Origin of the sequence: Nocardia arizonensis, from assembly GCF_001310275.1 — a bacterium.
Classification (GTDB): Bacteria; Actinomycetota; Actinomycetes; order Mycobacteriales; family Mycobacteriaceae; genus Nocardia; species Nocardia arizonensis.
Window position 1 is genome coordinate 56,910 of the sequence record NZ_LGYZ01000087.1, and the last position, 57,671, is coordinate 114,580.

Genomic DNA, 57,671 nt, shown 5'->3' on the forward strand with positions numbered 1-57,671 from the left:
TCGTCGAGGTAGCCGCGCCATTTCGTCGGCACGAACCCGGTCGGGGCGTCGTCGAAGACCTTGCGCCGCCCGGTCGCGTTCAGCTCGCGCAGCATGTTCACCGCGATCAGCAGCTCGGTAGCGGCGGTGCCGCCGGCGAAGCGCACCGCTTCAAGCACTGCGGGGGTGAACTGGCGCAGGTAGTTGTAGGAGGAATCCAGCGCTGCCAGATGCCCGTGATCACGCGGCAACCTGGGTTTGGCCTGGGCGATCGCCGCGCGCAGGCGCTCCCACCCGATCTTCTCGCCGCGGATCAGCGCGCCGATCTCCTCATCAGCCACCGTCGGGTCGGTGACGATTTCCAAGAGATCGTCCAGCAGCGCCTGGCGGTCCTCGCCGGTCTTGCCGCGCTCGGCCAGCTGCTGCTGCATCTTCCGTTCGGCGGCACCGAACTTCGCCGAGATCGCCTGATCGAACAACACCACGACCTCATCGAGCACATCGGTGCCCGACTGGGCCAGCACCGTGAGCAGGATCGGATACCGGCGCTGCGGATCCCGACGCTCCAGGGCTTGCGGACTCAGACGCCGGCCCATCGTGGCCAAGAACCGGCGCCGCTCGGCGGGCAGCACCGACAGATCCAGCCGATCAGCACCCAAACCCCGCAGAAACCCCAGCTTGTCGACCTCGGCGCGGACCGCAGCCGCCGACGCCTCCACCGGCCCGGTCGACAGCCACCGCAACCGCGAGATCCCCAGCGACGCGTCCGTGACCAGCAAGCCGTCCAACTCCGCACACCGCGCCGCAGTGAACTCGTGAGCGAGCCGGTCATAGGTTTCGGTCTGGGCCTGGTGCCGGGCGTGGGCGACCCGCTCCACCACGGTGACAGGGCCCGGCCGGATCACCTTCGCCGAGATCAGATACTCACACGCCAGCCGGAACAACAGAGTCGGGGAATCGTGCTCCATCGCCCGCGCGAGCAGGAACTCGTCGAGCTCCTTGAACTCCAGCGCACCGGCCGCACGCCATCCCAGGTACCGCGCGGCCAGGCGCACATGCTCGGTGCGGGTCTTGGCTCGCCTGCCATAGGCACCGATCACCACCGGGTCGACCCGCAGCTGCTCGGCGAGGCGGGCCACCGCCCCCGGTGGGGCCGTGACCAGCCGATCCGGCACGAATCCCAGCCACGGCAGCGTACACAACGCGATCGCCAAGCCCAGCCGTTCGGCCGGTCCCCTGCCGCGGCCCGGATCCACGAACGCCAGATCCGCCGACGTGAGCGTGAAGTATCGAAACAGCTCCTCGCGGCTGATCTCCGGGAATCCCCGCAGACGTTCCAACTCCTCGTCCGCGAACATCCGCGTCGCCACGAACCCCAGCCTCCACCAGCGCCGACCAACACCAACACCGGCAGCCAAGCACCAACCAGCCGACAGCGCATGCCGAACCCGAAACCCGATGCCTACCAGGCGGCTACGCCATATCCGCCTGATTTTCGGCGGATGCTACGGCTACCCCTTTAGGGGATCGATAGGTGGTAGCGCCGCCGACTCCGGTGGCCAGGGTGTCCGCATCGTGCTCCTAGGCCGCGTTTCATAAGCCTTGGCCGGATAACCACAGGTTGATTGCGGCGACGCGGACCGTGGCCAGGTAACGGACAGCGAGTTTGTCGTAGCGGGTGGCGACAGCGCGGTGCTGTTTGAGGCGGCTGATCGTGCATTCCACGGCGTGCCGGAGTTTGTAGAGACCAGGGTCGAACGCCGGCGGCCGGCCACCGGCGTTGCCCTTGGCCACACGATGCGCTGCCTGGTCCGCCTTGATCGGGATGGTTGCCTTGATCCCGCGTTTCCGCAGGTAAGCACGGTTGGCCGCCGAAGAATAGGCTTTGTCGGCCAGGACCCGATCCGGCCGCGACCGGGTACCACCGACCGAGAGCCGCGGCACCCGTATATCGCCGAGCACCGTCGTGAACTGTGGGCAATCAGCCCACTGACCAGGCGTGACCACCAGCGCCAGCGGCCGCTGCCCCTGGTCGGCGGCCAGGTGCAGCTTCGTGGTGAACCCGCCCCGCGACCGTCCCAGCCCGTGGTCAGCGGGTTCGTCGTCGAAACCACCCGCCGCCTCGACCTGGCCGGCGAAGTCGCGGCGCGCACCCGCCGCATGCTGGTGCGCGCGGGCGATCGTGGAGTCCACGCTCACCGTCCACTCGATCTCACCGCCCGCATCGGCGTGGGCTTGCAGTGCGGTCAGCACCGATTCCCACGTGCCGTCACGCTGCCAGCGGCGGAACAACCCATACACCGTCTGCCACGGCCCATACACGCTCGGAATATCACGCCACGGACTGCCGGTCCGGATCCGCCACCGGATCCCGTCGATCAACTGTCGTTTCGACCACCGCGGTGGCCGGCCCGGCTTCATACCAGCAGGTAGTAGCGGTTCCAGTTTCGCCCACTGAGCATCGGTCAGATCCGCACGGCACGTTGCCGTTACGCTGTTCACGAGGTCTCCGGTTGGTTTCCGGTTGTGCTTGGTCGTTCAACCAACTACCGGAGACCTCGCCATATCACCAACTTCTCAACCCGGACAACGGGTTCCGTCCCCACACCATCGGGCTTATGAAACGCGGCCTAGTCAGTGGTCCATCGAGATAAGGGCCACTGCGGCGAATGGGGCGCGTCGGTCCATCGGGTCGGCAGGAGAACGGCGCGAGCGAACTCCGGAGCGGAGGTGATGCTACTTGACCAGTCCTGCTTCTCTGGGTAGTTGGGGATCTGAATCTGCGATGCGATCGAGGTTCCGCTTTTTTCGAAAACCAGCCGATTGCAGTTGTAGCAGAATTCGCGATTTAGAAACTTTGCCTCAGTCGAAGATAGTTCGAACGGGGGCTTGATCTTCACATTCTTCCGGCTCAGAATTAGGAGTCGATTAGGACTGATCGGAAATACAATTATTTCAGAATTTCTTATCGAGACCGGAAACTGGCGAGTGTTTCGCTTCGTTGGAATTCCGAGTACGGGTTCATCGCAGGTCAATAGATCGCCTGTGGAGCTTGCCAGCCAGTAGTCTCGATCGTTTTCAATCAGCGGGGCGAGAACGTTCTTCCAGGCGCCGATGGCTGCATCGATTGCCTTGGGCTTGGTTTCGCTGCTGACGGCCCGCTTGGCGAGTATCTGATTCACGATAGCCTGGTGTCTCGCTTCTGAGTACTCAATGCCGTACTCGCGACATAAGATCGGAAGCAGGCCGGTAATGTTCAGAATATGGCTGGCTCCGTAACGGTTCACTGCTGCGTCGATGCCCACGTCGGTCTGTCGCCCACGCTGGGTGCGCTGGCTTTGTAGGCTGATGTATACGGCTAGGTTGGAGATTAGGTTTTTATCCTTGATCCTCCCATCGGGCTGACCGTCGAGCGCGCGAAGCCAGTTCGCGGCCCGGCCCTCTATGCGTCCCATGTGGGTCTCGAACCACATGTCTGGATTTGCGTCGGCATCGATGTCGGGTGCCGATATTTGATAGAAGTTATCCTCGACGGCTGTCGATTCTATGGGTACGCAATTTGATTCTTTGGTGTCAACGTTTGTGACCTGAATTTCCCCGCTACCGTCGGTAGTCCACCGCTTGAGATACATTCTTGGCACGTAGTGGTGTCGGAATGTGGTTTGGGCGTTTTTACGAGTCTCTTCCTTGGATTTTTCGATCTCGACGTCGGTTAGCCAACGATTGACGGTAGTCACAGTCTGCATTGTAGGTCGCGCAGCCGCGAGCGACTCAATTCGGCAGTGCGACGAACTCTGGCAGTCAATGAAGCCCAGACAGTTCAGAGAAGATCCGTCGCGATCCGAGATTCGAATCGTCGCAGGTGAGCAGTATCCGGTCGATACCGATCGACCGGGCAACGACGATACTGCGGCGGAGAATGGCGCCACCGTACCCACGCCGCCTGTACTGGGGCAGCACGGCATACCCGATGTGCCCGCCTCGTCGACGTAGGCCCTCGTTGAGGGTGTGTCTGATCGAGGTTCGACCGACTACTTGGCCGTCAACAGTTGCGAGCAGATATGTGGAGGCCACGATGCCATCCGGCAGATTGGCACCCTGCCGCTGTTCCTCCCGGGCGCGGAGATAGTCCGCCCAGCTCATATCGGGTTCAAGACCCAATGCAAACGGAAAGCTATCGCCCTCGGCCAATTCGAGATGCGCGGCGCGGACAACTTTTTCGTCCGTTTCCTGCAACGCGCACGGCGGCGGATCCGAGCACTGTGTCGTGCTCCTCAGCGACGAACATCGCCCGAGTCCGGGTCCAGCGCTTCCACTGGTCGACGCTCCAAGCCAGTGCCTGCTCGTAGGTGGTGGAGAAGGTGCCTGCGGGGCTACCAGCGAGTGCGTCGAGGCGCACTGTTCGGGCTGTCTGCCAGCCGTCGGCGGTCAGGCGGCGCACGATCATGTACAGAACGATCAGGACTCACTGCGCCAGCAGGCAATCCAATATTGCCTGCCGCGCCTCATTTGACCGTCAGCGGAGTCGGTCGGTGGCGAGGATGTCGGTGTGAATCCGCTCGATAATGGAGTCGCGGCTCCAGCTGGAGTCGATGCGGACCTCCTCAACGTAGGACAGGGGTTGCCAACCGTGATACCACTCGGCCATCTGGTCAGGAGGAATCGTTGCGGCCTGCGGCCGGCCGGCATGGCGAGCGAGAGTTTCGTCGAAGGTGAGGTCGAAGCCGTAGTGGAGTGCACAGCCGGCGGTGTCGGCGAGACGGTGCAGCATCGCCCCGTAGCGATCGGCGTCGAGGATGCCTTCCACGATCGTCACCATCCCACGGGCCAGGCACAGTGTCGCGATATGTTCGATCAGCTCGATATTCCACCCGCCGGGCTCGTCGCGCTCACGGACAATCTGCCGTCGCACTACATCCTGACCGATGACCGCGCAGTGGCCGTGCTCGAAGCGACGTTGGAGGCCGGCGGCGACGGTCGATTTGCCCGACGCGGAATTACCGCGGATGACGACCAGCGTAGTCATCGAGCGGCAGCGGGTTGGAGGACGGTGTCGAGCTTGCGGATGAAGCGTGGGAGGTGGGGATCGGTGCTCGGCAGGCCGTGGGGTCGAGGTCCCACCAGCGGCCCCCGTCGAACTCGGCGGGATCGAGGTCGTAGTGCTGGGCCCGGTCACCCCGAGCGACATGCCACAGAGAGATATCAACATGGCCAGCGGTGGGGCCGACGGTGGGAGTCACTGTCAGGAACAGGGGCTTATCCCCAACGACATCGAATCTCGGGTCGAACCCGAGTTCCTCGCGTGCTTCCCGCCGCGCCGTAGTGCATGGGTCTTCGCCGGGAGCCAGGTGCCCGCCCATCGGGAGTTCGAGACCGGATTTGCGGTGTCTACCGAGGTAGATGCCGCGCTCGGTGGGGTCGACCAAGACCACGTACGCGACCAAGTGCTGCGGTGGAGTCGCTGGTGGAACTCGGCGGAAGATGTCATTGGTTTGGGCGAGCCAGGCCAGTGTCTGCTCGATGTGTTGCTGTTCAACCTCGTCGATAGGCGTGATCGCGGCAACAAGATCAGCGATGGCTGCGGTGGCGGGCTCCATGTCGCGCGAGCATAATCACGCCCTGCGACACCTCGGAATGCCCTGCCCTTTCGGTGCTCCCCGCCTCCGGTTCACCAACCCGGGCCTGCCGGTACACCAGCCTGGACAGATGGCCGGTTGACGCGGCAGGGTGGTCATGCGCCGGGTGCGCCGGGCGCTCGCCGTTCCCTCCGGCGGGCTTCCTTTCTGGGGCGTTCGAACCCTGCCGTAGCGCTGATGTCGACGAGGCCGACGGTGTCCGGCACGGCGATTCGTGTCGTGCCGTACCAGCGCCCCCAGAGTGCGATGTTGCCGGTGTCGGCCTCGGCGAGCAGCTTCTCCACCGACCATCGCTTGTTCGAGCGGTCGATCTCGATGGCGATGCACGGCAAATGGTCGTCGCGCCAGCAGAAGACGTCCAAATGGCCGTGGTACATCCGCCGTCCGGTACGCCTGGCGATCAATGCCTCTCGCTCGAGGTCGACCGTCCAACCGTTGGCGTGCCCCCACCGGACCGTGTGTTGGGTGATCAACGCTGTCGCTTCCCGCGCGGACAGGCCGGTGACCCGGACTTCGGAGAGCCATCTTGTCAATGACGAGGCCAGCTCAGCGGTTTCTACAACGTTCCCCACTGGCTTGATCCTAGAACGCGGCGGCGATGTCCATTCCGGCACGGCCACGGCCTCGCGAGACCTGCTTCCGGAGGCAGGGAGAACCGGGTTCCGGCGAACCCGGTTCTCCCGCGTGGCTATTCTCGTAGTTCATGCCGCCCATTTGCGGTCGACCCAGGCAGCCGTCGACACCAAACTCCGGTTTGGATGAGTTTGCTTGAGCTGCAACGAATCTGGCACGTCCCTGCGCTCGAGCACAATGACGTCCTCGTGTGCGATCAGGTGAACGGGAAGCCCTCCGCGGCGGTTCTTGACGATGAAGTCGCGCTGGAAGAAGCTGCTTCGGGCGATGATGTCGTCGTCGGCGAGGCGGCCGAGGAGTGCGACGCAGCGTTCGACGGGGGTGAGTCCGGCAAGGGTGCCGCAGGTGGTGATGTGGGTGGGTAGGTCGATGAGTTCGGCGTGCTGTCGCCAGGGGCGAGCGGTGATGACGACGTGTCCGCCGGGTTTGAGGTAGTCGGCGACGCCGGTGAGGATTCTGGTGAATCCGGTCAGGAGCCGGCCGATGCCGACGTTGGCGAGGTTGCCGCGGTCGAGGACGGCTCCGTAGCGGTGGTCGTACTTGCGGACGCCTTCGCCGGGCTTGACTCGGACGTGACCGTGGGTGGAGTCGCCGTATGGGGGTGAGGTGATGACGAGGTCGACCTGGCCGCGCAGGTCGGCAGGAAGCAGAGTTGGAAGTTTTCGGGCGTCGCCTTGGTAGACGGCAGCGTCGAGGTCGATGCCGGCACCGTAGGCGAGGTCGATGTTGGTGCGGGCGAGGTCGGCCCATCGGGTTTCGTATTCGACGCCGATGGCGCGGCGGCCTCGGTGCAGGGCCTCGACGAGGGTGGTGCCGATGCCGCACATCGGGTCCAGGACCAGGTCCCCGGGGTGGGTGTATGCCTCGATGGCGTGGGCGGCGATGGCGGGCAGCATTTTCGCGGGGTGTTTGACGCTGTCGGGGTGGTAGCGGCCGGTGCGTTGAGTAGCGGGCGCGGCCTGCGCGGTCGGCCATACCGATACCGCGGCGATGTTGTTCTCCGTTTTGTGGGTTGCGGTCATCGAAAGGTGCCTCGATTCGAGATTCGGTGGTCAGGAGCTACATGCCGCCATCGTGTGCCCAGCGTCGTACGGCGGGGCCCAGTACGGCAGGGCCACTGCGGCGATCAGGGGCGCAAAAGAACGGTGATATCGGTATGCACGATGCTGTGCGTGCGGGCGTGCCCGGTGTTGTCGAGTCCGGGTGCCGCGACGGTGTCGCCCGCGATCGGGACGGCGACGATGTGCTGAAGGAACAGCAGGTCGGCGGCCTGACCGGCGGCTACTGTCCAGCCGGTCGGATCGAGCAGGACACCGTCGCGGGTGTGCGTGCAGCGGGTGAACACGACAAGCACGCCGCCGGGGTTCAACCGGGTTGCGGCGAGCGCGACGATCTCGTCGACTGCCGAAGGTGATGTGGCCTCGGGAGCGAGCAGGCTGGCCAGGACGAGGGCAACAGCTCCTTCGTGCGGTGGCCGATGTTGGTGAGCATCGGGGCGTTCGATCAGGCTGTCGCGGCCGAGGCTGTCGATCACGGCGAGCACGTCGGCAGTGTCCGGCGTCGGGAAGGGTGTGTCGGGGGCGGTTGAGGCCGGGGGCGCCAGCAGCACTTGGTCTCCGGGGCGGGAGAACTCGGTGACGGCGCGGGAGACGATCGGCGTCGGCCATTGGTCGGTGGGGTCGATCGGGTCGGTTCCGGAGGCCCAGATGGTTGAGGGAACCTCGGCCGCCGGAGCGCGGCGCGAGCCGGACGAGCCGGTGTGGCGACGGCGGCGGACTGGGGTGTGTTCGGTCATCGGCGCGGTCCTTGTCGATTCCAGTGCATGGGATGTGTGCACTGGTCAACTCCTCACGAATTCGCCGTTTTTGGACATCGAACCGTCCCGAAAACTATGCAAATCGACTGATCGATCTTCGATATCCACAGTTGTAGAGCGCCACATCTGACGCCAATTTTTCGACGGTCCACCCGAAAGCTTCTCGCGCGGTGTACAGCGCCACCGGAACGCCACCAAACGTACACAACCCCTGGTAGATAGCAGTTTCCCGGCACCGCGCTCAAGCTCCCGTACCGGTTCCGTGTGGTCGAATCCGGCTGATCGGTGATCGGCCGGAGGTCATCTCGAGGTCGTTTGGAGGTTATTCGGAGGCTTTTTGGTGGCGGCCGTTCTGTGTCCTTGCCGAGTCGGATTTATCAACGCTTCGAGCAAGGGGAATGGCAATGAATGCGAATTACAGTATTTCTGCGGAGAGGCCGGATCATGCGGAAGCTTCGCCGCTGGCGGTCGTGCGGTCGGCGCTCGACCGGATAGCCGATCACCCGCTACCTGTCGTGAGGAATCAGGTATCGGGACTCGGCAGGCAGGTCGATACCTGGGGCCAGTTGCGGCAGGTGCTGTCGGACCCGGCGCTGCCGATCGAGACCGTGGATGCGGTCTGGGTGTGGCTGATCGGCCGGTCTCGAACCCACGGTTCGGATGCAGCCTTGGCGTGTGCCGGGATGGCGGCACCGATGTTGGCGGGGATGGCCAGCGTGTTCGGACCTCGCCGGCGCGAGGACCGCGCTGACATCGAGGCCGATCTGTTGGCCGAGTTCTTCGCCGAATTGCCGCGCATAGATGTCGAGCGCCCGTTTCTGTGGTTCCGACTGCGGTGGGCGCTGTTCCGTGGTGGCCGGGCTTGGGTGCGGCGGGAGGCCGCTGCCCCCGTGCCCGGTGCGGATGTCGGCACTGGAGCCGACATCGACACCAGAGCGGACGAACCGGTGCAGGTGATGTGGGCCCCGGCGGGGCATCCCGAACAGATTCTCGCCGAGGCGGTCGCGGAGAACGTGATTACCGCCGAGGTCGCCGAGTTGATCGCCGCCACCCGGCTGGAGGGGCGGTCGGTGACCTCTCTGGCAAGCGATTCGACGGGGTTGTCGCACTGGGCGTTGCGCAAGACCCGCCAGCGAGGCGAACACGATCTCCTCGACTGGCTGGTCGCGCGCACGGCAGCCACCGATCCGGCACGCACCAGCACCGTCGAGCACCGCGCCCTGCAACTCCTGTCCTGTTCGGCCGACGACCAGGGCTCAGAAGTGGCCGCGCAGCGACAGCGACTCACCGAGCGGGACCTGGAAGTGCTGCGGCTGCTCGATGCTGAGCAGGGTCTGAGTGCCGACCAGGTCGCCGACCTGTTGTTCCCCAGCGTCGACACCGCACGGAAAAGGCTGACGGCGCTGACCCGTCGCGGGGTGCTCACCCGTTGCCGTCGTACCCGCCCCGGTGTGGGGCGTCGTGGTGTGCCGCCGTGGCAGTACGCCCTCAGCCCGCTCGGCTCGGCGATCCTCGCTGTCGGCCTGCACAACACCACACGGCACGGCGAGATCACTGGCGAGCACGCACCGCGGCGGTCGGGTTCAACAGGTACTCCCGCGGCGGAGACCGCCTTCACCACCTCGCAGCCGACTACCCGCGCTGGCCGATCTGGCGATTTTCCGGACACTCCCAGGTCCAAATGTGGCTCGCAAACGCGGAGTAGCCAGTGCGGGCGGACATCGGCTGCCCCCGCACAACCGGCAACCCAGGTGGAGGTGAATCGCCGATGCGCATGATCGGTTTCCCTGAAGTTCGTTCTGCGACCTCGTCACACCGGACGGCCCAGCCCGGCACCATCCGGCGGGCCCTTGCCCCGATCGCGGTATTCGCGGCGGTGGCGCTGACCGCCATAGCGACCGCGGGTACCGCTGCGGCAGAACCCGTTTCGGTACTCGCCATCGCTGAGTCGTTCGACCAGGTACTCGACAATATCCGGAACTGGCTGGTCGGCATCCTTGCCGGGCTGGCGACGGTGTTCCTGACCATCGGCGGCGCCCGCTATGTGCTGGCCTCCGGCGACCCCAGCGAGGTCGAGAAGTCCAAGACCGCGCTGCGCGCTGCATGCCTGGGTTACGGCCTGGCGATGCTCGCGCCGGTGATCGTCGCCGTTCTCAAGTCGATCGTGGGTGCCTGACCATGACCGCGGCCTTCCCAATCGGCACCTCACCACCGAACCCCCGAACAGGCTGGCCGTTGCGGGTGGTGGCGGCCGTGGTCGCGATGCTGGTGGTCGGGGTTGGCATCGGTGCGACTGCCGCCGCCGAGCCCACCGCCCCACCGCCACCGCCGCCGGTGGCGACGACACCCCAGCAACCGGCACCGACCGCGCCGACGCCCACGCCTCCGCCCACATCGCAAGGTCCGAGCACACCCGCGACTCCGTCGCCTACTCCGCGCGGCTCCTGGCCGGGCGACTCCAGTCAAGTACCGGTTGAGCCGTCGGATACAGGTGATTCCGACTGCGGAATTCGCAATATCTCCGGTTGTGTCGCGAATGCTATCGACGGTTTCTTTGCCCGCCTGGTGGATTCGGCGCTCAATCCGCTGCTCGAGCTACTGTCGCAAACACTGTTGACCACCCCGGAGCCCGGTGACTTGCCGCGGGTCGGTGAGTTGTGGGACTCGTCGTGGCATCTGATGCTGGCCATGTACGGGCTGCTGGTGGTGGCCGCTGGCATCCTGCTGATGGTCCGCGAAACATTGCAGACCCGCTGGTCACTGCAAGAACTGCTGCCACGGATCGTGGTCGGGTTCATTGCCGGTGCCATGAGCATGCTGCTGGCGACCCAGGCGATCGTGTTCGCGAACGCGCTGGCCGAGGCATTCGCCGGTAGCGGGGTCGAGTCCGACTCTGCCACCACCGCGCTGAAGGAACTGACCGGGTCGGTCACCGGGAACGGAATCTTCCTGGTTCTGCTGCGAACTGCGCTTGTCGTGATGCTGGTGGTACTGCTCATCACCTACGTCGTGCGCGTCGCGATCACCATCATCCTGATCGTAGCGGCACCACTGGCTTTGATGTGTCATGCGCTGCCTGGTCTGGACTCGATCGCTCGCTGGTGGTGGCGCTCCTTCGCCGCGTGTCTGGCGATTCAGGTGGTCCAGTCGCTGGTGTTGGTCACCACCCTGCGGGTTTTCCTCACCCCGGGAGGATGGGGATTCTTCGGGCCCAACATGGACGGCGTCGTGAGCCTGATCATCGGGCTCGCCCTGATGGGCGTGTTGATCAAGATCCCGTTCTGGCTGATGTCGACCATGCGAATCGGCCACGGCCGCAGCATGGTCGGATCCCTGGTCCGCGGATACGTCGCCTACAAGACCTTCGGCCTACTCAAGAGCGGCGAGAAGGCTGCCGCCACGGCGATTCGACGCCCCACCCCACAGGGCAACGCAGCCACTGCCAACAGGGTGGGCAACGGCCGCCGAGGTGCCGCCGCTGCAGTGGGCAGCGCCGACCCGTATGCGCGGACACGGTCGACGCGGGACGGCCAGCTGATGTTGCCCCTCGAAGGAGTCCACCGGGTCCGGCGAACGCAGGGTCCTGCAACACCACCGTCGCAGTCGGCCACCACCACATCGGCTCCGGCCTCACCCGGCACCGCCCCTGGGCCGACGACCCGCCCGAGATCGCGAGGCCGCCAGCTCGCGTTCGATTTCACCCCGCCAGACCCCTACAGCGGGATTCGCGCCAATCACCGCGGCCAGTACCCGCTGCCGATCCCTGTTGCCCGGGTCCGACGGACACCCGCCCCTGCCGGGCCTCCCGCAGCGCCGGCACCGGCGTCGGCGTCGCCGCCGCCGCGTCCTCGGCAGGGCACGCAGTTGGCGTTCGAGTTCGATCCGCCCGATCCGTATGAGGGCAACCGGCCGCTGCGCAGCGGCCAGTACCGGCTGCCGTTCCCGGTGACCCGGGTCCGGCCCGCCGAGCGAGCGAGCACGCCGCCACCGGTTCCGCCGCCACGTCCCTCGACACCGGCAGGTCGTCAGCTGCATCTGCCGCTGCCCGATCTCCCTGTCCGCCGGCGCGCACGCCGCACTCCCCGAGGAGGAAACCCCAGATGAGCACGCCCGTTCGTATTCCTGCCGATGTCGACCGGCAAGACCGGTTGATCGGCCCATTCACCGCCCGCCAGCTCGCAGTCCTCGCGGTCACCGCGCTACTGCTGTATCTCGCGTGGACCGCAACTCGTGAAGTGATCGCCCCCGCAGCGTTCTTGGCCGGAGCCGTCCCGCTGGGCACCGCGGTCGCGGTGCTGATCTTGACCACCCGCGACGGCCTGTCGGGCGACCGGTTGCTGCTGGCCGCCGTACGGCAACGTCTGCGGCCTTCTCGCCTGGTAGCCGCGCCCGAAGGGATCGCTACGGCACCACGGTGGCTCACCCGCGCTGCGGGTCGAGGGAAGAAGCCGCTGGTGCCGCAGCCTTTGTCGGCCAAAGCATTACAGCTACCCGAGGCGGTCACCAGCGCCAACGGGGTCGGGGTGGTCGATCTGGGCCCGGACGGGCTGGCTGTGGTCGCAGCGGCCGGGACGGTCAACCTCGCCCTGCGCACTCCCGAGGAGCAGGATGCCCTGGTCTCACAGCTCGGGGGCTGGCTGCACACGCTGCGCCAACCGGTGCAGATCCTGTTGCGGTCGACGCGCCTGGATCTGACCGGCCAGCTGCAGAGTCTGTGGCGTTCGGTCGGTGAGATGTCACCGGAGCTGGCCGCTGCCGCGCACGGTCACGCCGACCACCTGGCCGGACTCGCGGCCGGGGAGGACCTGATGCACCGGCAAGTACTGCTGGTCTGGCGTGAACCCCTCGACCTCCCGGCGACGAGCGACAGGCTGGGTGGACCGACGCCGGCGGCGATGCTGGGCTGGCTGGTCGCGGGGCGTCGGCGTGCTCGACGGGAATTGTCGGCCGCGGCACGGCGCGCCGCGGAGGCCCGGCTACTGCGGCGGGTGCATGAGGCCGCCGACCTCCTCGCCCCGATGGGTGTCACCGTGACACCGCTCGATGACGCGCAGGCCACCGCCGTGGTAACCGGCGCCTGCAACCCCGGCAGTCTCGTTCCCTCCTCCGCAGACATCGCCGGCCCCCACACCGTCATCACCACCGACGGCCCGGACACCGAGACCTCCACCGATATCGAACTGGCCGACGATATCGACGCACACCCGCATCGGCGAGGATCCCTGCGTCGCCGACGTCGCCAGATCGCCGGTGCCGCAGCTGGATTCGGGCCGGATTCGCTGGCGATCGGGACACGGCACCTCGAAGTAGGGACAGGATGGGTGGCGACGCTCGCCGTCACCGGGTATCCGCGTGAGGTCACCGCCGGCTGGCTGGCTCCGCTGCTGTCGCACCCCGGCCGCCTCGACGTTGCCCTGCATATCGATCCGGTCGACCCGGTCACCGCCGCCTCCCGGCTGCGGCGCCAGCTCGCCCGGCTGGAGTCGACCCGATTTCACGATGCCAGCTACGGCCGCCGCACCGATCCCCTGGTGGAGGTCGCGGCCGAGGATGCCGCAGAACTGTCCTCCCGGGTGGCACGCGCCGAAGCTCGACTGTTCCGAATCGGCCTGTATCTGACCGTGCACGCCCGCTCGGAAGCCGAGCTGGCCGACGAGGTCGCCGCCGTCCGCGCCCTGGCAGCCAGTCTGCTCGTCGACACCTGCCATCTGTCCTACCGCACCACCCAGGGCTGGGTTTCCACGCTTCCGCTGGGTCTGGATCTGGTGAAGGTGCGCCGCACCTTCGACACCAATGCCCTTGCGGCGGCGTTCCCGTTCTCCAGTCCGCAACTGCCTGTTGGTGATCCGGCCCGCGCGGCATCGCCAGAAGGGGTGCTCTACGGGCGAGACGCCGCATCCGGGCTGGTGTTCGTCGACCGGTTCGGTCCCGAGGCGCACAACCATAACGCCGTCGTGCTCGGCCGTTCCGGCGCCGGTAAGAGTTACCTGGTCAAGACCGATATTCTGCGGTCGCTGTATCGCGGGATCGAACAGGTGATCATCGACCCCGAAGACGAGTATCGCGCGTTGACCGAGGCGGTCGGCGGCACCTATATCCACCTCGGCGCCCCCGGGATCCGGCTCAATCCCTTCGATTTGGAGGTCCATACCCGCCCCGACGGCCGCCGCACCGCACCGTCGGATGCACTGAATCGACGGAAACTATTCTGTCACACCGTGATCCGGGTCCTGCTCGGTGACCAGACGGCTGCGCAGCGTGCCACGCTCGACACCGCTGTGACCGCCACCTACGCGAGTGCGGGGATCACCGAGGACCCCGCGACGTGGACCAGGCCCGCCCCGACCCTGGGTGTCCTGTGTGAGCAGTTGGCCGCGCTCGGTTCGGCCGTGGCTGATGACCTTGCCGCGTCGTTGGCTCCGTTCGTCGGCGAGGGCGCGTTCGCGGGCCTGCTCGATGGGCCGACGACGGTCAGCCCGGATGCGGCGATGGTCGCCTACTCGTTGCGGGAGCTGCCCGATGAGTTGAAGACGATCGGGACGCTGCTCGTGTTGGATGCCACCTGGCGGCGAGTCGCCAACCCGGCGAATCGTCGGCCGCGGATGGTGACCGTGGACGAGGCGTGGCTGATCATGCGCCAGACCGCCGGTGCGGAGTTCTTGTTCCGGGCCGCGAAGTCGTTCCGCAAGTACTGGGCCGGCCTCACGGTCGCCACCCAGGACTGTGCGGATGTGCTGGGCACCGAACTCGGTAAGGCGATCGTGTCCAATGCGGCCACCCAGATCCTGCTGCATCAAGCGCCGCAGGCGATCGACGAGGTCGCGACCGCGTTCAAGCTCTCGGACGGAGAACGACAGTTCTTGTTGTCGGCGGCCCGCGGGCAAGGGCTGATCGCTCTCGACGGCACTGACAGAGCCGTGTTCGCCTCGATGGCCTCCGTCGAGGAGCACGCGCTGGTCACCACCGATCCCAGCGAACTCGCCGACACCGCAGATGCCGAGGAGTCAGGTCTCGACATCACCGAACCCGCCCCGTTCACTCCGATTGTCACCGACGACAACGCCGATGTCGACACCGGACTGGCGGATGAGGACGGCGACGGGGACGTCTACGTCGATGTGCAGGCGGCATAGGCCATGTCCCTCATGCTGTTTGCGGCGGACCACGGCATCGTGGGCGAGCTGCTGCTCGACCCCGCCGCAGCGATGCGCGAACTCGCCGACACCGCTTTACGGGTGGTGACCGGTCCGGCGGCGGTGATCGCTGTGGGGCTGATGGTGGGCGTGCTCGCCGCGGCGAGGGTTGCCGAGCGACTGCGCCGGCACCGGCTGGCCACCGACGCCCGCCAGGTCACCGTCCTCACGCCTCCCAAGGTCGATCCGAAGGGGGCGGAGGCACTGTGGGCGCATCTGACCGGGCAGCTGCGCCCGTCCTGGCGGCGGATGCTGTTCGGGCAACCGCATCTGGGGTTCGAGTACAGCATCACCCCCGAGCACGGGGTGGCGATTCGGCTCTGGGTACCCGGCCGGATTCCGCCAGGGTTGGTCGAGCGGGCGGTGGCCTCCGCGTGGCCGGGCGCGCACACCCGCACCGCCCATACGGTCTCCCCGCCGCTCACACCTCCTGGGCTTGAGGATCGTCGGCTGCTGTCCGGAGGTGAGCTGCGGCTCGGGCGCCGGGAAGCACTGCCGATCCGCACCGACTACGGCGGCGCGGACCTGGTTCGTGATCTCATCTCCGCCGCCGATGATCTGGGCCCCGGGCAGGCCGCCTGCGTGCAGGTACTGGCGCGACCGGTCACCGGCCGCCGCGTGCGGCGCGGCACCCGAACCGGGACCGGTGCGGCATGGCCTATCCCGCTGCTGCGGGAGGTGCTCGATCTGCTCACCCCGGGCCCGGTCCGCCGCGCTGGCCGCGTCCGTGCCGCGGCGGCGGCCCAGTCGAGTGATCGGCAGGCCGCGATGCGCGAGACGACCGAGCAGCGGGCCGCCGCCGGTAAAGCCCGTGGTGCGCACTGGGAGACCGTCATCCGCTATGCCGTGTCGGTGCCCGATACCGGTGACCGGGTCGCGGCGCGGGCCGTTGCGCGGGGTCGGGCGGATGCGCTGGCGGTGGTGTTCGGGTCCTGCACCGATCACAACTACTACCGGCACCGCCGCACGCGGCGGCTCGGCTCGGCGCTCTCGCAGCGGCGGCTGGGCCGCGGTGATCTGTTGTCGGTGCCGGAGCTGGCCGCACTCGCCCATCTTCCGCATGATCCGGCCATTCCTGGTGTGCAGCGGGCCGGAGCCCGCGCCATCGCACCGACCCCGGAAATCCCTGCGGCGGGACCGTATTCGAAACCCCTGGGCGTTGCCGACAGTCCCGGTGGACGCTCGGTGGCGGTGCGCGTCGCCGACGCCCGCCACCACCTGCACGTCCTGGGCCCAACCGGCGTCGGGAAGTCAACACTGCTGGGGCGGCTGATCCTCGAGGAGGCTGATCAGGACCGCGGCGTGGTCGTCGTCGATCCCAAAGGCGACCTCATCACCGACATCCTCGCCCGGTTGCCCCGGCGTTGCGCCGACCGAGTCGTCTTGTTCGACGCCGACTCCCGCAGCCGCCCGCCTTGCCTCAACCCGCTCGACACCCCCGCCGACCGAGCGGGGACCGACCGCGCGGTCGACAACCTGGCCACCATCTTCCACCGCACCTTCGCCCAATGGTGGGGCCCGCGCACGGACGACGTCCTGCGAGCAAGCCTGCTCACCCTGTGCCGCCAACCCGGCGTCGCCACCCTCACCGATCTACCGCGCTTGTTGACCGAGCCCGCGTTCCGCACCCGGGTCACCCGCGCCACCACCGACCCCGTCCTGCGTGGATTCTGGTCCTCGTATGAGGAATTGACCGACTCCGCACGCAACCAGGTCATCGGACCGTTGTTGAACAAGTTGCGGCACTTTCTGTTCCGGCAATTCGTACGCGACGCACTCGCCGCCGGACCCTCCACCGTCGATCTCGGTGACGTGCTCGACCACGGCGGCATCTGCCTGGCCCGGATACCCAAAGGCTCTCTCGGCGAGAACACCAGCCGCCTGATGGGATCGCTGCTCGTAGCGCGCACCTGGCAGGCCACCACCGCCCGCGTCGGCACCCACCCCGACCAGCGCCCCGACGCCACCCTGGCCCTCGACGAAGCCCACAACTTCCTCAACCTCGCCACCCCACTCGAGGACATGCTCGCCGAGGCCCGCGGCCTGCGCCTGTCTCTGGTCATCGCGCACCAAAACCTCGGACAGCTGCCGACAGACATGCGGGCGGCGGTGTCGGCCAATGCACGCAACAAGGTCATCTTCACCGCGTCCCCCGAAGATGCCCGAGACCTGGCTCGCCACACGACTCCCTGGTTGTCCGAGCACGACCTGACCCACCTCGACGCCTTCCACGCCGCCGCCCGGGTCTTGGTCCGCGGCCAGCAGGCGCCACCGTTCACCCTCACCACCCAACCCCTGCCACCAGCCGTGCCGGGGCGCGCCCGCGAGATACGCGCCGCTGCCCGTGCTCGCCTCGCCGCACCGCTTCCAACCACGGAGCCGGCAGAACCCGACACCGACGAACCGGGGCCGGATCTCACAAAATCTGCTGCTCCACCGGTCGGTGGCGGCGATCCCCGCCTGTCCTGACCCAGTGAGTCCACACGGATTCACCTGTCTAGCAAGGTAATTCAACTCTCGGAGGTTGCTGCGATGATCAATCACCCGGATAGGCAGAGGGATCTGCGAGCACCCCGACCAACCCGGGCACCGTCGGCGATCGGCCACGCCGGTCTGGCTGTGCGGCTCACCGGCAGGGATCGGTGGATTCTGCGGATGCTGCTCGAGCATCGCGTCCTGACTACCACCCAGCTCGCCGAGTTGGCCTTCCCCACCATCATCAAAGCCCGTCGCCGCCTCACCCTGTTGCACAGGTATCGGGTCGTCGACCGGTTCCGGCCCCTCCGTGCGCGAGGCACCGCCCCGGGGCACTGGGTCCTGGCTCCCGCCGGCGCCGCGGTGGTCGCCGCCGAAGCCGGTATCGAGGTCCGTGAGCTGCGTTACCGCCACGAGCGCGCCCTCGCTATCGCCCACAGCCTGCACCTCGCACACACCGTCGGCGTCAACCAATGGTTCACCGCCCTCGTCACAACTCCCGGCCACGGGCGGGTGCTGGCGTGGTGGTCGGAAGGCCGCAGCCGAGGGCTCTGGGGTGATCTCGTCCGCCCCGACGCCTACGGCCGCTACACCCACACCGGGGCGACCCTGGACTTCTTCCTCGAATTCGACCTCGGCACCATCACCCTCTCCTCGGTGGCCGGCAAGCTCGCCGGCTACGCCGAACTCGCCCGCTCCACGGGCATCGTCACTCCCGTTCTGCTGTGGGTGCCGACCACCGGACGCGAAACCACCGCCCGCCGTGCCCTCCTCGAGACGTGGCAAACGCTGCCCGACCCCGGCGCGGTGCCGGTCGCAACCGCCGCTGCCGATCTTCTCGATCCCACCGCAGAACATCCGAGCCCCGCCGACCGTGTCTGGCTGTCCCTCGATGGTCACGGCGGCGAACGACTGGCGCTGCACCAGCTCCCCGCCTCGTGGCCGCATCTCACCCCGCCCCCGGCGAGCATCCCGCAGTACTCCGCGCCGACCACGACCAGTGGGCCGGCGGTCCTCGACCCGCCGTCACCGATGCCGCCCTGCGAGACCGGAGGTTCGTGATGTTCGCCAAAGCACTCGGTGTCGGTTCGGCCGCGGTCGTGTTCTGCACGGTCGTGATCGCCGCGGTCGTCGCCACCGTCGCCGTCTACGACCATGCTCCCACCCCGGCTCCGGCACCGGGCGCGGCCACTGCGCCGAGTACCGAGGCCCTGACCGATATCCCGCCGGAGATGCTGGTGCTGTATCAGCAAGGCGCCGGCTCGTGTCCGGGCTTGGATTGGTCGGTACTCGCCGCGATCGGCAAGATCGAAACCGACCACGGCCGCTCCACTTTGCCCGGCGTCGCCGCCGGGGAGAACTTCGCCGGAGCCGGTGGACCGATGCAGTTCCTGGCCCCCACCTTCGACTCCGTCGTCGCCCGGCATCCGCTGCCCGCTGGCGGGGCGACACCTCCGTCGCGATACAACCCGCACGACGCCGTCCACGCAGCCGCCCATTACCTGTGTGATTCCGGCGCGCCGGGCGATCTCTACGCGGCGATCTTCGCCTATAACCACGCCGACTGGTACGTCCGCGACGTTCTCGCCCAGGCCGACCGCTACTCCACGCACGCCACCGCACCACCGCCCGGCAGCGGTGACTGCGCCGACCTACGGGCCGCGAGTCCCGCTGCCGCGACAGCGATCTCGTTCGCCTGCCAGCAACTCGGGCAACCCTACGTCTGGGGCGGCAACGGCCCCGAGGTCTCCGGCGGCTGGGATTGCTCCGGCCTCACCCAAGCCGCCTACGCCCGCGCCGGCATCGCCATCCCACGCACCACCTACGACCAAGTCCACACCGGGCCCTCTATCCCCGAGGACCAACTCCTGCCCGGTGATCTCCTCTTCTACGGCACCGACGCCGACGTGCACCACGTCAGCATCTACCTGGGCGCCGGGAAGATGCTGCACGCGCCGACCTTCAACGAGCCTGTTCAAATCTCGGAATACCGCTGGCGCGGCGATGACTACTACAAGGCCACTCGCCCCGCCGACCTCGCGCCGCCCGCTGCCGGTCCGGCACCGCAGCTCTAGACCGATCGGTCCGAGAGCGAGCCGTCACATCTCGACAGGAGGCTTCCCCATGACTCTACCGGCCACCGTCACCGCGCTGGCGGACTTCGCCCACATCCCGCCCGGCGGCACCGAACTCGTGCACCACATCGACGAAGTCGAGATCCCCATCGCCGACCCCCGCCGATGCCAGCACCAAGACACCATCTGCGCCGAATGCGCCCCCCCCTGTGGAAATCCCAGCACCTGTTCGCCGAACCCCTTCCCTGGGATCACGAACATCCCGACAATCCCAGAACCTGAAAACGGTGCCCGCGAAGACGTTCATCCGGACGAGGGCCAACCACTGGATGCTGCGGCAACGGCATATAGGCCCGGCACACCCAACCGCCATGCAGAGCACCGAGCATCGCGGCACAGAAGGGGCGATATCCACCGCTCGCGCCGGGCGCATATGCATGCCGCGACGCACGTGACCCGCGCGGCCCACGCGAGGGAAGCGAGCCGCGCGGGTCACGTCTGCGGGCTACTCGTTTCGGTTACCACCGACGGCGTTGGCAGCGGCGGAAGGATTGGTGAAGATGCGGCCGTCGGGCAGCATCAAGCCACCGCAGCCCGTGATCACCGCCGTGACCTCGCTGTCGGGACTGGCCAATCGATCGCCGACACGCACGTGTCCCGCGTCGAGCAGATCGCGGACGGTCACCCGGGCCACACGCTCGAACGGGAACGGCTCGTCGAATTCATAATCCAGCTGCCACGACGGCGCACACTCGGTGCAGATTCTGCCCTCGCTATGGATGCAATCATCCACACAAGTCACCTGGAAAGTAACTTCCCGGATGCGGTGGACGCATTCACTGGTGCCGATGACGGTGTAGGACTCGTCCAATCTTGCAGTGAGAACGGTGTTATCCATGAGAAGTCTCCAAACTGTTCCGAAAAGTTGTGCGTAGCGAGTGATTTCACGAGGGCCCCTCCGCCGACATCGCGCACATGATCTGCGCTGCCCACGCCGGGGCCAGTCAGCTTCGCCAGGAACGGTCGTTCCCGAGCCCGACTTGAGAAGATGCTGCGACTCAGCTGGTTTCGCGATTGTCGTGGTCAGTGGGCATGCGGCTTCTCCGGAGTTCGATCGAGGGAATCGTGATTGGCGACCCGGCCGGGGTGGTCACCCATTCATCGGCAGGATTGCCGAACCACGGGTTTCCACGACCATCGACGCTCGATAGACCCGGGTTTGTCAAGACCACACCGAAACGGAATCAATTCCCATGCAGACAGTCACGGCCATTTCAGTGACATACCGCCGATATGACCGCTTCGTTCCCGATTCCGCTTGACAATTCACCCCGTATCGAGCGTCCATGGAGACCGGCGCCCCACGAATCCGAATTCCCGGGGTGCCGTCCCGGCCGGGACATGACGAAACACACCACCAGCCACCATTTCCCAGGAGAATGTCATGTCCACCACGACAGAATCTGCCCGCACCGCCGTCGAAGACGCCCTGTGGGCGGTCATCAGCGCTGACCCCAAACCCGCCGCCGAACTGGCGACCGCCGCAGGAATCAGTCAGTCGAAGACCCGCAAGCTCCTCAACATGTGGGCCGCCGACGGCAGCATCTCCCGCCACACCGACGAGACCAACCCCCACGCCGCCGCCCGCTGGAGCATCGCGCCCACCACCGAACCCGACACCGACACCTCCGGCGACGGCGAAGCCCCTGACGATGCTGAAACTCAGCCCCGCACACCGGAGACCGACGCCTCGCATCTCGATGACTCCACCCCGCCCCCGCCGAACATCGACGAAATCGTTGACAACGCCACAACTTCGGACGAACCGGCCACCGACACCGACACCGATGATGCGGGACCAGCCGGTCATACCGGCGAAGGGTCGCCGCATCCGGACAAACTCGCTCCCGGTGCACTGCGGGGGCTGGTCGAGGATCACCTGCGTGACCACCCGGGCCAGGAGTTCACCCCGCACCAGATCGGCAAGGCGCTCGGTGGTCGGTCCTCGGGCGCAGTCCACAATGCCCTCGTACGGCTCACCGACTCCGGGGTCGCGGAGATGACCACCACGCGCCCCAAGAAGTTCGCACTCGCACCGTCCTCCCAGTCCTGAACCGAACCACCCGGACCCGGCGGGAGTAGAGCGGCCACCCTGTCAAAGGGCAACCGCCCTACTCCCGCTCTCGCCATTTCCAGGACGTACGCCCGTCGATGCCCGCCCAGCCGTCGCGAACGCGCGTCCCCGATCCCCATCGCCCCGTCTCCTGTGGCGCGCGAACGACAACCGCCTGGCGCAGATTCGGTGGGTTCTGCGCGCCGACCCTGACCATCCTGATTCGCCGGGCAACGCATCCGAACACCCCTTTGAGTCGCATACCCACCGTCAGACCCGCTGAAGGGCGTCTTCCGTTCGCCCCGTCCGTTCCTCTCGATGGCTTTGCTGACCCGTTGTGTCCAAAAGACCCCTGAAATCCCGGAGTTCCCAGTGCGGCGAGAGAACTCACCCGCACGACCGAATACGACGTCCCTGGGAGCCCCATATGTTCAATCTCCGACTCACACCGTGGCGTGCGCCCGCCCGCCGCAACCGTGCAACAGCCCCTCGGTTCGCCGCGCGTGCGGTAGCGGCTGCGGCTGTGGTGGTTGTCGGCGCCACCGCCGTCACCACCGTCGCGACCGGAGTTGCCACCGCAGAACCTGGCAGCGCGGCATGCCCCCGATGGACGGCGGTCCTGGTGCCCGGCACCGGCGAAACCAATCCGGGCGCTGACCCCACCCGATCGGTGGGCATGCTGGCACCGATCGGTGACGGGCTGCGCGCCCGCTACGGCAACGACATCGACGTACGGTCCCTGGCCTATGCCGCTGCCCCCGCCCCGTACCAGCAGTCGGAATCCGGTGGAGTACAAGCTCTGTCCGGGCTGCTGGCGGGGCTGTGTCCGACCACTCAGGTCGTCATGGCCGGGTACTCACAGGGTGCCGATGTCGTCGGCGACGTCACCTCCACCATCGGCCGCAGCCAAGATCCGATTCCGGCCTCGCGAGTGCTCGCCGTTGGTTTGTTGTCCGACCCGAACCGTGACCCGAGCACACCGCAGCTCGGACAACCGGTCGACGGGCAAGGGATCGCCGGCCCCCGCGACAACTTCGGCAGCCTCGCCAACCGAGTACGCACCGTCTGCGCCGCCGGCGACCTCTACTGCGCCACCTCGCCGGAAGAATCGCCCGGACTTGCCGCTGTCGGCCGCGCGTTCACCGGCAACTCCTCCCTCCTCGACGACACCACCACCACTTCGTCTTCGACCGGTGTGCTCGATCCCTCCTCGGTGACACGGCAGGTCATCCTCGTGCTCGGCGGTCTCGCCGAGTTCGCCGCGAACTTGCCCGCTATCGGCGACAACGTGCTGCGCCTGCCGCCCACCGTGCTGGCCGGAGACATCGGCGGCACCCACCGCATCAGCGGCGAACTCAACAACCTGTTCAGCCCGCTGGTTCGCATCGCCGACCAGGTCGACCTACGCCTCGTCGCACGTGCACTCTCGATGGCCGCAGCCGCCGACCCCAGCGGCTGGACCGCCGTAGCCGCCCAAGTCGTCGGCATCATCGGCCGAGTCGACCTCGGCCGCGTCGCCACCGACATCGGTCTCGCCCAAGAAGTCGCCTGGCGCGCCGTCGACAAACTCGCCCTCGGCGATCCCGTCGGCGCCGGCCTCGAACTGACCGGACTCGTCCCGGTAGCCGCCGACCTCGCCGCCACCGCGGCCTCGGCGCTCGTCGGAGACGGAGCCAGCCAGCTCACCGGTCTGGTCGCCGACCTCACCGCCCGCACCGACCCCGCGACCAGCGCTGCCCTGTCCGACATGGCCGACCTTGTCCGCCAAGGCAGCGACGCGGCCGAGTTCTACACCTCGGGAGTACACCAAACCGGTTACGGCCCCGGCGTCCAGGACGTTCTCGACTCGCTCGCCAGCAGCATCGACAACAGCAAGTGAACCTATGAATCCGGCCGGACCCTCACAGGGCGGCCAGCTTGGGGCCCGGCAGACGCCGGGCCCCTGCTCGTGGATGGTGGTCTCGGCGAAGTTGGTTCTCGACGAGCACGCGAGAGGATAAGCTCTCCTGCGGAGTGACAGGCCGCGCACGCGCTCCTCGTTCTCGCCTGAGTTGCCTCGCCCACGCCGGTTCGGTGACGTTGATGGCCAAGGTCCTTCCCGGGGCCCGCGTTCACACTTCCCCTGTTCGCATGCTTGTTCGTTGCAGGCAGGGTGGCGTGGGCGCCTCTGCCGGGAATGGACGAGAACATGCCGAAGAACAGCAGTGCGCGGCGGCGCCGTCGCGCTCGCAGGATCGCAGCCGAGGACGGCGTGCAATATGCCGAAGCTCTCCGACGCGGCGAAAAGCAGGCCGCGCAGGCACGCGAGCAGGCCGAGAGGAACTCACGGCTGCGTCCGTTGAAGATCAGCGTCGACGGGACCGGGAAGTATTGGCGCCGTGCCGATGCCGAACAGCTGGGGCCTGACGGCCTGGCGGATCCCACCTGCGAGGATGTCCTCGCCGCAGCTGATGTGCTGTTGCCGAAGGTCCACGCACTTCAGTCCGCCAAGTTGACGCCGACGACCGTGGTCGTGCCCTACTGGCAGCGAGACACACTGAGCCAAAGCGAGTTGAACGAGGAATTCCGCACGAAGGTCTCGCAGGTACTCGACGACCTGAAGCGCGTGCGTGCCGACGCCGAGATCCGCTGTGTCGAGTGGAGGACCGTTGCCGCCGCCTACTACGGAGTGGATGTCAAGCTGCGAGGGCTGGATCGAATCACCGGGGAGCGGCTGAGCGACCTGCTCGATTCCGCCCTGGACTCGGCTGCCGTGCTGTCCATGACGGCTGAAGCCGTCCACAATCGCGGGTGCCTGCTCGGCTCGGACCGTTCCCGTCGCCTGGGCTGGGGGTACTCACCATGTGGTGGCGGTGAGGTCCGGGTGCGCGTCCGGATCTTCGATGACGAGGTTATCGTCACCGTCCCCGGGTGCCCCCGGCACGCTGCCGAGGAGATCGTCTACTTCGACTACGAGGTCGAAGACGGCATGGTCGGTATCGAGGTGATGGGCGGCACGACCGCGGACCTCGATGTGATCTACGACATCACCGAACAGGTTCGCCGCGAGCGCGACGAACTCCGGCGAGAAAGGGAAAAGGACAAGTCCGGGAGCTGGACGGTACCCGTGCCGCCGTGGCGACGTGGCGCGGACTATTGGTGATCGCCAGTCGGGCCCTTCGATGACAGGTTCGCCGGTGTCATACCCGGCGGCGGGGTGGGTGCCCCAGTTGATTTGGGCCAGCCGGTCGCCAGGCGCGTGGTGGGACACCCGAACGCAGACAGCTGAACAGGGCGCTGACGATGCCCTGGGGCCGCTGGTATGGCGGCCCCAGGGCATCAGCGGTGCTGCATTCCGCGCGGGTCAATATGGCCCGCGTCTGCTGCTCCTGGTGTCGGCGGCAGCCGGGCCGGGTAAAGCGGCCCCTCGATCGCCAGGTTGTGGCGGCGAGTGCGTCGGAAGGATCTCGAACGGGTCGGATTCGAGCAGGATCAGTGATCTCCCGTTGTCCCAGTCGACAAAGATCTGGCCGGGGCATGAACTGGGGATCCGTGTCACCGTTCCGATTGTTCCGATTTCCAGCGGCGCGGGATCGTCGGGCATGAGCCCGGTGATACGAACGCGGTCACCGACGCGGGGTGTGATCATCGCGGTTGTTTCCTTCTTCTCGTTCATCGGCGGCGGGAATGGTGTCGTGCAGGTCGAGACGGAATAGCCCCTGCTCGTGTGGTGGCTGGGTCAGTGCATTGTTGCTGTCGGCGGCGCGGATATCGCTGGCGTAGAAACTGATGTCGAGGTCGAGTTCGTGGTCGCGAATGTTGTTGCCGTCGTGGTCGCGGAATCCGGCGACGCCGAGCCCGCCGTAGGGTGCCCAGTCGAGCAGCACGGTGCTGATCGAGGGATTGCGACGGCCGATCTCGGCGGTGATGATCGCGAGGACAAGGTCGGTGATGCGCTGTTCCCGTGCACGCCCGAAGGGCAGGTCGTACGCGGCTTCCAGCTGGGCGCGTAATGCGTCGGTGTGCTGGTGGCTTGGGGCAGGACCGGTGGCCGATGCGCTGCTCGTCGCAGATTCGTTCCAGTTCATGACGTGGCTCCTCGGGGCATTTTCGGTGGCCGCAGGTGATTTGGACGCGGTGGGTGGCGGGGCCGCCGGAGTGGGATCAGTGGGGGTGGGGCGTGGGCATGTGTGCCCATGCGGCGGGTAGCGGCCCGCCGGTGTCCAGGTGGCTATCGAGCGCGGCCATGGTGTCGTTGGCCTCGGCATACAGGGCTTCGAGCCGGTCGTGGTGGTCGGCGCAGGCAGACGAGTCCTCGGTGCCGTCTTCGCGGGTGCTGTAGCAGTCGATCTCGTCGCGGATGCGCTGTTGCAGGACGCGGAACCATGCGAGCAGTTCGTCGGAACCGGCCGGTTCGGCGGCGCTGTGTCGCTGAGGCTCGTCGGTGGCCGACAGCCCGGCGGCGACGACCCTGTCATCGAGTTCAGTCACTTCATGCAGCGCGAAGGCGAAGGTATGGGCGAGGTTTTCCACGGGTTCGCCGGGGTCGGGGGTGTCGCCATCTCGGAGTGCGGTGGCGATGGTGTTCAGCCGCCCGGCGAGGTCTTCGGCGTGTTCAGCGGCCTCGTGCCGCTTTCGGCGCAGCGCCTCCATCGCTTGGTCACGTTGGGCCTTCTTGAAGGTCTGCATCCGGTCTCGCCATTCGCGGGACGGTTCCGTATCGGCAGGCACCAAGGCCCACGGTGGCGCGAAGCCCCGCCTGCCGTCGGCTGTTTCGATCGCGCATTCCGCGACCTCGTCGTTGAGGTAAATGGAGCGGACCCGGCCGCGCCATGTCGGGTTGTCACGACCGGTCACCTCGTCACCGACCCGGATCGGGCACTCGGCCCCGAATCGGCTGACCTGATCGCCGGTGGTGTTCGCCGCGCTGACCGGTGCCTGGTTGACCGTCGGGGTGGTGTCGCTGTTCATCATGGCCGAACTCCTAAAGAGGTTGGTAGTGTGCCGATTTCGTCTCGGTCGGTGCGCTATGGGCAGTCGAGGGCATCCGTTGCGACACGCTTGGACAGGCCGAACACGTCGGTGCGCATGATCTCGGCGGTGCCGTCGCGGCGGAATCGGACGATGCGGACCAGGGTTCCGGCCGGTAGCTGTACGCCGTGGAACCAGATCGGCCGGGTGGTCGAGCCGATCAAGGTTTCGCTGTCGGATTCGGTGGGTGACTGCGGATCGGGTGCTTCCGCTGCTGTTGGCGTGGTGCCGTGGGTGTCCATGTTCTTGCCCCTTCGTTCGGTGGTGGGTTCGGCGCGGGCAGTTGGATCCCGCTGGTGGCTGATTGGCTGCCGCTACGGGAGTCAGGCAGTGCGTACGGCGGCGGTGGCCGCGCGGCCGATGGCGTGGGCGGTGGTAGCGGGGTCGGTGATCAGGTGCAGGTTCGCGCCGTTGAGGGGGTCGGGTGCCGTGCCGGTGTCGGGTGCCAGCCACAGCACGGCACAGCCGGTGGCGCGGAGCCGATCGAGGAGTTTCTGGGCGCGGTCGCGGTTGCTGCCGTCGTAGTAGCCGTCGGAGATGATCACCAGCAGGCGGGTGTTTTCCGGGCGCGACAGCTCGAGGGCACCGTCGAGGGCCTCGATGGCGTTGTCGATGGCGTGCAGGAAATCGGGGCAGCTGAATTGGGTGACCCGGGCGGGCGCGGTGCCCGGGTAGGTGATCGGTGCCACCGATGCGCCGAAGGTGACCGTGGCGGTAGCGGCGGGCATGGTGGCCAGCTCGGCCGCGCGGGCGATGATCCATGCGGCCGAGGCGACCGGGTCGGCGTAGTCGCTCATGGAACCGGACACGTCGCAGGCGATACCGACCCGCAACGGCGGGATCGGCACGGTTTTGCGGGTAGTCCGGGTGAACGGTTCGGCCGTGGGCAGCGCCCCGGCGGCGCGTTGGGCTTCGCGGGCCAGTGCGCCGCGCATCCGCAACCGGCCGGGCGGCAACGCGGAGGTGGTTTTGATCGTGGCGCGTTCGCGCTGTGCGGCGTTGTTGAGGGCGCGGGCCAGCACCCGGGCGGCGGCGCGTTCGTCCGGGTGCGGCGTGCGGGTGGCGCGGGTGCTGGCACTGGTGCCGGTCCCGTTGCCGTTGCCGAACACCTTCTGCGCCCGCGCCGCCGCGCGCCGTGCGGCACGCTGGGCCTCTCGTTGCGCGGTGGCCGCCGCTTCGGCAGGGTCGACCGGGACCGGTTGCGCGGCAACGGCGTTGCTGATGTTGGTGACGGTGTCACCGATCGCGGCGGACAGGACCGAGTTCGGATCCGGGTCGGCGTGCGGGTCGGGGCCGACGATATCGAGCCACCGTTGCCCGAGTTCGAGCATGGTGTTGGTGTCGTCGTCGGCCACGGTGTGGGCCTGCTGCCAGATCGCGCGCAACTTCTCGAGCTTGTCGCTGCCGAGGATGGACTCGATGACCCCGGCGGCGGGCGCGCATTCCGACGCGGTGAGGATGCCGCCATCCACGCGCCCCAGCAGGAGGGCGGCGTTGTGGGCGGCGGCATAATCGGTGGGCGGGATCTGGGCGGCGGCATCGGTGCCGCCGTTGTCGCCGATCACGATCTCGGTCGCGCTGGCGCGCAGCCAGTGCCGGTCATCGGGGCGGCGACGGATCTGGGCGGCCTCGATGCGGGATTCCTCCAACAGCAGGGCGGCCTCGACCACGGCCGGATTCGCCACCGGCGGCGCTTCCCACACCGAATGTTGGGCGTGGGCGCATTCGTGGACGAACGCGCCCCACACGGCGGCGTAGCGGGCGCGGTCGCTGTTGCGGTCCGGCCGCGCGGTGGCCGGGTCGATGCCGAGGCGGGTGCCGTCGATTTCGATGGCGGCGCTGTGGGGCATGAACACCGCCGGGTGCCCGTGCGCCGCGCCGGGGGCAATGGTGACGACCAGGTCGTCGCGGTCTGCGATCGGTGGGGCTTCATCGGTTAGGGCGGCAGACAGGGCATCCCATCCGGCGGTGGCGGGCGGTGGTGTGGGTGTGGTGGTGGGGTCGGCGATCAGGTGGCCGGTCATCGCGGGGGTTCCTTCCGGGCGTGTTCGGGCGGGCCGGGGTGGGTTAGATGCGGGGGCCGAGGGCCAGGGGTTCCAGCCGGGTGCCGAACACGGTGCGCACCACGTCGGCGACGATGGCGCGGTCGTCTTCGGGTGCGGCCCCGATCAGGTTCGCGGCGGCGGTGTTCGTGTCGGTGGCGGTGGCGATTTTCTGGAACGCCAGCAGTTCGCGCAGCTGGGGTGCCCACCCGATCTCGCCTTTGTCCTGTCGGGTGGCCAGGTTCCGCGCGGCGCGGACTGCTTTCGGGTCCACCCCGAGCTGTTTGGCGAGGTCGTAGTCGGAGCCGACCTGTACCTGGAACGCGAACCGGCTGGCGAGGGCGTCGGACAGGATCGCGCCGTGAACGCCGGGGTTGTGCCCGGCCACCACGAAGAACCCCGGCGCGACGGTCACGATTTCGCCGCTGTTGGCTTTGATCACGATCTCGCGGCGGCCGTCCATGGCCGGGTACACGCATGACAGCACGGTCGGCGGGATGAGGGTGGCGTCATCGATGAACAGCACCCGGCCCTCGCGCATGGCGCGGACCAGCGGCCCGTGCACGAACGCGAAGGTCCCGTCGGGGTTTTGCGTGTATTCCCCGACAAAATCGGCGACGGTGGTGTCGCAGTCGCCCTGGACCGTCAGAAGGTCGCCGTAGGCGGCCTCGATCAGCGAGGTTTTGCCGGTGCCGGGCGGGCCGTACAGCAGGACCGGGACCTCGTGGTCGCGCATGGTGCGCAGCACGTCCACATCGGCGCGGCCCGCCAGGGTCCGCAGGTGGTATTGCTGCCCGTTCGGCCGTGTCACGGCCGAACCGGTGCGGGCCGGGCTCGGGGTGCCCGATGGCGCGGCGGGGGCCTTACGCGCCCGACGGGCGGCGGGCCGCTTGGCCGGGGTTGCGGCGGGCGTGCCGGTGGCGGGTGCCGGGGTGGGGGCTCCGGTCGCGGCGCTGCTGGTGTTCGTGTTGGCGCGGTAGCGCAGCGGTTTGGCGCTGGTCTGGTCGGCGTGTCCGGCGGCGGTGAGGGTTTTCATCGCGTTTCCGATCGCACCGGATGAACGGCCGGTGAGTTTCGCGACTTCGCGGGGTGTGTATTCGGTGCCGGGGTTGTCGGTGAGGATTTTGGCGACCATGCGGCGCAGTTCGCCATTGCCGAGGCGGTTGGCCGGTGCGGGGGCCGGGCCGGTGGGGGAAGTCATCTCGTTTCTCCTTCGCACTGCACGAATTTTGTTGCGCCGCTCACGGCGGATCCTGGCACAGCGGTGGCGCGGTGGTCATTTCGGATTGGTTGACAATTCGTTTCCCCGGGGTGTGGGTCGACGCTATCTCGACTCATCCCGGGAATTCAACCCCGTTTTCAACCTTTTCTCAACCAATTTCCGCAGATCAGGGCAACAATTGCATGGCAAGCACAGAATGGAATGCGTTAACGCGGCCAGGCCGGCAGCAGACCGTACATGAGGAAACTATTGATTTGAAACCGATTGGAATGCATCGAATGAGGACGGATATCGATAGTTGAATAGCGGAGTCATATCAGCAGGGCCAGCCGAACGATGGCAGCGACGCCAGCGGGCCACGCCCGCCCCAACGTGTTCTTTCTGTTCCCTGCGGGTAATCCTGGGGAGCCAGTTGGGTCGGATAGTGGCTTCTAGCTGGTAGTTTGCGGCATCGGGGTGGGTTGATTTGACTGACCCACCTAGCGACCCGCCAATGGACCCACCTAACGACCCACCTAACGATCTCCACGATCAGCCAGGCCGCGATAACGCGAGCTGCACCCCCCGTGGCGGCGATCTCCGACAACCCGAAGAAATTGCGAACATCCACCCGTTGTGCCGTGAAATTGCCGTACGGAATCCCATTCTCAATTGAATTCCACAAATAGCGATCAGATATCCGCAAACCCTACTGGGCTAATACCTTACCCGACGAACGCCGAGAAGCACGCACACCTTCTGGCTATTATTGCGTACCGTCAATACTTGGCGGCGGGTGTCGCCTCGAATTCCCGAGGCGGATGTTAGCCTTTGTCCCGCGCGGATTCCGCACTCGAGTCAGGCGAGAGACTTCCCCATCCTCGCCTCCGCCTCATCAGACGAGCTTTTACCTTAGACCCAGCGTTTCCGCCTATCTCATCTCGAGTGTTCGCCGAGGCGTTTTCTCGGCCATTACGCATCTCGGATAGAAGACTCCGGTTTCAGTGCCGGGCTTGTTTTTGGAGCCTTTCTGCAAGGTCTCGTGTTTCTGCGGTGGGTTCTTCTCCTATTTTGGAGAGTTTGTGTGCCAGGAGGCCGAGTGTGCGTTCGATGGCTGTGTGTTCGCCGAGGCGGGCGTGCAGGCGAAGGATGTCGCGCCACAGGAGTTCGTTGAGCGGGTCGTGGTCGAGGGCGGTTTCGAGGAGGTCCAGGGCGCGGCGTGGGTCCTGCTCGACCACGGTGGCGGCCAGGGCGCCGACCGCGGTGATGGTGTCGCGGCGGGCGGATTCCCGGATCGGTGCTACCCAGTCCGCTGTGAGATCTGCGGCCAGGATCCCTCGGCAGGAGGTGTCGATGATGTGGCGGCACGCTTCACCGCGCTCCGTGCCGTTGCCCGCGTGGCGGCGTTGACGTACCGCGCGAGCGAACTGCTGGTAGTCGGTGGCGATGATGGTGTGGTCGAGCTGATAGCGGATGTGGTCGCCGGCCAGAATCCGGGGCACCGTGCCGTCGGTCGCGTCTCTGATGGAGGCGGTGAGTCGGCTGATCGCGGTGTTGAGTGCGTTGACCGGTCGGCGGGGGCATCGTTCCCCCCACAGATCGGCGATCAGGGCCTCGCGGGAAATCCCTTCTGGGTGCAGGGTCAGCAGGGCCAGCAGTTCGCGGCTCCGGGGCTGCAAGTGGGTGGTGATGTCGACAACGCCGTCGTCGCGGTGCCAGCAGACACGTAGCGGCCCGAACACCTCGACTGCCAGGGTCGGCCCACCCGGTGCCGATTCGTTTGCCGTGGTGGCGACGGGGGTAGCATCACGCGCAACGGGCACTGTCTCCGTAGGGGGCTGGCCGGTCTCGGTGACCTCGAGACCGAGGTCGTCTACTGGGGATACGGCCGGGGCGGCGTCCTGGCCCGGGATTCGATCGGGAACTGGCTGGCGGGCTCGATACACCCGGGGCGAATCCGCCCGGATGCAGACCCCGAGACCGTGACGCCACCGGCCCGGTAACCGGGGCCACGGTGACGGTTGCCGGCCTAGAAGCGGATTCGAGTGTGCTGGGGTCAGTTGTGTGTGCAGTGCGGCGGCAACGACGCGGGCAGCCGCTGCGAGCCCGTTGCGTCCTCGGCGGGAGTATCGGGCGCCGGTCAGCAGCGCTTCGGCACCGAGGCGGTCGAGTGGAAGCCTGCCGAGCACCGGGACTCCGAGAGGCTCGGCGAACTCGCCCGTGCGATCCGAGCCGACCAGCAGCACCGCGCAGCGCCGACAGCCGGCGGTGACCTCGCGGACGCGCCGGCCGGCGCGGACGGGGTCGGCGAGGTCGCCACGGACCACGACGATCAGAACGTCGGCGCCAGCGGCGATCGGAGTGGCGGGCGAGGCCGGATCGGCGAGACCGCAGTCGGCGATGACCACCAGATCTGCCAGCCTTGGGACTGCGGCGGCGGGCATGCTCACCGGGGCCGTCAGCGTCGCTGCCATGGCATCGGCACTTGGAGGTGCGGCGAGGAACGGCACACCCGAACCCAGCGTCTGGACGTGCTCCCACAACTGTGTCGAAACCGGAGAATCTCCTGGTGACTGGGTGGTGGCAGCGGCAAGGCTGGCCAGTCCGCGGTGCGGGTCGGCGTCGGCGAGTCGCGCGAGTCGTCCCCCGGCAGGATCCGCCTCCACCACGACAGCGGGTTTCGTGCCCGGCCATGCGTTGGCGAGGGCGACCGCGGTAGTAGTCACTCCGGTGTGAGGATTCAGTCCGGTGAGTGCGATCAGCACGGTCACCGCCCCCTTTGGTTGTTGGTCGCCGATCCAATCGTCACGTTGGGTCGACGATGGGGTACAGGGATGGGGCCCGGCTACTCGGACACGATCGCGGTGATCACCGAGTGCCGGTCGAGTTGTGTGGTGGAGATCCGTTGCCGCCACACCCGTGGTGCCGCACCGGGCGGGGTGTCGGTGATCTCGACCGCGTACAAGCCGGGGTTCAACCGGCGGATCCGGGCACAGTAGGTGGTGCCCAGCGGCGCCGAGTCGATGCCGGCCTGGATGGTGGCGGCATCCGATATCGCGGCGTCGGCCGCGACGACTTCGCGAGCGAGTACGCCGTCGCGGGCGTGGTAGTAGGCGGCCTCGAACGCAGCAATTGCCGCTGCGCCGGTGGCCGGCCGTAGGGGGCGAGGCCCGGCTACGGCTTCGGTGGCCTCGATGGTTTCGGGACCACAAGCGGCGGTGCTCCCGGTGACGGTGAGTGCGTGTTCGAGGCCACCGGGAGAAAGCGAAAGCGCGACGGTGAGAGACATCGGCACGTCAACACCGTGGTCTACGCCGTCGATGCCGGAGATGAGCATGGTTGCCACCACCACGGTGGCAGCGACCACAGCGAGCATCACCACGCCGCCCAGGACGGCTCGCGCCCTACCCGGCCCGCCGGTGCGGTACTCGGAAGTCAGCCAGCGTCGATCTTCCGCGGTATCGGGTGCACCGGCGGAGGCCAGCCATTCGGCTATTTCGGTCGGCGGCGGCCCGTCGAGCACGATCTGCCGGTCATCGTTCGACTCGTCCTGGGGGTCGATTCTTCTCATCACCGATGCACCCCGCTTGGTCAGCCGAGCGCCGGCGGCCATTGCGCCAGCACGTCGTTGAGCACCTGCGCGGCCTGGGACTCGACCGTCTCGACCACGTCGGCGACAGGTTCGCTGACCACCACCGCCGTCACCTCTTCGACGATCGGCTGGGGTACCGCGGCCTCGACCTCCGCGACCACCACCGGGAGCGGCACAGGCTCAGTGCCGACACCTAGCGCAGCATCCACATCAGGGTCCGCCAGCCCAGCCTGATCCAAGACCTCGGCGGCCTCGGCGACCACGATGTCGTTCCAGTCGCGTTCCCGTTGCGCGACCTCGGATGACATCCCCTCTGGCCGCGGCACACTCACCCCACCGAAATGCAGCGAATCCTCGCCCACCACCGACGCCTGCACCTCGGCGTAACCGTCGCTGGTGCCCGGCTGCGGGTATACCTCGACCACTGGCTGCGCGGGTTCCACAGCCACCTGCGGCTCGATCGCCACCTGCGGCTCATAGCCCATTTCGGGCCGGGACACCGACGGGGGCTCCGACCACACGTGGGGTTCAGGAACTATCCGGGGCTCGGGAACGGCCTCCGGCTCGGGCAGGACCTGGGGTGCCGGTGAGATCGGGGCCGGCATCTGAGCGGGCGCCGGGGTATCGGTCTTCTCATCGGGAGTCGACCGGTCCGGCCCGACAGGAATGGTCCTGGTCCGCGGTTCCGGAACCACGGGGCCTACGACGCCCGCTTGTCCTGGCCGGGGGTCCGAGATCACTCCCGGCTGACCCACTGGACCCGCATGCGCAACCGGTGCTGCGAACACCGCCGCCGCCAACGGGACAAGCGCGGCCATCGCTAGACGATGCCCTGCACAGGCTCCGAATCCAGGTAGCCACCGATGCCTCCGAGACGAGTGCACCACCGGTCCGGTCGCCCCGATGACCCCACCGACCGCAGGACCGCGCAACGAGGTCCACAACGCCCCTGGATGCAAGGCGCAGGCGTGTACCACACGAACATCGACGCCTTGCCCGTCGAGGTAGTCGACAATGACCTCAGCACGGCCGATCACCGGGTCGGCCAACCGCGACGGCGCGACGACAACCACCACCGCAGCGTCGACCCCGTCCGGTCGGCACGCTGGAATGTCCTGGTCGAGCCGGAACACCGCCTCGCAACTCACCACTCGCCTGCCGCGCATCCAGATCACCCAGATCCCCACGGAGGAGCTACGGCCCCCTCCGGCAGCACGCGCTGCCGCCACCACCGCCGCGCCGGACACCGCAGCATCCGAACGGCTGTTCATCGATGTAGTCATGACTTACCTCGCTCTCTGCGTCGGTCACGACCCCGGGGCGGCCCCTCCTCCCACCAAGTCGTGAGATACACCACCCAAACTATGCACGTATCTCGAACTTTTCAAGAATAAAACAGTAACTTTTCTCTGGATGCCGAGGGATTTGGCTCCTGATGGCGACTTTTCCGAACTTTACGGGTACAGTTCTGCTCATGGGAGCCCACGACGAGTTCTTCGCCCGGATGGTGCGCGAGCGGCGTCAGCAGCTGGGCAATCTGACGATGCCGGAGGTGCACCAGCGCGGCGGACCAGCGGTCCCTGCCCAGCAGCGGGCCGACCGTTGCGAGCTGTCGGCCAATGTGCGGCCGAGTACCTTCGCCAAGTTCGACACCGGCCTCGGATGGCAGGAGGGCTCAGCGCGGGCCGCCTACTACGACCGTCGGCCACCGGTGCCGGTCGAGTCCGACACTCCCGCGTTCGAGCCAGGCGCATCCAGCATCAGCCTCAGCCTCGAACAGCTCCTGCCACTACTGGATGCCCAACGGTTTCTCCGAACCGCCCCCATCGCCGAGCTGCCGAACGCGATCGGCAAGCTCGATGATGCCATCAGCGGCATTGTCGGCCCGTTCGTCACGAGCGTCCTCGAAGCCAACCGTGGCACCCAAGTCCATCCGCTCGTCGAGATCGCCTTCGGCGAATCTCTCGCCGCGCCGGTTTCCCCAGATGACCCCGACGCCACGGAAAAGCTGTACCGGCGCTGGCTCATCGGACGGGCGGAAGATCTCGACGATGCCCTGCAGCAAGCATTCGAACAGCGCTTCCAGAAACGCAACCAGGACGCTGCGACCACATCTCGCGCGGTCGCTCCGAACTGAACGCCGGGCCTCACCCTGATAGGCCCGAAATGGCTGCGGTTCTGGCGAAATCCACAACACCCTGGGCACCGGGGTAGGCGTGTGCAAAGCTGTGTCCCGGGACTGACAACGAGCAGACAATACGGGGTGGTGATGGGCGGTTCCCACAATGACACCGGGTCGCCGGTGTCCGGCGATGCAGTCCGCAGGGCGGCGGCACCGTACTGCCTGCCGTTTCTGGCCATCTACGACATCTGGGTGATCCGGCTGAGCAACCGATTCGGGTGGCGGTGCCCCGCGGACACCATGCTCGCCCCATATCACCGCCACGCCGGCCGCCGCCACCTCGAAGTCGGACCCGGTTCAGGCTGGTATCCAGCCCACACCCGATTCCCCGACGACGCCGAGATCACGCTGACGGATCTGAACCGAACCTCCCTCGCCTACGCCGCCCGTCGACTGCGCAAGGCAGGACACACCGTGCACGAAACCGTCGCCAGTGTTCTCGAGCCAGTGCCCGCCCCGGCCGGAGCGGGTTACGACTCGATCGGCATCAACTTCGTTTTACACTGTGTCCCTGGCGATTTCACCGCGAAGGGTATTGCGTTCAGCCACCTTGCCCGGGTGCTCGCGGATGACGGCACGCTGTTCGGCTCCACCATCCTCGGAGACCACACACCGCACACCGGGTTCGGCCGGCTTCTCACCACCACCTACCGGCGCGTCGGCGCCTTCAACAACCGCCACGACACCCGGGCGGACCTCGCCGCAGCACTCGACGCGGCCTTCGGCGAGTATCACCTGACCGACATCGGAGACGTCACCCTGTTCACCGCCTCACAACCGCGTCGATAACCGCTCAGCGGTCGATCCGGAGCTGCCATCCTGGTGGACGGGCTCGGCTACCACGAGGTGCAGCGCGAGCACGAGCGGGGAGGAGCTCGAGATGGACGTGGCGTGGGATGTGCGGCGGCAGGTGATCGTCGAGGCCGCTGAACTCGCCTACCACCAGGGGCCGGACTTGGGCCCGTTCGAGTGTCTTGGTTGCTTCCAGCCGGCAGCAATCTGTCCACGGTGCGGCGCAGAGCTCGGCTCTGCCTTTATCGAACAGCTCGCAGCACCGCAGGTCGCCAGAGTGCGCCTCGAACTGGAACAGGATTTCGCTGCCCGAGAGAAAGCCATGGAGAACGACGTCCTGACACGGGTCCGCGCCGGGATGCGAAACGAGGTCAATCGGCTGCGGAACCAAGCGCAGCGAAGTAGCGAAACCGCGGCAACGGAGAAGCAGCGGGCTCAGGCCGCGACGGTCGCTCTGGCCGAGGCTCAGGAACAACTCGAGCAGATGCAGGCCGAGCAGTCGCGGATGCGAGATCAGATCGCTCGCAGTGAACGCAAACGGGCGCAGCAGGAGGCCGAACGGAAGTATCGTCCGGTGATTCTGGAGTACCAGAACCGGGAGAAGCGGGCGCTGGACCAGCTTGCTCTGGCTGAGAGCAAGATTTCGCCGGGGCCACCACCACAGCCGACGGGAGTCGCCTACCAGCACGCATTCGCTGAGGAACTGCAGCGCCGCTACCCCGAAGATGAGATTTCGGTGATTCGGAACGGTCAGAAGGGCGGTGATGTCCTCCAGATCGTGCGTGTCGACGGCCGAAGCTGGGGATCTATTTTGTGGGAGTGCAAGAGAACCAAGCACTTCAGCTCGGCGTGGATTCCTAAGCTTGTCCGTGATGTTGATCGTGATCACGCCGGTCTCGGAGTGCTCGTGAGCGCGTCGATGCCGGCCACGGTGGATGGTGTGGCAATCCGCGACGGCATCCTCCTGTGTGCCGCCGACCTGGCAACGTACATGTCCATTCCGTTGCGGCAGGCGGTGATCGACAACAAACGTCACGCGATTGCGGGCAAGGCCCGTCGTGGGCGTGCCGACCGGTTGCTCGAATACGTCGACCGGGGCGGGTTCTTCGCCCACCTGCAGCGGATCGTCCAAGACGCGCGCGAAACCCTGGCGACCGGGGCCAAGCTGCGAAATCAAGTACACGCTGCTCTCGCCAAGCTGGACCAGCACCAGCAGGACGTGCTCGACCGAATGTTCACCATGTTCGGCGAGCTCGACGCAGCCGGCGTCGCCGTCCCACCCGCTCTGCACTCAGAACATGTGACCGACCATCGGTCGGCCTCTCCCAACGGTGCACGAAAGGAGGGCCCGTCGACCCGACACCCGACATCGACGGCCTCCCGGACTCGAAACTGAATCCGGCGATATCTACTTGCTGAGACAGGTGGCCTGGACGGCGGGCACGCTTGATCGCAGGGTCGGCCGGTTAATGCGTCGTCAGATCCGTGCGGCGGTCGACTCGTACCCGCAGTCCGGCTGGTTTGAGGGTGATCTGCTCTGCGACGTCGAGGGTGTAGTCACCGTCGATGTGGATCTCGTACTGGTGGAGGACGTGGGCGAGAGTGAGCAGGACTTCGTGATTGGCGAATTGGCGGCCGATGCAGGCGCGGTGCCCGACCCCGAACGGCCTGTATACGCGACGGCGGTCCAGCTCACGCTGCCGCTGAGGGGCCCATCGGTCCGGGTCGAAACGTTCTGCGTCCGGACCCCAGGTTTCCGGGTCGCGGTGCGCATACCAGGTGAGCACGAATACCCAATCGCCTTGCTGGAAGCGGTATTTGCCGTCACCGATCGTGACCTCATGGCGCGCCTCGCGGAAATAACCGGGCGCGACCGGCCACAACCGCAACGTTTCATCGACCACCCGCCGCAGATACCGCAGCTTCGCGACGTCCTCGTAGCTGGTTATCGGCCGGTCGCGCCCCGGGAAATGGTCGTCGACCTCGGCGCGCGCTCGTGCCGCGACCTCGGGATTCTTCGCCAGCTCGTAGAGCGCGAAGGCCAGTGCGCCCGCGCTGGTCTCGTGGCCAGCGACCAGGAACGTCAGGATCTGGTTGCGGATATTGGTGGCATCGAGATGCTCGCCGGTGTCAGGGTCGGTGGTGGTGAGCATGCGGTCGAGCAAATCGTCGTGCTGGCCGACGGTGCCACTGGTCCGGCGTGCGGCGATCACGTCGTCGACGGTTCGGTGCATAAAGGCGATGTCGCGGCGATGCTGCCCGGCGGCGCGCCGTCCCAGGGTGTTCTGCAACAGCGGGGGGAGGTTGGCGTTGCGGTTGATGTAAGTCAGGCCGCGCAGCATGGCTTCGACGAAGGGGTGCGCTTGGCCGGGGGTGTAGGAGAACGAATCGAACGAGTAGCCGAACCCGGTGCGGGCGATGATTTCCAGGGTGAGCCGGTTCATTTCCTCCGCGATGTCGGCGATGTGGTGCGTGTCGCCCCAGGTGTCGAGCAATTCACCGATGGTGGCGGCCATCGTCTGGTGGTAGGAACGCATTGCTGTTTGGGTGAAGGCTGGCGCGAGGATGTTGTGTGCTGCCGACCAGGCCGGTTCGTCGTTGCGGGCGGTGAACAGTCCGTCCCGGGCGACTCGGCGCAGCTTGCGCAGGGGCACTCCGAGGTGCTTGGTCCAGTGGTGTTCGTCGTTGATTTCCGCGATGAGGTCGGCGCCGGAGACCACGATCATCGGCCAATTGGTGATGCGCCGCTCGAAGATCGGCCCCAGCCTTCGGGCATCCCGCCGCGATGTCTGGGTGGGTTTGGCCACGTTCATGGTGAACAGGTCACCGACGACAGGCAGCCTCCACCTCGGATGCGGCAATACTGCCGCCTCGTCCCTGCCGGTCCGGGGCGGACTCATCGCCATCACATCGTGCTCCTACTGGTCGAAGGTGTCGCGCACCGAGTGCTCAAGGGCGTTTCGATCGAGGCGATATGTCGGGCTGTCGGCCACACACCGGCCAGGTCCAGCAGTTCGTTCAGGTCGGTGGTCAAGTCTCGCGGACCGAGCCGAACCGGTTGGAGCCCGGGGCTGGGCTCGTCCTGCGGTGCTCGCCCGGCGTTCTTCTGGTCGATCGCCGCGAGAATTGCCACTGCATAGGACAGCATGCCCTCACGGTCAGGGCCGGCCGGGTATCTGGCTGTGGTGTAAGGCTTGAGGTGCAGGAGAGCGTCGCGGATCTCGACGATCATCCGGTGAAGCCGCAGCGCCGGTTCCACCCCGCCGCCATCTCCTGGTGGGGCGAGCACGATCTCGGGGACACTGGCGGTCAGGTCGCGCCACACGGGCTGCAGGCGGCGGCAATAGCGGCTGGTCCGGTCGTGTCCGGTTCTTATGAGGATTGTGCTCACCAACGGCACTGCTACTGCAGCAGACGCGACAACATTGGCCAAGAAAAAGGTCCAGCCTTTGCTGCTCATATCCGGGTCCGCAGACGGTTGGTTCTGCACGACGGCGAACCCGGTCTGGAATGGAATTGCGAGCGAACTGAGCCCGAGTCCGGCGGCGAGAACAAGTACACCCAGGTACAGCACACGCTCGCGCAGGAACGCGTCGCTGCGCAACTCGCGGAAGCTGATGCGGGCGATTACCCATGCGGTGATTCCGAGCGGCAGATAGAACGCCACCCACGCGATCACCGCCGGCCAGCCCAATGCCTCGTCGATCAGCTGATCGGCACGGCGCGCGGGGGTGCCGGCGATCAGGATCACCGCGGACGCCGAGAGGGCGACGAGGTCATAAACGCGCTGTCGACGCCAGGTATCTGCAGGGTCCGCTCCGTCCCACAATTTCGCAATGCCATAGATATAGGAGACCGATACCAGGATTGCCCCGAACGAAGCTTGGCGGCACAGCTGCACCATCTCGGCATCACCGACGAACCACACGAGGCGCGCGGCCAGGTCTTCGGCCCACGCTTCCCGCATCAGTAGTCCCGCAATCGCTGCCAGCAGAGCCCGGTTGATCAGCCGATCGACGACCTTGTCGCCCAGCAGCCACCACCGTCCGGCGGTGATCGCGGTGACAGCGAACAGCACGGGCCAGGCCAGTAGGCCGGGAATCGGCGAGGTCATCGGTGCCGCCCGAGGAAGAAGGTGGATCGGAACGGCGAGGGTCGTCGCCGCGGCAAGGTCGCCTCGACCATCACCAACCCGGCGAATGATTCGGCAGCCTGTTCGCGGGCGGTCCCATAGTCCCGGCGCCAGAGAACGCTGCGGATCGACGCCGGATCCAGTAAGGGCATCAATGTCTGCAACGGCAGTACATCACCGTCGGGCTCCGGAGTGGACGAGCCATGTCCCAGGAGCATGTGCCCGATCTCGTGGGCGATGATGTGTCCAGCGTGCCATTCGGTTTCGGCCCCGACCATGATGATGTCGTCGTACTCCCGAGCGATCCACAACCCGCTACCGGTCCCGCACCCGGCTCCCGACAACGCATTCGCGTCGATGGGGCACACCGTGATCGGCCGTTGCCGATACTCCGCGACCCGCTTCACGTACTCGTTCGGATCCCACGGCCATGGCACCGGCACGATCCGTGCGGTCTCCTGGACATGTACTGCCGTGTCGTTCATTGCTATTCATCCCTCCCGGTGGCGTCGCGTGTGCGGCGATCTCCTTCGCATTCGGCGTTGTGTCGGTAAAGCACGGCCCGGTCCCTCTGGTCAGGCTGCGCTGTGGTCTGGAGGCGCGAGCCTGGACAGCTCGCGAGTCAAAGCGGTGATATCGATGTCGTTGCCGCGCAACGCCATATGCCTGACGCCGGCATCGCGTGCCGCCGATAGCAACCGCAACTGGCGGTCGACGGGGCGAGCCTCGTCAGAGGTACCGGTGAGATACACCGGCAGGACGTGGAAGTGCTGGGCAATGGCCTGCAGCACCGTGGGGTCGACTCCACCGCTCGTGCTGCCGGTCCGCAGCGCGATGATTTCCTCGGCAAGTATGGTCTCGCCGACGATGGCGCTGACACTGCGAGCGACATCTGCCGGGTCTTGCTCGGGTTCCGTGCGAGGGTGGAACGTGCTGAACAGCCGGTTCACCCTCGTCGGCAACTCGATGATCTCGTCGGCCATTGTGGCTGACTGCCGTTGATCAATGGGCGAGCTTTTCATCGGTACCCTCCCTGGTTGCCTGGATGAGACCACGCTCGGTCCGCAGGACTCGAGCGCTCATCCGGCGTCCGTCAGAGACTGGTACCGGGAATCAGAACTTCGCCATCATAACAAACGCCTATCCGAGGTGGTAGGTGTTCACATTCCGTCAGCTCGGGAGCGGGTCCGGCTGTTCTGGATCGTCAAGCCCGGGATGCCCTGCATCTGTGGGGGCCACCGGGTCGGGTTCGTCGGAGTGCCCTGTCACCCGCAGTTGCAGCACGGCAAGCGCGGGACCCGCGTCAGAGGTTCCGACTATGGCACCGGAGCCGTCAACGACAACCCATCCACCCCCGCGGCGCCTCAACCGCACATCGTGCACTTCAGCGGATTCGGCTTTGCCGGTGAACACGTCGGCGGCGGCGGCGAAGATGCGTTTCACGTCGTCAGGGTGTGGGGTGTCGCGTTGGTCGACCTGCCCTTTCCACTGGACGTCGGGTAGCGGATCGGTGATCCAGCGGATCAACCGCATCTTGGCGATGTCGACCAGCACCATATGGACCTGCGATATGCGCGGTATCGCGGCCAGTGCCGCTGCCTCCAAGCTCATCCCGGCCATCGGAGTCGAGGTTTCGAACAGCAGTCCACGCCACTTCGCTGGAGGCTGTGGGGGCGTGCCAGCGGCCATGACGACATGACCCGGCCTGTTGTTCTTGCCGACTGTTACGGTGACCGCACCGCTCCAGCTGTCACCCGGTTGTGACGACAGCAGCGCCCTGATCAGTGAAAGCCCGTCTGCTGGTTCGACGAAGCGGAAGATTTCTGGTGCCGTGAGTTGCGAGCGCGGCGTCCCGCCGGTCAGCGCCGCCGGAAATTCCGCGAGCCGCAGGTGGGAGTCCCAGGTGAACGCGAAGGCCGACACCGGCCGCTGCTGTGGTTGGGTCCCATCGGGACCCAACCACACATGCGCGCCGTGGAGCGCATTGTCCGGCCCGATCACCGGCACGAGACGGGCGCTGACCGTGTGACCGTTGCGCAGGACGCGATGCGTGGCCGCCGCTTCGGGATGCGACCGCATGTCGGCGATCAGCGCTTCCAGCCATTGTGCAGCCTCGTGCCCTGGGGCTTTGCCGATTCCCAGCTGGTCGGTGACGGCTCGCTCGAAGGAGGTTCGATCTCGGGCTTCGTGATCGCGCGCAACGACGGTGAGCCGACCCGGCTCCAAGGTTTCGATGAGCGTCCATCCGCTTTTCGGCATCGCGTCGATCTCCGAGGTCGCTGATCCTTCCTGGTTGAATCTTTCAACGATCTTAGAACAGCGCGCCGCAACGGTGCTCGAACCGCAGGTCACGCGGTGGATACGGAAAGTTCCGCGAGGGCATAGGTGAGCCACGACGGCCGCAACAGATACTGCTCGCGCGGCTTGACCGGTTTCAGTACCGGGTACTTCTCCAAGACCGCGCGGGCGACATGGACGGCTTGCATCTCCGCCAAGGCGGCACCGATACAGAAATGTCGACCGTGTCCGAATACCAGGTCGTGACGTTCCCGCCGGGCGGGGTCGAGATGAGCCGACCGCAGGGACAAGATCACGGTGTGTCCTCGGGGGATTCGGATTCCGTTGACATCGATGTCGGTCAGCGGGAACCGGCGCAGCGCATAGTTCACCGGCGCCACGGCACCCATCACCTTGCGCACCAGCCGGGCGAACTCCGGCGGTGACCCCAGTAACTCGCGCGCCTCCTCGCAGCGGTACCGGACCAGTTCATCCAGCACCGCAGACGTCAGCGAGGTGACGTTCTCGAATCCGCCGATGATCACGGCAAACGCCAAACTGATCAACTCGTCCTCACTGAGACGGTCCTGCCCGTCGCGGGCTGAGAGCCAGCGCGAGAGCAGATCATCGCCAGGATCGCGCCTCTTGTCGTCGATCACCCCGGCCACCAGCATCAACATCGTCCCCATCGCACCCTGCACCGCCGCGCCGTGCGTCGATGTGTCGATCAAGAACAGAGGCCGGGCCGCTGCACGGAAGGCATCGAGCTTGTCGGCGGGCAACCCGAGCAAGGTGCCGATCACCTGCGGCGGCAACGGCTCGCACAGCCCGCCCATCAAGTCGATATCGCCAGTCGCCGGCAATGCGTCGACCAACTCCGTCACGGCAGCCCGCACCACCTGTTCCTGTGAGGCGTGATGTGCGGGCGCGAACGCCTCGGCCGCCAGTTTCCGTACACGTCGATGCTGCTCCCCATCGATATTGAGCAGGTTCGCCTCCAATGCCGCGGGCAGGTTCTGGCCTCGGAAGCCGGTGGTGGAGTCGGCCTTGGCCGCCGACATCCGGGGATCGGCCAGTAGTGTGGTCACCGCGTCCCATCCGGTGACCACCCACACCGGTGACCCGTCCGGTAGCTCGGCCTCGTGCACACCGGGTTCACTGGTTCTGAGATCCTCGTGAAGTTCGTCGACCGCATGAATTCCCGCCGTGAACGGGCACCGCCCCATCTTCATACCCATCAGTGTGCCAACCCATCAGGAGTCCGCCGTGCCGATCACCACCCGTGCCGCCACCACCGCGGACATCACCGACTGCGCCCAGGTACTCGCCGACGCCTTCCGCGACGACCCGCTCATGAGCGCGATCTGGCCCAACCCGCAGCAGCGCCACCGCGCCCTGCCCAGGTACTTCACCGCCTCCCTGCGCCACTTCCACCTCCCCGGCGGAGGAGTTCGCGTCGCCACCGACCCCGACGGAGTCATCCGCTCAGTCGCCGTCTGGGACCCACCCGCCCGATGGGACCAACCCGTCAGCACCACCCTGCGTGCCGCACCCGACCTTCTGCCCGCCCTCACCAGCCGCACATTCGCTGCGATCACCGTCCGGCGCACCCTCGATCGACACCACCCCCACCAGCCCGAACATTGGTACCTAGCCAACATCGGAACCTCACCCGCACACCAAGGGCACGGCTACGCGACACGCCTGATCACCGATCGCCTGACATCGGCTCCCGCCACCCCTGCCTACCTCGTATGCACCCGGGAAGACAACACCCCCTACTACCAGCGACTGGGGTTCGCGACCACTGAAAGCTTCCATCTACCAGTAGGTGCCAGGCCCACCATGTGGGCCATGACCATCAACATGTGAAGCCGCCAGCCCCGGAATCGGGGCGAGAAGACAACTAGCCAGCCGGAGAAGCCGATTGCCCGATGCGAGGCGCCGGGCTGATATCGAGCGCCTCGAGCCTGGCCACGCCTACGGTTGCCGCTCAAGGCCGCAACCATCACACAGCCCTGCGGACCCGCGCCGAGGTGTGCTTCGATCGCCGCGACGCAGGGCCTCCGGGCATGCCACTACGTCGAATCCGGCCGTTCCACCGGCCGTCGGTGGAGTGGTTTACGGGGGTTGGTGTGTCCAATCCGGGGCCGAAAACGAGGAGTTACCCGTAGAGGCCGCCTCGGCACCGCCTTGGTGCCGGTGGACAGATCTGGACACTGGAGGACCACCGTGAACCGACCCGACCCCCATATCGGAGTGAACCTGCCATCGGGGCACGACCCGATCGACTCGTCGACCGAAGCCGCTGTCGAGCCCGTGCCTGCGGAAACCGATGAGCCACGCCCGGATAAGCATCCGGCCGGTCGGGTCGAACATCGGGATAGCCAGGCGAAGCCACGGGCGCAGCGCGTTTCTGTACGTGACACCCGCCGAGACCCGCCCGATACCCGCAAGCTTGCCCGCCTGCTGTCCAGCCTCTTGACCACGGCAGAAGAGTCACGCAATGAAGACGCGGCACAACCTCCGAAGAATTCATCAATCCTGGATGAAACTACAGAATTCAACTCCAACAAAAAGGCCGCCTGAAATCCCCCGATTCACAAATTTGATAGATCTCGAATTAACGACCACAGAATTAAGGACCACAAGGAATATAACACCCTCTGTCGAATCATAATAATATCGATCGCGAAAATACCGTGACGTCGAGAATAAGGAATCTCCATGGTGAGCGCGTACGTAGGCCCGGGGAACGATGCGGATGACGACTTGGCATCCGAACTCCCATCACTGCCAGCACCTTTGAAGGCGGGCGACCGTGCTGTCATCTACCTACGTGTCTCATCGCCGGGGCAGTTCAAGACAGACTACGACCCGGAAGGCATATCGATTCCCGCTCAACGTGTCGCCTGCCAGAACAAGGCAAATCAACTCGGCCTGACCATCGTCGACGAATACATCGAGCCTGGCCGGAGTGCGACCGAAATGTCGAAACGAGTCGAGTTCCAAAAACTGCTCGCTCGAATTCGAAACCATCAAGACGTCGACTACGTCATCGTCTACAAACTGTCTCGTATGGCCCGAAACCGGTTCGACGACGCCATCGTCATGGCCGACCTCCGCAAGCGAAACGTCACCCTGGTCTCCGCCACTGAATCCATCGACGACTCGCCGGTCGGCCAGCTCATGCACGGCATCCTCGCCACCTTCAACGAGTACCAGTCCCGCGAGTCCGGCGCCGACATCTCCTACAAGATGGGCCAGAAAGCCCGCAACGGCGGCACACTCGGCCGCGCCCGGCTCGGGTACCTCAACATCTTCGACCGATTCGACGGCCGCGAGATCCGCACCATCGGCGTCGACCCCGAACGCGCACCGCTCGTCCAGCTCGCGTTCCAGCTGTACGCCACCGGCGACTACACCCTCGACGAACTATCCGAGGAACTCTACGACCGCGGACTGCGCACCCGACCGACCCACCGCCACCCCGCCCAACGAGTATCCAAAAACAAGCTCTCGACGATGCTGCGCGACCGCTACTACCTCGGCTACGTCATCTACAAGGGCGAGGAGATGCAGGGCCGACACGAGCCGCTGATCGACGAGAACCTCTTCGACAACGTCCAAGAGATCCTCGAATCCCGGACCAACGCCCACGAACGCCGACGCGTCCACCACCACTACCTCAAAGGGTCACTGTTCTGCGGACGCTGCCAGCGGACCGGGACCGTCGGGCGGATGATCATCCAGCGAACAACCAACCGACACGGCAACGAATACCTCTACTTCTTCTGCCGCAACAAACAGAAGGGCACCTGCAACGCGCCACACATCAACGTCGCCCTTGTCGAAGACGCCGTCGAGGCGCACTACGCGACGATCCGATTCCGCAGCGACTTCATCACCAGCATCCGCAACCAGATCGCCGAAGCCATCAACGCTCAAGAGACCGCCGACCGACTCCTCCAGAAACAACTGACCACCGAACTGCAGGCACTCGACGCCCAGGAAGAGAACCTCATCGACCTGGCAGCCGACGCCACCCTTCCGCAGCCCAAGATCAAAGCCAAACTCCGCGACATCGCCCACCAACGGCGACGACTGACCGAACGCCTGGCAACAACGACCGAAGACCTGTCATCCAGCGCCCGACTCATCGACGCCGCGCTCACACTGCTGGAGAACCCCCAAGAACTGTATCGCCGCTGCAACGAACACCAGCGCCGCCTGTTCAATCAGGCAATCTTCCAACAGCTCTACATCGACGACGAGCAGATCAACGGCCACCGCCTGCACGAACCCTTCGGACAGCTACACGCCGCCCAACGGGCACAAGCAGGAACATGCGGCGCAACCCGGCACAAGACAAGCCGGGATGCTCCTGAATCAGGCAACTCCCGAATGAAGGGAGGAGTAGGGGTCCTACTCCAGGGCGTTCATTCAGCCCCGGGTTCTAGTAGTGACCCTATGGTGGAGCTAAGGGGACTCGAACCCCTGACCCCCACACTGCCAGTGTGGTGCGCTACCAGCTGCGCCATAGCCCCTGGTTATTCGCGTCCGGTTTCCCTCGCGCTTGAAGAAAGTTACACCACGTGCGCGTCAGCATCCAAATCGACTGGATGCGGGGTTGGCGTAGTGAGGCGGACCAGCTAGTATCGAACATATGTTCGAGGACTTTCGAAGCTCATCCCTGGACTTCGCGACCATGAGTGATGAGGGGCTGATCGGCGCCCTTCGGACGGCGCACGGGGCGGTGGCCGCGGCGCAGGCGGCGGAAGTGTTCGCCGTGCGGGAGTTGTATCGGCGGCGGCGGGCCGAGAATGTGGAACCGGGGACCGACGGGGTGCGGGCCGGGGAGTTCGCGGCGTCGGAGGTGGCGGTGGCGCTGCATGCCGAGGAGGCGACGGCGGGGGCGCTCATCGATATCGGGCTCGCGCTCGACGAGTCGCTGCCGCGTACGCGGGCGGCGTTCGCGGCGGGGCGGATCGATGTAGCGAAGGTGCGGGTGATCGTGGATTGCACGCGGGGGCTGGCGGCGGAGGTCGTGGCGGTGCTGGAGCCGCGGTTGATCGAGACTGCCGAGCGTACCGATCCGGGGCGGTTGCGGCAGGCGGCGCGGCGGTGGGTGGCGCGGGTGGATCCCGGTGGGGCGCAACGGCGTCGGGAACGGCGGCAGGACGAGCGCGACGTACGGATCAGGGGTGTGCAGGATGGTATGGCGGTGTTCGACGGGCTGATGCCCGCGCCGGGGGCGCAGACGGTCGCCATGCGACTGCGGGAGATGAGTTATGCAGTGTGCTCGCGAGATCCGCGGACCATGCCGCAGCGGCGGGCGGACGCGCTGGTGGCGCTCGCGGACGGGTCGGGGCGGCTGCGGTGCCGGTGCGAACGCGGGGAACGGTGCCCGGTGGCGGCGGTGCCGATCGATCCGCCGCGGCGCGCGCTGATCCAGGTCGGGATTCCGGCGGAATCCCTGTTCGGACTGCGGGACGCGCCGGGATATCTCGCGGGATACGGTCCGATCGACGCCGCGCTGGCTCGACGCATCGCCGAACACGCTCGGTTCCAGGCGATTTCGGAACAGGATGCGGACGAGGAGCCTTCCGCGGCCGATATCGGACGTGCGATCGCGGAATCCGGCGCTGACGCGAGGGGTGCTCACCTCGACTCCGATTGTCGGATGCCCGCGCAGGAAATCGCCACCGCGGGAACACGCGCCGACGGACCGTCGGCGGTGACGCGGGCCGAGCGCACGGCGCGAGCGGTGGACGGTAGCTGCCGGTTTCCCGGGTGCGCCATGCCCGCGGCCGAATCCGAACCCGAGACGACGCGGCGCGGCGGTCTGGTGTCGCTGTGCTCGCGCCACAGACGCCTGAAGTCGTTGGCGGACAAGGGCAGAACGGGATGGCGGGTGATACTGGCCGGCCGCGACCGACTGCGCTGGACGACGCCGACCGGCGACATCTTCGTCAGTGTCCGCGAAGGGGCGCGCTATCTCTTCCCGCACACCGACACCGAAGCGCCCGTCGTGCCGCCCGCGTTCACGCGGCGCACCGAACCGACGCGGGCCGAATCTCCCGCCCCCGGCGACCGGCCTACCGCCGAGGACCTGTGTTACCCGCTCAGCGGGCACCTTCCGGTGCACCGGCAACTGTCCCGACTCGCGCCCGAGGACGACATCTCCTAGGCTCGCCGCCACCGCGAGCGGACTCAGCTACTGACCTCCACCACCCAGTTCTCGTTGTTCACATCCACCCGGTTCGACCCGTCGTACACCGCGGGTGTGGCGGCCCGCCCTTCCAGCAGTCCGTTGAGCTGGTCCAGCGCGGCTTTGGCGGTGACCTTCGCGTTCTCGATCTTCGCGCCGGACGCGACGCACCGCACGACCTCCTCCGAGGCGCCCGCCGAGCGCGCGAGTTCGGCAAGCTGCTGATCGGTGTGGTCGCTGCGGTTCTCCTCGGGCTGATCGGTGACGAACAGCCGCTCATGGAATTTCGAGTACACCGGACCGGAACCGCCCTCGGCCACACACTGGTTGGCGGCGACGGCTCGGGTGGAGTAGTCCTTGCTGCCGGAGCGGGAGTCAAGGAAGTTCACGAAGCGGTAGCGCACGGCCAATTCGCCGTCGTCGACGCGCTGGGCGATCTCCTGGCCGTAGACGCGTTCGACCTCGCCGCAGGCCGGGCACAGCGGGTCCTCGTACACGTCGACGGTGTGGGCGGCGTCGACGCGGCCGAGCAGGATCGCGCCGTCGGGGGCGAGCACGGAGACCACGGCGGGATTGTGGACCGCTCCGTAGCCGTCGTTGCGGATCGCGGCCTCCTCCTTGCTCCAGCGCATCGCCAAGAACACGATCAGCGCGATCACCACCACCGCGACGGCGGCCAGAGCATAGGTGGTGGTGTTCGACATGGGTCGCGGCGTGTACTTCTGCGGAGATTCGCTCACCCCGACCACTTTGCCCGAACTCGGCGCGGCGGTGGCCGCCGGGCGGGCGAATCGGTGTGTCGATCCGCGCCGCGGCCGCTGGTCAACTGCTGCGCAGTACCGCGGACTCGGCGATGCGGCGCAGCGCCTGGCCGACCTCGGCCGGGAACGGCGCGTCGGCAAGCGCGCGTTCGGCCTGTTCCCAGCGCTCGCCTATCATTCGCTCGACCCGCGGCTGGGCGGTTCGGGACAGGATCTCGCGGCAGGCGCGCGCGCCGTCCTCGTCCAGGCCGGGATCGCCGAGCAGTGCGCGCAGCCGGGCGGCGTCGGTGGCGGAGGAGTGTTCGAGGGCGAGGGCGACCAGGGCGGTGTGTTTGCCTTCGCGCAGATCCTCCAGATTGGATTTGCCGCTGCGTGCCGGATCGCCGAAGACGCCGAGCAGGTCGTCGCGCAGCTGGAACGCCTCGCCGAGTGGCCGGGCGTAGGCGGTGAGGGCGGCGCGCACGGATGGCGCCGCACCGGCCAGCGCGGCGCCGAGGTGCAGCGGGCGTTCACAGGTGTAGGAGACGGTCTTGTAGCGCACGATCCGCAGGGCGCGTTCGAGATCGCTGGTGGGGCGGGCGGTGGACAACAGGTCCAGGTATTGGCCGTACATGACGTCGGCGCGCATGTGGTCCAGTACCGAAAGGGCCGCGCGGAGCCGCGCGGAACTCAGTTGCGCGGTGTGCAGGAGTTCGGCGGCCCATACCATCGCCAGATCGCCGAGCACGATGGCCGCGCCCGCGCCGAAGCGGTCCGGGTCGCGCCGGTCGCGATAGCGCTCGGCGAGGACGCGGTGCACGGTCGGCCGGTCCCGGCGGGTGGCGCTGTCATCGATGATGTCGTCGTGGATGAGCACCGAGGCATGGAACAGTTCCAGTGAGGCCGCGGCCCGCACCACCGGTGCGGGCACATCGGGTCCGCCGCCGCCCGCGAGCCAGCCGAGGACGCACAACACCGGGCGGATGCGTTTGCCGCCCGCGAACAGGAATTCGTCGAGGACGGTGACGACCTCGTCCGGCAGCTGCCGGGCGGCGCCGCTGCCCCGCTTGCCACGCAGGAACGAGGACAGCGCGGCGTCGACCCGGGTGCGGATCGCGCTCAGGTCGGCGGCGACGACATCGACGGTCCGGGCGGTCATCGCGCGTTCTCCCCGCTCAGCAGGCCGTCGATGCGCACGGCGCCGGTGCCGAGCCCGGACGGGCGCAACAGCTCGGTCAGCACGGGTTCCGCGGCGCGCGACATGGCGGGCCGGTACCGGGATTCGAGTTGGTCCTCGAGGTATCGACCGCTGTGTTCGTGCCAGTGCGCGATGGCGGCCATCCAGTCGCGGAGTTCGGCCACGCGCCGGTCCAGGGCGGCGCGAGCCTCGGGACCGAGGTCGGATTCGTCGTAGAGGGCGGGCAGTTCGGTGGTGACGATGCGGTCGAATTGGTCGATCCGCGCGGTCATGAGGTCGGTGACCATGCTCACGGCCTCCTCGCGGTCGCATTCGAAGAACGTGCGCATGACGCGGACGCCGTTGTGCAGGTCGCCCTCGTATTCGGTTTCCTTCCGATACGAGAACAGGTCGTTGAGCAGGGTCGCGAAATCGGTGGCGGTGTTCTCCAGATCGCGCAGCGTCTGCGCGCGATAGACCTCGGGCGGGACCAGTTCGCCGTGGGAGAGCCGCGACATGGTCTTGGTCAGATCGGAACCGAAAGTGCGGCGGCGCATTTCGATGTAGTCGACGGGATCGGGAATGCGATCGACCACATCGTTGGCGACCTCCCATTCGCAGCCCTCGATGAGGTTCATGACCGAGGTGTGCAGTTCGAGTCGCTGGGTGGCGTTGAGATCGCGCGCCGAGCGCCGCCACAGCTCGGCGAGTCCGCGTTCCATCGTATTGGCGGGGAGCGGGACCTGCGAGTCGTCGAGCGGCATGAACCGCTGGAATCGTCTGGTCTGGGCATCCGCGCCCGCGAGATCGCGGCGGCGGCCGAAGACCTGGGGATAGTAGTCATCGACATAGGTGCCCCAGGCCAGCCAGGCGGCGGAGATGTCCAGTTCCTCGGCGGTGGCGTCGGGGTCCATGCCCGCCGAGCACAGGGCGAAATCGAACTGGCGCAGGTCGTTCGGCGTCCACAGCGGCAGCCCGCCCAGCGGCAGCACCGGTTCGTGCAGGCCGATCTCGCGGCCCCACCGCGTCAGCGTGGTCCGCGCCGACTCCAGCAGCGGATTGAGTCGCAGTTCGTACGGCATGGCGATCTCGGGTTTCGCGGTCGCGCCGACCGACTCGAAACGGGTGTGCGCGAAACCGCGGGCACGCACGTGCTCGGAACGCGGATCGGGGCGCGGCAGCCGCGCGACGGCGGAACCCGGGCCGATCGGCGGGCGCGGGCCGCCGCCCGCGAGCGCGCCGCCCTTGTTCATGTAGCGGCTCGATCGCATATGCCATTCGTGGCCGCCGGACTGCCAGTCCTGCAACCCTTTCGCGTAGGCGTAGACGGCGAGTTGTTCCGGCACGCCGACCGATTCCCGGACGAACAGCAGGGGTACCTCGGTGAGCGCGGTGTGCTCGAACTGTTGCAGGCGCGAGGTCAGCAGATCGTTGACCAGGTTCGCCGCGCGCTGGGTCTCACAGCCGATGAACCTCTCCACCACCAGCACTGCATTGGCGTTCTCCCCCTCCGAGCGAACCTCGCGTTCGTAGGAGAACAGATCGTTGCGTAGGTGGACCGCGTCGGCGAAGGTGTCGCGCAGCACCTCGAGCGGCCGGGTCCGGGCCAAATCGGCAGGCACCTCGGCGCCGACGGCGTGTTCGACCAGATTGGCCGACCACGGCGCGCCACCGACCTGCCTGCGCATCTCGATGTATTCGATCGGATTCGCGACCCGGCCCGCGTTGATATTGGCCAGCTCCCAGCGCGATGCCTCGAGCAGTGCCCGGGTGGTCTCGGCGAAACGGCGACGCCAGTCCATCGACATCGTCGGCACGGTGCGCTGCCACAGATCGGCCAGTCCGCGTTCGACCGGATTGGTCGGCTCGGGCATGGGCTCCTCCGACAACGGCATGAAGGCGCGCAGCCGATCCAGGTAGTCCTTGGCGCCGACGGTGTCGCGGCTGCGTTTGAACAGTTCGAGGAAATGGTCGTCGAAATAGAAGACCCACACGTACCAGTCGGTAATGAGATCGAGTTCGCGGCCGTCGCAATCGGGATGGGTGTAGGCGCAGAGCAATCCGTAGTCGTGGCGCTCCAGATCGGCCCGGTCCCAGATCCTGCACCCGTGTTGTTCGGTGAAGAACCCCATCTCCTCGGCCCACCGCCCGGTGTGGGCGCGGGCGCGATCGAGGTGCGGATTGAGGCGGGCCGGATAGGGCATGTAGAACTCGGGGAGGTCGAACGGCTGCACGATATCTCCTGTCCTGGACATGGATGTCACCGATCCCGGCGCGTGATCAGGTCGGCGAGCGCGACCAGGTCCGGCGCGGTCGACGGGTCGATGAGCGCCGCGATCGCGGCCTCGACGCGCTGTCGGGCCTCGCGCAGCGCGGCACTGCGCCCGCCCGCGGATTCCACCAGCGCGGCGGCGCGTTCGGTGTCGAGCGCGTCCGCCCCCGCGTGGTAAAGGGCGGCCAGTTCGGCGGCGGCGACGGTGTCGGATTCAAGCGCCGCGACCACCGGCAGCGACATGGTGCGCCGGGCCAGGTCGCTCGACGGCTTGCCGGTGACGTTCGGATCGCCCCAGATGCCCATGACATCGTCGACGAACTGGAAGGCCATGCCGAGTTCGCGGCCGAAGGTGTTCATCCGCGCGACAGTCGCCGAATCCGCGCCTGCGCACAGGGCGCCCAGCGCGCAGGCGCAGCCCATGAGCGATCCGGTCTTGCCCATCGCCATGCGCCCGTAGGCGCCGAGATCGGCGGGAGCGCCCGCGCCGAGTCGGCAGTCCTCGTGCTGTCCCCGGCACATCTCGATCACGGTCGACTCGAGGTGTCCGACGGCCGTGTCGGCGATCGCGGCGGGCAGTCCGCTCACCAGCGTGCGCACCGCGAGCGCGTGTATGGCGTCGCCGAGCAGGATGGCGTCGGCCACGCCCCACACCGTCCACACCGCGGGTCGACCGCGGCGGTTGCGGTCGCCGTCCATGACGTCGTCGTGCAGCAGGGTGAAATTGTGCACCAGTTCGACGGCGACGGCCGCGTCCACGGCCACGCGGGGCAGCGCCGCGCAGGCGGCCGCGGCGCCGAGGGTCAGTGCGGGACGCAGCGCCTTGCCCGAATCCGCGCGCGCCGGTGCGCCGTCGGCGTCCCACCAGCCGAAGTGGTAGCCGCCCATGAGCCGCAACGGATCGGGCAGTGCGGATATCGCCTCCCGCAGCGCGGGTTCGCACAGGATTCTGGCGTTCGCCAGGATTTCGTCGGCGCGGCGGTCGGCCGCCGCCGAAGTCGTCTCGATCATCGGATTACACCGGTCATGCGCGGTCCTCATCTCGGGCTCGACGGGGCACAGCGACGCGATGACGGCAACGATAAGGACCGCCGGACACCGCGGAAAAGCAGGGCTAACCAGGATGAACGAAAGTACCGGAGCGACTTGCCTGCATATCGTGTTCGAATTGACCTATGCGACAGCGCATTCCGAACCCACCCGATGGTAGGTCCGCGGGCCCGGCCCGCGCCGGGAAAATCCGAACATCCCGGATGGTCCGCTTCGCGGATGGTTACGACAGTGGCACGAAGGTGTCGCGATTCGGCGAAGCGGGCGGACGGCTAGCCGGAATCGGCCGTCGAGCGCGTCCCGCGGCGGTTGTCGCGCTCGATCTCCTCGGCGTCCGAGGGCTCCTCGGGACCGCGCGGGTCTCGCTCCTGGCCGAATTCCTCGATCTCGGATTCGGGAATGATCTCGGAGCGGGCGGCGCCGGGCCGCAACGGTTCCGGGGCCACCAGCCACCACAGTGCGGCCAGGGCGAGCAGACCGCCGGTGACCAGCAAAGCGATGCCGTAGGAGGTTTGCTGTGCCAGCGCGCCGATGGCGATCGGGCCGATGACCGTGCCGAGATCGGCCGACATCTGGAATCCGGCCAGCACCGGTCCGCCGCGGGCCTTGGGCCCGATGACATCGGCGAGCGCGGCTTGCAGGGTCGGGGTGAGCATGCCCGAACCGATGCCCGCGACCACCGAGGTGCCGAGCAGCCAGGCCAGATTCGGCGCGTAGCCGAGTCCGGCGGTGCCGACGGCGCAGATCGCGGCGCCCGCGATCAGGAACGGCCTGCGCCCGAACCGATCCGACAGTCCGCCCGCCCAGAACAGCACCGCGACATTGCCCGCGGCGAAGACGGTCAACGCGACACCGGCCATACCGCTCGGCTGTTTCAGCACCTCGACCACCAGCAGCGGCACCAGCGCCATGCGCACGCCGAAGATCGCCGCGCCATTGGCGAAATTGGACCACAGCACCGCCCGGTACTCCGGCCGGGCCAGCGCCGCACCGAAACTCATCAACCGCAGCGCGCCGGAGGTCTCCGGCGCCGCCAGATGCGACCGGCGCAGGCTCAGGTGGACGGCGAGGGTCGCGACGAGCAGGGCCGCGGCGTAGATGACGAACGGCATGCGCAGGCCGAGTCCTGACAGCGCGCCGCCGACCAGCGGCCCGCTCACCGACCCGACCAGGAAACTCGTCGACCACAGCCCCGACACCCGACCGCGCTGTTCGGGCGGTGACATGCGGATCACCAGCGCCAGCGACGACACGGTGAACATGGTCGACCCGATACCGCCGACCGAGCGCAACACCAGCAACTGCCAGTAACTCTGGGCCAGCGCGCTCGCGCCCGTCGACGCCGCGACGATGAGCAGACCGCCGAGATAGACCGAGCGCTCACCCAGCCGCTGCACCAGCCGTCCGCTCACCGGCGCGAACACCAGCCGCATGGCGGCGAAGGCGCTCACGATGGCCGAGGCCGCTGCCACGCCCACGCCGAAACTGCGCGCGAACTGCGGCAGTACCGGAGCGACCAGACCGAATCCGATGGCGATGACGAAGGCGGCGCCGAGCAGAACCCAGATCTCGCCCGGCAGCGCCCGCGGGCCGCCTGCCGGGGCGAAGCGCCTACTCACCCGCCAGCGCCTGCCCTACCAGCTCCTGTGCGGCCTCCTGGACGCGGGCCAGGTGGTCGGGCCCGTGAAAGGACTCGGCGTAGATCTTGTACTTGTCCTCGGTGCCGGAGGGACGCGCGGCGAACCACGCGTTCTCGGTGGTGACCTTCAGCCCGCCGAGCGGTGCGCCGTTTCCGCGCGCCTTGGTGAGCACCGCGGTGATGGGTTCGCCCGCGATCTCCGTCGTGGTGATCATGTCCGGTGTCAACTTCGACAGCACGGCTTTCTGTTCCGCGGTGGCCGGAGCGTCGATGCGCGCGTAGGCGGGAGAGCCGTAGCGGCGCTCCAATTCCACGTAGCGCGCCGACGGACTCTGCCCGGTGACCGCGGCCATCTCCGCCGCGAGCAGGGCGAGCAGGATGCCGTCCTTGTCGGTGGTCCACACGGTGCCGTCGTGTCGCAGGAACGACGCGCCCGCGCTCTCCTCGCCACCGAAGGCCAGACTGCCGCTGAACAATCCGGGCACGAAGTACTTGAATCCGACCGGCACCTCGTGCACGTCACGGCCGAGCACGCCGACCACGCGGTCGATCATGGAGGAGGTCACCACGGTCTTGCCGATCTTGGTGAGCGCGTCCCAGCCCATGCGGTTCGCGATCAGATATTCGATGGCGACGGCGAGGAAATGGTTCGGGTTCATCAATCCCCCGTCCGGGGTGACGATGCCGTGCCGGTCGGCGTCGGCGTCGTTGCCGGTGGAGATGTCGTAGTCGTCCTTGATCGCCACGAGCGCCGCCATCGCGTAGCGCGAGGAGGGGTCCATGCGGATCTGGCCGTCGCTGTCGAGGGTCATGAACCGCCAGGTCGGGTCGACGAACGGATTGACCACCTCGAGTTCGAGGTCGTAGCGCTGCCCGATCTCCTCCCAGTAGTCCACGCTCGCCCCGCCCATGGGATCGGCGCCGAGCCGGATTCCTGCGCCACGGATCGCGTCCAGGTTCAAGACATTGGGCAGATCGCAGATGTAGTGGTCGAGGTAGTCGTAGCGTTCGACGCCGTTGTCCATGGCGTGACCGAGCGCGGTCCGCTTGACCTCGGACAGACCGTCGCGCAGCAATTCGTTGGCGCGCGCGGCGATGGCGTCGGTGGCCTTGTTGTCGGCCGGACCGCCGTGCGGTGGGTTGTATTTGAAACCGCCGTCGCGCGGCGGATTGTGCGACGGGGTGACCACGATGCCGTCGGCCTGATGCCGGGTGCCGCCGCGATTGTGGCGCAGCACAGCGTGACTCAGCGCGGGCGTCGGGGTGTAGCGGGCGCGCGCATCGATCATGGTGGTGACGCCGTTGCCCGCGAGCACCTCGAGCGCGGTGGTCCACGCGGGTTCGGACAGCGCGTGCGTGTCGCGGGCCAGATACACCGGACCGGTGATGTCGCGGGTCGCGCGGTATTCCACGATCGCCTGGGTGATGGCGAGG

The 57,671-nt window shown here is 67.0% G+C and carries 49 protein-coding genes, 1 tRNA gene and 2 pseudogenes (2 of these 52 cut by a window edge); 18 read left to right on the top strand and 34 right to left on the bottom strand.

Annotated elements, in window-relative coordinates; all coding sequences use genetic code 11:
- The 9 genes and pseudogenes from APZ21_RS20020 to APZ21_RS20055 form a co-directional block, all read right to left on the bottom strand.
- Positions 1 to 1,349 (bottom strand): annotated as a pseudogene (locus APZ21_RS20020) (Tn3 family transposase) (it extends 1,667 nt beyond the left edge of the window).
- A gap of 223 nt (positions 1,350 to 1,572) precedes the next feature.
- Complete coding sequence (locus APZ21_RS20025; protein ID WP_043737886.1) at positions 1,573 to 2,481, bottom strand: IS5 family transposase; 909 nt, start codon at positions 2,479 to 2,481, stop codon at positions 1,573 to 1,575.
- Positions 2,482 to 2,609: 128 nt separating this feature from the next.
- Positions 2,610 to 3,716: a DUF4238 domain-containing protein gene (locus tag APZ21_RS33175; RefSeq protein ID WP_157227746.1), complete on the bottom strand. Its 1,107-nt coding sequence runs from the start codon at positions 3,714 to 3,716 to the stop codon at positions 2,610 to 2,612.
- A 64-nt stretch (positions 3,717 to 3,780) separates the two neighbouring features.
- Entirely contained in the window at positions 3,781 to 4,215 is a 435-nt protein-coding gene (locus APZ21_RS20030; RefSeq protein ID WP_068049986.1) for a GNAT family N-acetyltransferase, read from the bottom strand.
- Between the two features lie 280 nt (positions 4,216 to 4,495).
- Entirely contained in the window at positions 4,496 to 5,005 is a 510-nt protein-coding gene (locus APZ21_RS20035) for an AAA family ATPase (protein ID WP_043737884.1), read from the bottom strand.
- Entirely contained in the window at positions 4,977 to 5,576 is a 600-nt protein-coding gene (locus tag APZ21_RS33180) for an NUDIX domain-containing protein (RefSeq protein ID WP_082393302.1), read from the bottom strand. Before APZ21_RS33180 ends, APZ21_RS20035 begins: the two co-directional genes overlap by 29 nt.
- A 134-nt stretch (positions 5,577 to 5,710) precedes the next feature.
- Entirely contained in the window at positions 5,711 to 6,187 is a 477-nt protein-coding gene (locus APZ21_RS34240; RefSeq protein WP_156371217.1) for a hypothetical protein, read from the bottom strand.
- Positions 6,188 to 6,316: 129 nt separating this feature from the next.
- Positions 6,317 to 7,270, bottom strand: a complete 954-nt coding sequence (locus APZ21_RS20050; RefSeq protein ID WP_082393303.1) for a TRM11 family SAM-dependent methyltransferase — start codon at positions 7,268 to 7,270, stop codon at positions 6,317 to 6,319.
- 104 nt (positions 7,271 to 7,374) lie between these two features.
- The gene (locus APZ21_RS20055; RefSeq protein ID WP_043737879.1) at positions 7,375 to 8,043 is read right to left on the bottom strand and encodes a hypothetical protein; all 669 of its coding nucleotides are present in this window, start codon (positions 8,041 to 8,043) and stop codon (positions 7,375 to 7,377) included.
- A 536-nt stretch (positions 8,044 to 8,579) separates the two neighbouring features.
- Here APZ21_RS20055 and APZ21_RS20060 point away from each other — a divergent pair.
- The 7 genes from APZ21_RS20060 (at position 8,580) to APZ21_RS20090 (ending at position 19,807) form a co-directional block, all read left to right on the top strand.
- On the top strand, positions 8,580 to 9,842 hold the full coding sequence (locus APZ21_RS20060; RefSeq protein WP_162240368.1) for a replication-relaxation family protein: 1,263 nt from the start codon (positions 8,580 to 8,582) through the stop codon (positions 9,840 to 9,842).
- Positions 9,843 to 9,940: 98 nt separating this feature from the next.
- Positions 9,941 to 10,240 (top strand): pilin, encoded by a 300-nt coding sequence (locus tag APZ21_RS20065; RefSeq protein ID WP_239476726.1) that lies wholly within the window; start codon positions 9,941 to 9,943, stop codon positions 10,238 to 10,240.
- Positions 10,241 to 10,326: 86 nt separating this feature from the next.
- Positions 10,327 to 12,168 carry a TrbL/VirB6 family protein gene (locus APZ21_RS20070; protein WP_476739084.1) on the top strand — a complete coding sequence of 614 codons (1,842 nt, stop codon included), beginning with the start codon at positions 10,327 to 10,329 and terminating at the stop codon, positions 12,166 to 12,168.
- Complete coding sequence (locus tag APZ21_RS33185) at positions 12,165 to 15,197, top strand: PrgI family protein (protein ID WP_082393304.1); 3,033 nt, start codon at positions 12,165 to 12,167, stop codon at positions 15,195 to 15,197. Before APZ21_RS20070 ends, APZ21_RS33185 begins: the two co-directional genes overlap by 4 nt.
- 12 nt (positions 15,198 to 15,209) lie before the next feature.
- The gene (locus tag APZ21_RS20080; RefSeq protein WP_082393322.1) at positions 15,210 to 17,726 is read left to right on the top strand and encodes a type IV secretory system conjugative DNA transfer family protein; all 2,517 of its coding nucleotides are present in this window, start codon (positions 15,210 to 15,212) and stop codon (positions 17,724 to 17,726) included.
- 186 nt (positions 17,727 to 17,912) lie between these two features.
- Entirely contained in the window at positions 17,913 to 18,794 is an 882-nt protein-coding gene (locus APZ21_RS20085) for a replication-relaxation family protein (RefSeq protein WP_197986985.1), read from the top strand.
- Positions 18,794 to 19,807: a C40 family peptidase gene (locus tag APZ21_RS20090; protein WP_051047220.1), complete on the top strand. Its 1,014-nt coding sequence runs from the start codon at positions 18,794 to 18,796 to the stop codon at positions 19,805 to 19,807. The genes APZ21_RS20085 and APZ21_RS20090 overlap by 1 nt, the downstream gene beginning before the upstream one ends.
- Positions 19,808 to 20,312: 505 nt before the next feature.
- Here APZ21_RS20090 and APZ21_RS20095 read toward each other — a convergent pair.
- Positions 20,313 to 20,705, bottom strand: coding sequence for a hypothetical protein (locus tag APZ21_RS20095; protein WP_043736124.1), 393 nt, complete (start codon positions 20,703 to 20,705; stop codon positions 20,313 to 20,315).
- A 546-nt stretch (positions 20,706 to 21,251) separates the two neighbouring features.
- Here APZ21_RS20095 and APZ21_RS20100 point away from each other — a divergent pair.
- The 3 genes from APZ21_RS20100 (at position 21,252) to APZ21_RS20110 (ending at position 25,062) form a co-directional block, all read left to right on the top strand.
- On the top strand, positions 21,252 to 21,920 hold the full coding sequence (locus APZ21_RS20100; RefSeq protein ID WP_051047221.1) for a hypothetical protein: 669 nt from the start codon (positions 21,252 to 21,254) through the stop codon (positions 21,918 to 21,920).
- A 523-nt stretch (positions 21,921 to 22,443) separates the two neighbouring features.
- Positions 22,444 to 23,799: a cutinase family protein gene (locus APZ21_RS20105; protein ID WP_043736125.1), complete on the top strand. Its 1,356-nt coding sequence runs from the start codon at positions 22,444 to 22,446 to the stop codon at positions 23,797 to 23,799.
- Positions 23,800 to 24,108: 309 nt separating this feature from the next.
- Entirely contained in the window at positions 24,109 to 25,062 is a 954-nt protein-coding gene (locus APZ21_RS20110; RefSeq protein ID WP_138456831.1) for a hypothetical protein, read from the top strand.
- A 201-nt stretch (positions 25,063 to 25,263) separates the two neighbouring features.
- On the opposite strand, the gene APZ21_RS36435 is transcribed toward APZ21_RS20110, so the two are convergent.
- From APZ21_RS36435 to APZ21_RS20150, 9 genes are all read right to left on the bottom strand, one after another.
- Positions 25,264 to 25,575 carry a DUF4314 domain-containing protein gene (locus tag APZ21_RS36435; RefSeq protein WP_082393305.1) on the bottom strand — a complete coding sequence of 104 codons (312 nt, stop codon included), beginning with the start codon at positions 25,573 to 25,575 and terminating at the stop codon, positions 25,264 to 25,266.
- Positions 25,526 to 25,987: a hypothetical protein gene (locus APZ21_RS20115; protein ID WP_043736127.1), complete on the bottom strand. Its 462-nt coding sequence runs from the start codon at positions 25,985 to 25,987 to the stop codon at positions 25,526 to 25,528. Before APZ21_RS20115 ends, APZ21_RS36435 begins: the two co-directional genes overlap by 50 nt.
- Before the next feature lie 76 nt (positions 25,988 to 26,063).
- Positions 26,064 to 26,756 (bottom strand): hypothetical protein, encoded by a 693-nt coding sequence (locus APZ21_RS20120; RefSeq protein WP_156371218.1) that lies wholly within the window; start codon positions 26,754 to 26,756, stop codon positions 26,064 to 26,066.
- A 170-nt stretch (positions 26,757 to 26,926) separates the two neighbouring features.
- Positions 26,927 to 27,172, bottom strand: coding sequence for a hypothetical protein (locus APZ21_RS20125; RefSeq protein ID WP_043736129.1), 246 nt, complete (start codon positions 27,170 to 27,172; stop codon positions 26,927 to 26,929).
- 81 nt (positions 27,173 to 27,253) lie between these two features.
- Positions 27,254 to 28,954: a VWA domain-containing protein gene (locus APZ21_RS20130; protein ID WP_054814850.1), complete on the bottom strand. Its 1,701-nt coding sequence runs from the start codon at positions 28,952 to 28,954 to the stop codon at positions 27,254 to 27,256.
- 43 nt (positions 28,955 to 28,997) lie between these two features.
- On the bottom strand, positions 28,998 to 30,173 hold the full coding sequence (locus tag APZ21_RS20135) for an AAA family ATPase (protein ID WP_043735057.1): 1,176 nt from the start codon (positions 30,171 to 30,173) through the stop codon (positions 28,998 to 29,000).
- 1,001 nt (positions 30,174 to 31,174) lie between these two features.
- Positions 31,175 to 32,944: a BTAD domain-containing putative transcriptional regulator gene (locus APZ21_RS20140; protein ID WP_054814851.1), complete on the bottom strand. Its 1,770-nt coding sequence runs from the start codon at positions 32,942 to 32,944 to the stop codon at positions 31,175 to 31,177.
- Positions 32,945 to 33,018: 74 nt separating this feature from the next.
- The gene (locus APZ21_RS20145; RefSeq protein WP_138456829.1) at positions 33,019 to 33,744 is read right to left on the bottom strand and encodes a DUF8176 domain-containing protein; all 726 of its coding nucleotides are present in this window, start codon (positions 33,742 to 33,744) and stop codon (positions 33,019 to 33,021) included.
- Positions 33,745 to 33,764: 20 nt separating this feature from the next.
- The gene (locus APZ21_RS20150) at positions 33,765 to 34,232 is read right to left on the bottom strand and encodes a hypothetical protein (RefSeq protein ID WP_147265984.1); all 468 of its coding nucleotides are present in this window, start codon (positions 34,230 to 34,232) and stop codon (positions 33,765 to 33,767) included.
- 547 nt (positions 34,233 to 34,779) lie between these two features.
- On the opposite strand from APZ21_RS20150, the gene APZ21_RS20155 reads away from it, so the two are divergent.
- The 4 genes from APZ21_RS20155 to APZ21_RS20170 all read left to right on the top strand — a co-directional run bounded on the left by APZ21_RS20155 (position 34,780) and on the right by APZ21_RS20170 (position 38,135).
- Complete coding sequence (locus APZ21_RS20155; protein WP_043735745.1) at positions 34,780 to 35,112, top strand: hypothetical protein; 333 nt, start codon at positions 34,780 to 34,782, stop codon at positions 35,110 to 35,112.
- Positions 35,113 to 35,239: 127 nt separating this feature from the next.
- A complete protein-coding gene (locus APZ21_RS20160; RefSeq protein WP_043735744.1) occupies positions 35,240 to 35,902 on the top strand; it encodes a hypothetical protein in 663 nt (220 codons plus the stop codon).
- Positions 35,903 to 36,187: 285 nt separating this feature from the next.
- The gene (locus APZ21_RS20165; RefSeq protein ID WP_232111128.1) at positions 36,188 to 36,736 is read left to right on the top strand and encodes a class I SAM-dependent methyltransferase; all 549 of its coding nucleotides are present in this window, start codon (positions 36,188 to 36,190) and stop codon (positions 36,734 to 36,736) included.
- 91 nt (positions 36,737 to 36,827) lie between these two features.
- On the top strand, positions 36,828 to 38,135 hold the full coding sequence (locus APZ21_RS20170; protein WP_054814853.1) for a DUF2130 domain-containing protein: 1,308 nt from the start codon (positions 36,828 to 36,830) through the stop codon (positions 38,133 to 38,135).
- A gap of 70 nt (positions 38,136 to 38,205) precedes the next feature.
- On the opposite strand, the gene APZ21_RS20175 is transcribed toward APZ21_RS20170, so the two are convergent.
- The 6 genes from APZ21_RS20175 to APZ21_RS20200 all read right to left on the bottom strand — a co-directional run bounded on the left by APZ21_RS20175 (position 38,206) and on the right by APZ21_RS20200 (position 44,209).
- Positions 38,206 to 39,639, bottom strand: coding sequence for a cytochrome P450 (locus tag APZ21_RS20175; RefSeq protein WP_086007582.1), 1,434 nt, complete (start codon positions 39,637 to 39,639; stop codon positions 38,206 to 38,208).
- A 5-nt stretch (positions 39,640 to 39,644) separates the two neighbouring features.
- A complete protein-coding gene (locus APZ21_RS20180) occupies positions 39,645 to 40,853 on the bottom strand; it encodes an MAB_1171c family putative transporter (protein ID WP_043735742.1) in 1,209 nt (402 codons plus the stop codon).
- Positions 40,850 to 41,356, bottom strand: a complete 507-nt coding sequence (locus APZ21_RS20185) for a hypothetical protein (protein WP_043735740.1) — start codon at positions 41,354 to 41,356, stop codon at positions 40,850 to 40,852. The genes APZ21_RS20180 and APZ21_RS20185 overlap by 4 nt, the downstream gene beginning before the upstream one ends.
- A 90-nt stretch (positions 41,357 to 41,446) precedes the next feature.
- Positions 41,447 to 41,854, bottom strand: a complete 408-nt coding sequence (locus tag APZ21_RS20190; protein WP_043735738.1) for a hypothetical protein — start codon at positions 41,852 to 41,854, stop codon at positions 41,447 to 41,449.
- 187 nt (positions 41,855 to 42,041) lie between these two features.
- Entirely contained in the window at positions 42,042 to 43,223 is a 1,182-nt protein-coding gene (locus APZ21_RS20195; protein ID WP_138456825.1) for a GAF domain-containing protein, read from the bottom strand.
- Positions 43,220 to 44,209, bottom strand: coding sequence for a cytochrome P450 family protein (locus APZ21_RS20200; RefSeq protein ID WP_156371219.1), 990 nt, complete (start codon positions 44,207 to 44,209; stop codon positions 43,220 to 43,222). The genes APZ21_RS20195 and APZ21_RS20200 overlap by 4 nt, the downstream gene beginning before the upstream one ends.
- 205 nt (positions 44,210 to 44,414) lie before the next feature.
- Between APZ21_RS20200 and APZ21_RS20205 the strand changes: the two genes are divergently transcribed.
- From APZ21_RS20205 to APZ21_RS36440, 3 genes and pseudogenes are all read left to right on the top strand, one after another.
- The gene (locus tag APZ21_RS20205) at positions 44,415 to 45,020 is read left to right on the top strand and encodes a GNAT family N-acetyltransferase (RefSeq protein WP_232110912.1); all 606 of its coding nucleotides are present in this window, start codon (positions 44,415 to 44,417) and stop codon (positions 45,018 to 45,020) included.
- 360 nt (positions 45,021 to 45,380) lie between these two features.
- Positions 45,381 to 45,737 carry a hypothetical protein gene (locus APZ21_RS34245; protein WP_068049976.1) on the top strand — a complete coding sequence of 119 codons (357 nt, stop codon included), beginning with the start codon at positions 45,381 to 45,383 and terminating at the stop codon, positions 45,735 to 45,737.
- 138 nt (positions 45,738 to 45,875) lie between these two features.
- Positions 45,876 to 46,964: pseudogene (locus tag APZ21_RS36440) on the top strand (recombinase family protein); the annotation flags it as partial.
- Here APZ21_RS36440 and APZ21_RS35735 read toward each other — a convergent pair.
- The 3 genes from APZ21_RS35735 to APZ21_RS20225 form a co-directional block, all read right to left on the bottom strand.
- The gene (locus APZ21_RS35735; protein WP_054814856.1) at positions 46,845 to 47,240 is read right to left on the bottom strand and encodes a hypothetical protein; all 396 of its coding nucleotides are present in this window, start codon (positions 47,238 to 47,240) and stop codon (positions 46,845 to 46,847) included. The pseudogene APZ21_RS36440 and the gene APZ21_RS35735 sit on opposite strands and share 120 nt — an antisense overlap.
- Positions 47,241 to 47,288: 48 nt before the next feature.
- Positions 47,289 to 47,438 (bottom strand): hypothetical protein, encoded by a 150-nt coding sequence (locus tag APZ21_RS35205; RefSeq protein WP_195061857.1) that lies wholly within the window; start codon positions 47,436 to 47,438, stop codon positions 47,289 to 47,291.
- Positions 47,439 to 47,619: 181 nt separating this feature from the next.
- Positions 47,620 to 47,695, bottom strand: a tRNA-Ala gene (locus APZ21_RS20225).
- 161 nt (positions 47,696 to 47,856) lie between these two features.
- Between APZ21_RS20225 and APZ21_RS20230 the strand changes: the two genes are divergently transcribed.
- On the top strand, positions 47,857 to 49,338 hold the full coding sequence (locus APZ21_RS20230) for a DUF222 domain-containing protein (protein WP_162240369.1): 1,482 nt from the start codon (positions 47,857 to 47,859) through the stop codon (positions 49,336 to 49,338).
- 23 nt (positions 49,339 to 49,361) lie between these two features.
- Here APZ21_RS20230 and APZ21_RS20235 read toward each other — a convergent pair whose 3' ends face one another.
- The 6 genes from APZ21_RS20235 to pgm all read right to left on the bottom strand — a co-directional run.
- Positions 49,362 to 50,063, bottom strand: a complete 702-nt coding sequence (locus tag APZ21_RS20235) for a DsbA family protein (RefSeq protein WP_054814955.1) — start codon at positions 50,061 to 50,063, stop codon at positions 49,362 to 49,364.
- A gap of 118 nt (positions 50,064 to 50,181) precedes the next feature.
- The gene (locus tag APZ21_RS20240; protein ID WP_054814858.1) at positions 50,182 to 51,258 is read right to left on the bottom strand and encodes a polyprenyl synthetase family protein; all 1,077 of its coding nucleotides are present in this window, start codon (positions 51,256 to 51,258) and stop codon (positions 50,182 to 50,184) included.
- Entirely contained in the window at positions 51,255 to 53,531 is a 2,277-nt protein-coding gene (locus tag APZ21_RS20245) for a terpene synthase family protein (RefSeq protein WP_239476728.1), read from the bottom strand. The genes APZ21_RS20240 and APZ21_RS20245 overlap by 4 nt, the downstream gene beginning before the upstream one ends.
- Positions 53,532 to 53,536: 5 nt before the next feature.
- Complete coding sequence (locus tag APZ21_RS20250; RefSeq protein ID WP_054814860.1) at positions 53,537 to 54,559, bottom strand: polyprenyl synthetase family protein; 1,023 nt, start codon at positions 54,557 to 54,559, stop codon at positions 53,537 to 53,539.
- 311 nt (positions 54,560 to 54,870) lie between these two features.
- A complete protein-coding gene (locus tag APZ21_RS20255; protein ID WP_082393306.1) occupies positions 54,871 to 56,217 on the bottom strand; it encodes an MFS transporter in 1,347 nt (448 codons plus the stop codon).
- A protein-coding gene (gene pgm / locus APZ21_RS20260) for a phosphoglucomutase (alpha-D-glucose-1,6-bisphosphate-dependent) (protein ID WP_054814861.1) crosses the window boundary here: on the bottom strand, positions 56,210 to 57,671 show its 3' portion. 179 nt of this gene lie beyond the right edge of the window; only the last 1,462 of its 1,641 coding nucleotides appear in the window; the start codon falls outside the window, past its right edge; its stop codon occupies positions 56,210 to 56,212. The genes APZ21_RS20255 and pgm overlap by 8 nt, the downstream gene beginning before the upstream one ends.

Coding starts and splice junctions, on each gene's coding strand:
- APZ21_RS20035 (WP_043737884.1), bottom strand. CDS start 5,005: ATGACTACGCTGGTCGTCATCCGCGGTAATTCCGCGTCGGGCAAATCG.
- APZ21_RS33180 (WP_082393302.1), bottom strand. CDS start 5,576: ATGGAGCCCGCCACCGCAGCCATCGCTGATCTTGTTGCCGCGATCACG.
- APZ21_RS20050 (WP_082393303.1), bottom strand. CDS start 7,270: ATGACCGCAACCCACAAAACGGAGAACAACATCGCCGCGGTATCGGTA.
- APZ21_RS20055 (WP_043737879.1), bottom strand. CDS start 8,043: ATGACCGAACACACCCCAGTCCGCCGCCGTCGCCACACCGGCTCGTCC.
- APZ21_RS20070 (WP_476739084.1), top strand. CDS start 10,327: ATGCTGGTGGTCGGGGTTGGCATCGGTGCGACTGCCGCCGCCGAGCCC.
- APZ21_RS33185 (WP_082393304.1), top strand. CDS start 12,165: ATGAGCACGCCCGTTCGTATTCCTGCCGATGTCGACCGGCAAGACCGG.
- APZ21_RS20080 (WP_082393322.1), top strand. CDS start 15,210: ATGCTGTTTGCGGCGGACCACGGCATCGTGGGCGAGCTGCTGCTCGAC.
- APZ21_RS20085 (WP_197986985.1), top strand. CDS start 17,913: ATGCTGCTCGAGCATCGCGTCCTGACTACCACCCAGCTCGCCGAGTTG.
- APZ21_RS20090 (WP_051047220.1), top strand. CDS start 18,794: ATGTTCGCCAAAGCACTCGGTGTCGGTTCGGCCGCGGTCGTGTTCTGC.
- APZ21_RS20095 (WP_043736124.1), bottom strand. CDS start 20,705: ATGGATAACACCGTTCTCACTGCAAGATTGGACGAGTCCTACACCGTC.
- APZ21_RS20100 (WP_051047221.1), top strand. CDS start 21,252: ATGTCCACCACGACAGAATCTGCCCGCACCGCCGTCGAAGACGCCCTG.
- APZ21_RS20110 (WP_138456831.1), top strand. CDS start 24,109: ATGCCGAAGAACAGCAGTGCGCGGCGGCGCCGTCGCGCTCGCAGGATC.
- APZ21_RS36435 (WP_082393305.1), bottom strand. CDS start 25,575: ATGAACGAGAAGAAGGAAACAACCGCGATGATCACACCCCGCGTCGGT.
- APZ21_RS20115 (WP_043736127.1), bottom strand. CDS start 25,987: ATGAACTGGAACGAATCTGCGACGAGCAGCGCATCGGCCACCGGTCCT.
- APZ21_RS20125 (WP_043736129.1), bottom strand. CDS start 27,172: ATGGACACCCACGGCACCACGCCAACAGCAGCGGAAGCACCCGATCCG.
- APZ21_RS20130 (WP_054814850.1), bottom strand. CDS start 28,954: ATGACCGGCCACCTGATCGCCGACCCCACCACCACACCCACACCACCG.
- APZ21_RS20135 (WP_043735057.1), bottom strand. CDS start 30,173: ATGACTTCCCCCACCGGCCCGGCCCCCGCACCGGCCAACCGCCTCGGC.
- APZ21_RS20145 (WP_138456829.1), bottom strand. CDS start 33,744: ATGAGAAGAATCGACCCCCAGGACGAGTCGAACGATGACCGGCAGATC.
- APZ21_RS20155 (WP_043735745.1), top strand. CDS start 34,780: ATGACCTCAGCACGGCCGATCACCGGGTCGGCCAACCGCGACGGCGCG.
- APZ21_RS20160 (WP_043735744.1), top strand. CDS start 35,240: ATGGGAGCCCACGACGAGTTCTTCGCCCGGATGGTGCGCGAGCGGCGT.
- APZ21_RS20165 (WP_232111128.1), top strand. CDS start 36,188: ATGCTCGCCCCATATCACCGCCACGCCGGCCGCCGCCACCTCGAAGTC.
- APZ21_RS20170 (WP_054814853.1), top strand. CDS start 36,828: ATGGACGTGGCGTGGGATGTGCGGCGGCAGGTGATCGTCGAGGCCGCT.
- APZ21_RS20175 (WP_086007582.1), bottom strand. CDS start 39,639: ATGAGTCCGCCCCGGACCGGCAGGGACGAGGCGGCAGTATTGCCGCAT.
- APZ21_RS20180 (WP_043735742.1), bottom strand. CDS start 40,853: ATGACCTCGCCGATTCCCGGCCTACTGGCCTGGCCCGTGCTGTTCGCT.
- APZ21_RS20185 (WP_043735740.1), bottom strand. CDS start 41,356: ATGAACGACACGGCAGTACATGTCCAGGAGACCGCACGGATCGTGCCG.
- APZ21_RS20190 (WP_043735738.1), bottom strand. CDS start 41,854: ATGGCCGACGAGATCATCGAGTTGCCGACGAGGGTGAACCGGCTGTTC.
- APZ21_RS20200 (WP_156371219.1), bottom strand. CDS start 44,209: ATGTCGGCGGCCAAGGCCGACTCCACCACCGGCTTCCGAGGCCAGAAC.
- APZ21_RS20230 (WP_162240369.1), top strand. CDS start 47,857: ATGAGTGATGAGGGGCTGATCGGCGCCCTTCGGACGGCGCACGGGGCG.
- APZ21_RS20235 (WP_054814955.1), bottom strand. CDS start 50,063: ATGTCGAACACCACCACCTATGCTCTGGCCGCCGTCGCGGTGGTGGTG.
- APZ21_RS20240 (WP_054814858.1), bottom strand. CDS start 51,258: ATGACCGCCCGGACCGTCGATGTCGTCGCCGCCGACCTGAGCGCGATC.
- APZ21_RS20245 (WP_239476728.1), bottom strand. CDS start 53,531: ATGTCCAGGACAGGAGATATCGTGCAGCCGTTCGACCTCCCCGAGTTC.
- APZ21_RS20250 (WP_054814860.1), bottom strand. CDS start 54,559: ATGATCGAGACGACTTCGGCGGCGGCCGACCGCCGCGCCGACGAAATC.